At 64.7% G+C, this 55,312-nt stretch carries 59 protein-coding genes and 2 pseudogenes (2 of these 61 cut by a window edge); 25 read left to right on the forward strand and 36 right to left on the reverse strand.

All coding sequences use genetic code 11. The features are described 5' to 3' along the window. The 4 genes from WKW80_RS16805 to WKW80_RS16820 all read right to left on the reverse strand — a co-directional run. Positions 1-60: the 5' portion of a circadian clock KaiB family protein gene (locus WKW80_RS16805; protein WP_340364705.1), read on the reverse strand. Its footprint begins 276 nt before the window's first position; 60 of the gene's 336 nt are visible here — the first part of the coding sequence; the start codon lies at positions 58-60; its stop codon lies off the left edge, out of view. Between the two features lie 6 nt (positions 61-66). After that, complete coding sequence (locus tag WKW80_RS16810) at positions 67-387, reverse strand: circadian clock KaiB family protein (RefSeq protein ID WP_340364706.1); 321 nt, start codon at positions 385-387, stop codon at positions 67-69. A gap of 153 nt (positions 388-540) precedes the next feature. Continuing rightward, complete coding sequence (gene kaiC / locus WKW80_RS16815) at positions 541-2,265, reverse strand: circadian clock protein KaiC (RefSeq protein WP_340364707.1); 1,725 nt, start codon at positions 2,263-2,265, stop codon at positions 541-543. 333 nt (positions 2,266-2,598) lie between these two features. Then, on the reverse strand, positions 2,599-3,810 hold the full coding sequence (locus WKW80_RS16820; protein WP_340364708.1) for a M23 family metallopeptidase: 1,212 nt from the start codon (positions 3,808-3,810) through the stop codon (positions 2,599-2,601). A gap of 377 nt (positions 3,811-4,187) precedes the next feature. Here WKW80_RS16820 and WKW80_RS16825 point away from each other — a divergent pair, with 377 nt between their 5' ends. The 4 genes from WKW80_RS16825 to WKW80_RS16840 all read left to right on the forward strand — a co-directional run bounded on the left by WKW80_RS16825 (position 4,188) and on the right by WKW80_RS16840 (position 8,313). After that, complete coding sequence (locus WKW80_RS16825) at positions 4,188-5,171, forward strand: ABC transporter substrate-binding protein (protein WP_340364709.1); 984 nt, start codon at positions 4,188-4,190, stop codon at positions 5,169-5,171. Positions 5,172-5,445: 274 nt separating this feature from the next. Continuing rightward, positions 5,446-6,498 carry a gamma-glutamylcyclotransferase gene (locus WKW80_RS16830; RefSeq protein WP_340364710.1) on the forward strand — a complete coding sequence of 351 codons (1,053 nt, stop codon included), beginning with the start codon at positions 5,446-5,448 and terminating at the stop codon, positions 6,496-6,498. Between the two features lie 365 nt (positions 6,499-6,863). Beyond that, the gene (locus WKW80_RS16835) at positions 6,864-7,046 is read left to right on the forward strand and encodes a DUF3606 domain-containing protein (RefSeq protein ID WP_340364711.1); all 183 of its coding nucleotides are present in this window, start codon (positions 6,864-6,866) and stop codon (positions 7,044-7,046) included. Between the two features lie 502 nt (positions 7,047-7,548). Then, complete coding sequence (locus WKW80_RS16840) at positions 7,549-8,313, forward strand: ParA family protein (RefSeq protein ID WP_340364712.1); 765 nt, start codon at positions 7,549-7,551, stop codon at positions 8,311-8,313. A gap of 305 nt (positions 8,314-8,618) precedes the next feature. Here WKW80_RS16840 and WKW80_RS16845 read toward each other — a convergent pair whose 3' ends face one another. Next, positions 8,619-9,560: a LysR family transcriptional regulator gene (locus tag WKW80_RS16845; protein ID WP_340364713.1), complete on the reverse strand. Its 942-nt coding sequence runs from the start codon at positions 9,558-9,560 to the stop codon at positions 8,619-8,621. A gap of 130 nt (positions 9,561-9,690) precedes the next feature. On the opposite strand from WKW80_RS16845, the gene WKW80_RS16850 reads away from it, so the two are divergent. After that, positions 9,691-10,455, forward strand: coding sequence for an SDR family oxidoreductase (locus WKW80_RS16850; RefSeq protein ID WP_340364714.1), 765 nt, complete (start codon positions 9,691-9,693; stop codon positions 10,453-10,455). 36 nt (positions 10,456-10,491) lie between these two features. After that, positions 10,492-10,872 (forward strand): nuclear transport factor 2 family protein, encoded by a 381-nt coding sequence (locus tag WKW80_RS16855; RefSeq protein WP_340364715.1) that lies wholly within the window; start codon positions 10,492-10,494, stop codon positions 10,870-10,872. A gap of 101 nt (positions 10,873-10,973) precedes the next feature. Here the strand turns inward: WKW80_RS16855 and WKW80_RS37330 are convergent, their stop codons facing one another. Further along, positions 10,974-11,546 (reverse strand): GFA family protein, encoded by a 573-nt coding sequence (locus tag WKW80_RS37330; protein ID WP_422822918.1) that lies wholly within the window; start codon positions 11,544-11,546, stop codon positions 10,974-10,976. Positions 11,547-11,626: 80 nt separating this feature from the next. On the opposite strand from WKW80_RS37330, the gene WKW80_RS16865 reads away from it, so the two are divergent. Next, positions 11,627-12,022 (forward strand): tautomerase family protein, encoded by a 396-nt coding sequence (locus WKW80_RS16865; protein WP_340364717.1) that lies wholly within the window; start codon positions 11,627-11,629, stop codon positions 12,020-12,022. Positions 12,023-12,288: 266 nt separating this feature from the next. Here WKW80_RS16865 and WKW80_RS16870 read toward each other — a convergent pair whose 3' ends face one another. After that, a complete protein-coding gene (locus WKW80_RS16870; RefSeq protein ID WP_340364718.1) occupies positions 12,289-12,861 on the reverse strand; it encodes an NnrU family protein in 573 nt (190 codons plus the stop codon). A gap of 440 nt (positions 12,862-13,301) precedes the next feature. On the opposite strand from WKW80_RS16870, the gene WKW80_RS16875 reads away from it, so the two are divergent. Then, a complete protein-coding gene (locus tag WKW80_RS16875; RefSeq protein ID WP_340364719.1) occupies positions 13,302-14,288 on the forward strand; it encodes an ABC transporter substrate-binding protein in 987 nt (328 codons plus the stop codon). Between the two features lie 88 nt (positions 14,289-14,376). Here the strand turns inward: WKW80_RS16875 and WKW80_RS16880 are convergent, their stop codons facing one another. The 7 genes from WKW80_RS16880 to WKW80_RS16910 form a co-directional block, all read right to left on the reverse strand. After that, positions 14,377-14,904 (reverse strand): tetratricopeptide repeat protein, encoded by a 528-nt coding sequence (locus WKW80_RS16880; RefSeq protein WP_340364720.1) that lies wholly within the window; start codon positions 14,902-14,904, stop codon positions 14,377-14,379. A gap of 12 nt (positions 14,905-14,916) precedes the next feature. Further along, positions 14,917-16,086, reverse strand: coding sequence for a TIGR03118 family protein (locus WKW80_RS16885; RefSeq protein WP_340364721.1), 1,170 nt, complete (start codon positions 16,084-16,086; stop codon positions 14,917-14,919). A gap of 58 nt (positions 16,087-16,144) precedes the next feature. Continuing rightward, entirely contained in the window at positions 16,145-16,837 is a 693-nt protein-coding gene (locus WKW80_RS16890; RefSeq protein ID WP_340364722.1) for a TorF family putative porin, read from the reverse strand. A 1-nt stretch (position 16,838) separates the two neighbouring features. Continuing rightward, the gene (locus WKW80_RS16895) at positions 16,839-18,086 is read right to left on the reverse strand and encodes a S8 family peptidase (protein ID WP_340364723.1); all 1,248 of its coding nucleotides are present in this window, start codon (positions 18,084-18,086) and stop codon (positions 16,839-16,841) included. Then, positions 18,083-18,715, reverse strand: a complete 633-nt coding sequence (locus WKW80_RS16900; RefSeq protein ID WP_340364724.1) for a zf-HC2 domain-containing protein — start codon at positions 18,713-18,715, stop codon at positions 18,083-18,085. Before WKW80_RS16900 ends, WKW80_RS16895 begins: the two co-directional genes overlap by 4 nt. Positions 18,716-18,756: 41 nt before the next feature. After that, positions 18,757-19,314: an RNA polymerase sigma factor gene (locus WKW80_RS16905; protein WP_340364725.1), complete on the reverse strand. Its 558-nt coding sequence runs from the start codon at positions 19,312-19,314 to the stop codon at positions 18,757-18,759. A 224-nt stretch (positions 19,315-19,538) separates the two neighbouring features. Continuing rightward, positions 19,539-20,282: a nitroreductase gene (locus tag WKW80_RS16910; protein ID WP_340364726.1), complete on the reverse strand. Its 744-nt coding sequence runs from the start codon at positions 20,280-20,282 to the stop codon at positions 19,539-19,541. 116 nt (positions 20,283-20,398) lie between these two features. Between WKW80_RS16910 and WKW80_RS16915 the strand changes: the two genes are divergently transcribed. Then, positions 20,399-21,937 (forward strand): winged helix-turn-helix domain-containing tetratricopeptide repeat protein, encoded by a 1,539-nt coding sequence (locus WKW80_RS16915; RefSeq protein WP_340364727.1) that lies wholly within the window; start codon positions 20,399-20,401, stop codon positions 21,935-21,937. Positions 21,938-21,997: 60 nt separating this feature from the next. Here WKW80_RS16915 and WKW80_RS16920 read toward each other — a convergent pair whose 3' ends face one another. Beyond that, entirely contained in the window at positions 21,998-22,582 is a 585-nt protein-coding gene (locus WKW80_RS16920) for a hypothetical protein (protein ID WP_340364728.1), read from the reverse strand. 319 nt (positions 22,583-22,901) lie between these two features. Next, the gene (locus WKW80_RS16925) at positions 22,902-23,165 is read right to left on the reverse strand and encodes a hypothetical protein (RefSeq protein ID WP_340364729.1); all 264 of its coding nucleotides are present in this window, start codon (positions 23,163-23,165) and stop codon (positions 22,902-22,904) included. 115 nt (positions 23,166-23,280) lie between these two features. On the opposite strand from WKW80_RS16925, the pseudogene WKW80_RS16930 reads away from it, so the two are divergent. Further along, a pseudogene (locus WKW80_RS16930) lies at positions 23,281-23,651 on the forward strand (Tn3 family transposase); the annotation flags it as partial. 211 nt (positions 23,652-23,862) lie between these two features. On the opposite strand, the gene WKW80_RS16935 reads toward WKW80_RS16930, so the two are convergent. Continuing rightward, on the reverse strand, positions 23,863-24,150 hold the full coding sequence (locus tag WKW80_RS16935; protein WP_340364818.1) for a hypothetical protein: 288 nt from the start codon (positions 24,148-24,150) through the stop codon (positions 23,863-23,865). Between WKW80_RS16935 and WKW80_RS16940 the strand changes: the two genes are divergently transcribed. After that, a complete protein-coding gene (locus WKW80_RS16940) occupies positions 24,128-24,424 on the forward strand; it encodes a hypothetical protein (protein WP_340364730.1) in 297 nt (98 codons plus the stop codon). The genes WKW80_RS16935 and WKW80_RS16940 overlap by 23 nt on opposite strands. 51 nt (positions 24,425-24,475) lie before the next feature. On the opposite strand, the gene WKW80_RS16945 is transcribed toward WKW80_RS16940, so the two are convergent. Both WKW80_RS16945 and WKW80_RS16950 read right to left on the reverse strand, forming a co-directional pair. Beyond that, positions 24,476-25,096: a GNAT family N-acetyltransferase gene (locus WKW80_RS16945; protein WP_340364731.1), complete on the reverse strand. Its 621-nt coding sequence runs from the start codon at positions 25,094-25,096 to the stop codon at positions 24,476-24,478. A 146-nt stretch (positions 25,097-25,242) separates the two neighbouring features. Beyond that, complete coding sequence (locus tag WKW80_RS16950) at positions 25,243-25,428, reverse strand: hypothetical protein (RefSeq protein ID WP_340364732.1); 186 nt, start codon at positions 25,426-25,428, stop codon at positions 25,243-25,245. 314 nt (positions 25,429-25,742) lie between these two features. On the opposite strand from WKW80_RS16950, the gene WKW80_RS16955 reads away from it, so the two are divergent. Further along, entirely contained in the window at positions 25,743-26,000 is a 258-nt protein-coding gene (locus tag WKW80_RS16955) for a hypothetical protein (protein ID WP_340364733.1), read from the forward strand. Between the two features lie 84 nt (positions 26,001-26,084). Here WKW80_RS16955 and WKW80_RS16960 read toward each other — a convergent pair whose 3' ends face one another. Continuing rightward, entirely contained in the window at positions 26,085-26,321 is a 237-nt protein-coding gene (locus WKW80_RS16960; protein WP_340364734.1) for a hypothetical protein, read from the reverse strand. A 52-nt stretch (positions 26,322-26,373) separates the two neighbouring features. Then, positions 26,374-26,817, reverse strand: coding sequence for a DUF502 domain-containing protein (locus WKW80_RS16965; protein WP_340364735.1), 444 nt, complete (start codon positions 26,815-26,817; stop codon positions 26,374-26,376). Positions 26,818-27,657: 840 nt separating this feature from the next. Between WKW80_RS16965 and WKW80_RS16970 the strand changes: the two genes are divergently transcribed. From WKW80_RS16970 to WKW80_RS16995, 6 genes are read left to right on the forward strand one after another with little or no spacing between them, the layout of a single operon-like run. Beyond that, entirely contained in the window at positions 27,658-28,209 is a 552-nt protein-coding gene (locus WKW80_RS16970; protein WP_340364736.1) for a flavin reductase, read from the forward strand. Between the two features lie 42 nt (positions 28,210-28,251). After that, complete coding sequence (locus WKW80_RS16975; protein ID WP_340364737.1) at positions 28,252-29,805, forward strand: 4-hydroxyphenylacetate 3-hydroxylase N-terminal domain-containing protein; 1,554 nt, start codon at positions 28,252-28,254, stop codon at positions 29,803-29,805. A gap of 9 nt (positions 29,806-29,814) precedes the next feature. Then, positions 29,815-30,699 (forward strand): FAD synthetase family protein, encoded by an 885-nt coding sequence (locus tag WKW80_RS16980; protein WP_340364738.1) that lies wholly within the window; start codon positions 29,815-29,817, stop codon positions 30,697-30,699. Further along, on the forward strand, positions 30,696-31,763 hold the full coding sequence (locus tag WKW80_RS16985) for a maleylacetate reductase (RefSeq protein ID WP_340364739.1): 1,068 nt from the start codon (positions 30,696-30,698) through the stop codon (positions 31,761-31,763). The genes WKW80_RS16980 and WKW80_RS16985 overlap by 4 nt, the downstream gene beginning before the upstream one ends. Positions 31,764-31,780: 17 nt before the next feature. Then, entirely contained in the window at positions 31,781-32,701 is a 921-nt protein-coding gene (locus WKW80_RS16990; protein WP_340364740.1) for a SphA family protein, read from the forward strand. A 29-nt stretch (positions 32,702-32,730) separates the two neighbouring features. Further along, a complete protein-coding gene (locus tag WKW80_RS16995; protein ID WP_340364741.1) occupies positions 32,731-33,612 on the forward strand; it encodes an intradiol ring-cleavage dioxygenase in 882 nt (293 codons plus the stop codon). On the opposite strand, the gene WKW80_RS17000 is transcribed toward WKW80_RS16995, so the two are convergent. After that, positions 33,600-34,670: a LysR family transcriptional regulator gene (locus WKW80_RS17000; RefSeq protein WP_340364742.1), complete on the reverse strand. Its 1,071-nt coding sequence runs from the start codon at positions 34,668-34,670 to the stop codon at positions 33,600-33,602. The genes WKW80_RS16995 and WKW80_RS17000 overlap by 13 nt on opposite strands. A 160-nt stretch (positions 34,671-34,830) precedes the next feature. Between WKW80_RS17000 and WKW80_RS17005 the strand changes: the two genes are divergently transcribed. Then, positions 34,831-35,217: a hypothetical protein gene (locus tag WKW80_RS17005; RefSeq protein WP_340364743.1), complete on the forward strand. Its 387-nt coding sequence runs from the start codon at positions 34,831-34,833 to the stop codon at positions 35,215-35,217. A 39-nt stretch (positions 35,218-35,256) separates the two neighbouring features. Here WKW80_RS17005 and WKW80_RS17010 read toward each other — a convergent pair whose 3' ends face one another. The 10 genes from WKW80_RS17010 to WKW80_RS17055 form a co-directional block, all read right to left on the reverse strand. Next, positions 35,257-35,970: a GntR family transcriptional regulator gene (locus WKW80_RS17010; protein ID WP_340364744.1), complete on the reverse strand. Its 714-nt coding sequence runs from the start codon at positions 35,968-35,970 to the stop codon at positions 35,257-35,259. 28 nt (positions 35,971-35,998) lie between these two features. Next, positions 35,999-36,754, reverse strand: a complete 756-nt coding sequence (locus tag WKW80_RS17015; protein ID WP_340364745.1) for an aspartate/glutamate racemase family protein — start codon at positions 36,752-36,754, stop codon at positions 35,999-36,001. A gap of 28 nt (positions 36,755-36,782) precedes the next feature. Next, positions 36,783-38,213 carry a dihydropyrimidinase gene (gene hydA, locus WKW80_RS17020; protein ID WP_340364746.1) on the reverse strand — a complete coding sequence of 477 codons (1,431 nt, stop codon included), beginning with the start codon at positions 38,211-38,213 and terminating at the stop codon, positions 36,783-36,785. Next, positions 38,210-38,929, reverse strand: a complete 720-nt coding sequence (locus WKW80_RS17025) for a maleate cis-trans isomerase family protein (protein WP_340364747.1) — start codon at positions 38,927-38,929, stop codon at positions 38,210-38,212. The genes hydA and WKW80_RS17025 overlap by 4 nt, the downstream gene beginning before the upstream one ends. A gap of 44 nt (positions 38,930-38,973) precedes the next feature. Continuing rightward, on the reverse strand, positions 38,974-40,140 hold the full coding sequence (locus WKW80_RS17030) for a serine hydrolase domain-containing protein (RefSeq protein WP_340364748.1): 1,167 nt from the start codon (positions 40,138-40,140) through the stop codon (positions 38,974-38,976). A gap of 3 nt (positions 40,141-40,143) precedes the next feature. Continuing rightward, positions 40,144-41,379, reverse strand: coding sequence for a serine hydrolase domain-containing protein (locus WKW80_RS17035; protein WP_340364749.1), 1,236 nt, complete (start codon positions 41,377-41,379; stop codon positions 40,144-40,146). A gap of 27 nt (positions 41,380-41,406) precedes the next feature. Next, positions 41,407-42,732 carry an MFS transporter gene (locus WKW80_RS17040; RefSeq protein ID WP_422822919.1) on the reverse strand — a complete coding sequence of 442 codons (1,326 nt, stop codon included), beginning with the start codon at positions 42,730-42,732 and terminating at the stop codon, positions 41,407-41,409. Positions 42,733-43,114: 382 nt separating this feature from the next. Beyond that, a complete protein-coding gene (locus tag WKW80_RS17045) occupies positions 43,115-43,843 on the reverse strand; it encodes a nitroreductase (protein ID WP_340364750.1) in 729 nt (242 codons plus the stop codon). Next, positions 43,830-44,402: a 4-hydroxylaminobenzoate lyase gene (locus WKW80_RS17050; protein WP_340364751.1), complete on the reverse strand. Its 573-nt coding sequence runs from the start codon at positions 44,400-44,402 to the stop codon at positions 43,830-43,832. Before WKW80_RS17050 ends, WKW80_RS17045 begins: the two co-directional genes overlap by 14 nt. A 3-nt stretch (positions 44,403-44,405) precedes the next feature. Beyond that, complete coding sequence (locus WKW80_RS17055) at positions 44,406-45,353, reverse strand: tripartite tricarboxylate transporter substrate-binding protein (RefSeq protein WP_340364752.1); 948 nt, start codon at positions 45,351-45,353, stop codon at positions 44,406-44,408. A gap of 179 nt (positions 45,354-45,532) precedes the next feature. Between WKW80_RS17055 and WKW80_RS17060 the strand changes: the two genes are divergently transcribed. Further along, positions 45,533-46,555, forward strand: coding sequence for a LysR family transcriptional regulator (locus WKW80_RS17060; protein WP_340364753.1), 1,023 nt, complete (start codon positions 45,533-45,535; stop codon positions 46,553-46,555). Between the two features lie 18 nt (positions 46,556-46,573). On the opposite strand, the gene WKW80_RS17065 is transcribed toward WKW80_RS17060, so the two are convergent. Next, entirely contained in the window at positions 46,574-47,323 is a 750-nt protein-coding gene (locus WKW80_RS17065; protein ID WP_340364754.1) for an IclR family transcriptional regulator, read from the reverse strand. 125 nt (positions 47,324-47,448) lie between these two features. Here WKW80_RS17065 and WKW80_RS17070 point away from each other — a divergent pair, with 125 nt between their 5' ends. The 4 genes and pseudogenes from WKW80_RS17070 (at position 47,449) to WKW80_RS17085 (ending at position 52,304) form a co-directional block, all read left to right on the forward strand. Further along, positions 47,449-48,804, forward strand: coding sequence for an MFS transporter (locus tag WKW80_RS17070; RefSeq protein WP_340364755.1), 1,356 nt, complete (start codon positions 47,449-47,451; stop codon positions 48,802-48,804). Positions 48,805-48,870: 66 nt separating this feature from the next. Continuing rightward, positions 48,871-49,686: a VOC family protein gene (locus tag WKW80_RS17075; RefSeq protein WP_340364756.1), complete on the forward strand. Its 816-nt coding sequence runs from the start codon at positions 48,871-48,873 to the stop codon at positions 49,684-49,686. Between the two features lie 13 nt (positions 49,687-49,699). After that, positions 49,700-51,355, forward strand: a pseudogene (locus WKW80_RS17080) (bifunctional 3-(3-hydroxy-phenyl)propionate/3-hydroxycinnamic acid hydroxylase); the annotation flags it as partial. Between the two features lie 37 nt (positions 51,356-51,392). Continuing rightward, positions 51,393-52,304: a fumarylacetoacetate hydrolase family protein gene (locus tag WKW80_RS17085; protein ID WP_340364757.1), complete on the forward strand. Its 912-nt coding sequence runs from the start codon at positions 51,393-51,395 to the stop codon at positions 52,302-52,304. A 251-nt stretch (positions 52,305-52,555) separates the two neighbouring features. On the opposite strand, the gene WKW80_RS17090 is transcribed toward WKW80_RS17085, so the two are convergent. From WKW80_RS17090 to WKW80_RS17100, 3 genes are read right to left on the reverse strand one after another with little or no spacing between them, the layout of a single operon-like run. Beyond that, positions 52,556-53,215 (reverse strand): hypothetical protein, encoded by a 660-nt coding sequence (locus tag WKW80_RS17090; RefSeq protein WP_340364758.1) that lies wholly within the window; start codon positions 53,213-53,215, stop codon positions 52,556-52,558. Further along, positions 53,212-54,114, reverse strand: a complete 903-nt coding sequence (locus WKW80_RS17095; protein WP_340364759.1) for an MbnB/TglH/ChrH family RiPP precursor modification enzyme — start codon at positions 54,112-54,114, stop codon at positions 53,212-53,214. Before WKW80_RS17095 ends, WKW80_RS17090 begins: the two co-directional genes overlap by 4 nt. A gap of 49 nt (positions 54,115-54,163) precedes the next feature. Further along, positions 54,164-54,403, reverse strand: a complete 240-nt coding sequence (locus WKW80_RS17100; RefSeq protein WP_340364760.1) for a hypothetical protein — start codon at positions 54,401-54,403, stop codon at positions 54,164-54,166. A gap of 277 nt (positions 54,404-54,680) precedes the next feature. Here WKW80_RS17100 and WKW80_RS17105 point away from each other — a divergent pair, with 277 nt between their 5' ends. Further along, positions 54,681-55,312, forward strand: the start of a protein-coding gene (locus tag WKW80_RS17105) for a flavin-containing monooxygenase (protein ID WP_340364761.1). The gene runs 1,981 nt beyond the window's last position; the window shows 632 of its 2,613 coding nt (coding positions 1-632); its start codon is at positions 54,681-54,683; its stop codon lies beyond the right edge, outside the window.

The following is a 55,312-nucleotide window of genomic DNA, read 5'->3' on the forward strand; positions in this document are numbered from 1 at the left end:
TACATCCGAGGCTCTCGTCAAGTAGTTGTCCTGCGGGACGGGTGTGGCCTCGGTCGTCATGCTGGACTATTTGATGGGCTTCACGTCCAACCCGACGAGCACGCGCTCTTCGTTCGAGAGGTCGCCGATGATCTTGCGCATCGGCTCCGGAAACTTGCGTACAAGCGTCGGCACTGCAAGGATCTGATCGCCTGCGGCCAATTGCGGGTTGACCAGCAAATCAATGATTTCGATGCTGTAGCGACCAGCCAGGTGAATCTCGCACAACCGCTGCAGATTCTCCAGTGCAGAGGTCGAGCGCGCGGTCTTGCCGGCCACGTAGAGCCTGAGTTGCCATTCCGGCTTATCGGCCGCGTTTGTCCGTTTCTTGCGGACGGGATTCGTCATGTCAGTGCTCCATGACGCCGAGCGACTTGCGCGAAGCATGAAAGCGGGACGAGCAAGGCGAAGTCTGTTCGTGGGCGCCCGTGGAACCGGCTTTGCCGGGCCGTCGGGTGCGCCCCCTCGAGGGGGAGGCGCCGCAGGCGCTTCGGGGGTGTTTCATTTCACCCTGCTCCGTGAGGCGGCGATGGTCCGCGCGCGCGACTGCGCACCTTCGGCTTCCATCGTCTCGCGCGCGATGGCGAACTCGACCTCGCCCACGCGCTCTTCAGCCTCGGCATTGAGCGCGGCGATCTGGGCATCCAGTGCCTTGCGCCGGGTCGCCAGGTCTCGCAGGCGCCGTGCGTGGTCGCGACTGCGCAGATCGGAGGCCGCATTGACCTGTGCCTCGTGCGCCAGACGTGCGGTGCCGGTCAGGACCTGATCCCCGAACAGGTACACGTCGACCAGGTCAACGCCCTTGTCGGAGAACACGAATTCCCGGACCTGGTTTGAATGCGGCATGCCCCTTGATTTCAGCACCTGCAAGGTCCGCGTCCGCTCGCCGTTGAAAGCGATGTTGGACAGCAGGAGCCAGCTGTCCATCAGGGACGAAACGCCGACCTCGGAAGTCGCGAGCGCCACGTTGGCGGCGTCGGCGGTCAAGCTGGTGAACAACGCCGTGGTGCCCCCCGTCTTGAGGAAATCGATGAGGCGCATCAGCGTGAGCTTGAGACCTGCATCGTCGCCTTGGGAGGTAAGGTTGCTGATGGGGTCCACTGCAACAACCGACGGCTTGAACTCCTTGACCAGGTCGTACATGTGGACCAGATGCTGTTCGAGACCATGCAACGTGGGACGGGTCGATTCGATCTTGAGCAATCCCTTGGTCACCCAGGGCCGCAGGTTGAGTCCGATCGACTGCATGTTTCGCAGCAACTGGCTTTCGGACTCCTCGTACGCGAAGAGTACGGCTCGTTCCCCGCGCCGACATGCGGCGTCCACGAAGCTGGTCGCGACGCTGCTCTTTCCGGTGCCTGGGGCACCCGAGACAAGCAAGCTGCTGCCACGGTACACCCCAGCCCCGTCCAGCATCAAGTCCAGACCGGGGATTCCCGTCGAAACGCGCTCGCGCGAAGCCGCGTGGTTCAGCGTCAACGAGGTGATCGGGAGCACCGAGATCCCGCGGGTGCCGATAAGGAACGGGTACTCGTTGGTCCCATGCGGGGAGCCGCGGTACTTCACGACGCGCAGACGGCGTGTCGACACCTGCTCGACGATTCGGTGGTCCAGCAGCAGCACGCAGTCGGCGACATATTCTTCGAGGCCATACCGCGTGAACGTGCTGTCGCCCCGCTCGGCCGTGATGACCGCGGTCACACCTTTTTCCTTCAACCATCGGAAGAGCCGGCGCAGCTCGGAGCGAAGAATGGCGTGGTTCGGCACGCCCGCGAAGAGCGCTTCCACCGTGTCGAGCACGACGCGTTTGGCTTTGATGGAGTCAATTGCATAGCCGAGACGGATGAACAAGGCTTCGAGGTCGTACTCGCCTGTTTCTTCGATCTCGCTGCGTTCGACCCGCACGAAATCCAGTGCAATCTTCTTCTGGCGCCGCAATCGCTCCAGATCGAAGCCGAGGGATCGCATGTTGGCCACCAACTCGCTGGCCGTCTCCTCGAACATCATGAAGACACCCGGCTCGTCGTATTCCGTGGCGCCTTTGACGAGGAATTCAGCGGCAAGCATTGTCTTGCCACAGCCCGGGGAACCGCAGACCAGCGTCGGGCGTCCGGCCGGGAATCCACCCTCGGTGATCTCGTCCAGGCCTGAGATGCCGGTAGGCGCTTTTGCGATGGACGTCGCTACCGGGATATTGCCGCGGTTCTTTTTCTGCTTGGTGGCCATCGGAGGAACTTGGACGGTTAGAAGAGCTTCTATTTCGCTCGCTCGCTAAAGAACAAAATCATGGCAATTCCGGGCCTCATCAGGCTCGCATCCGCGCTCGCGCTTGCCCAGGTCGGCTCAGCTTTGAGCGTACTGCTCCAGTCCCGGATTTTTTCGGCGTTTTTGTAGGACGCGGGCTAAACAAAACGTGCTCAAAGGAGATCAACCTGATCAACGCGTCGACACATTGGTAGCGCGCCCTACCGTTCGAACCACTCCCTCACCCAAAGTGCGCGCCAGCCTTGGCAAGGCACCTGGCTGTTGCGCTATGGCGCTACCTGGTGTGATCGGATGTCAGGAAGGAAAGTCGACGATCCACAGATCGAGAGGCAGTACGTTTCGGCGTGCGCCCGGTTGCGGCACGGCTTCAAGCGCGATCGGCTTGCCCTCGCTGCTGGCCAGGTCGTAGGCGGCCGTGGAGACGCCGCGCTGTGATGCGCTGAAGCCATCCATCAGGTAAGGAAGCCCGTTTGATGCCAGGGGCGAAGGACCATCCACCACGTGGAAGTGCAGGTGCGGCTCCGACGAATTGCCGGAGGTGCCGACCTGTCCGATGACCTGCCCCGCGCTGACTACGTCTCCCGCTCGCACCCGCACCGATCCCGGCACCATGTGCGCAAAGAGCGCGAACCGGCCACCGCCAAGATCCAGGACGACGTGATTTCCGTCAGCCTGCTCGATTGGGATCGAGGTTGGCAGGGCGCCCGGGGGCGTGTCGGGCAACCCGTCGACGGCCGTCACGACCGTCCCGTCCGCAACGGCGTAGATCGGCTTGCCGTAGATGACATAGCTGGCGGGCAGTTTCGGATCGCCGACATAGATGCGGCCCTGCGCGTCCAGTTGCTCCCAGTCGATGGCGAAGCGTTGCGCCGTGAACAACTGGCCGTTGAGCGGCAGCGTCGCCTGCACGTGGCGCACCGAGTCGCAGCACCCGTCTCCGGCGATGTACCGCGTGCCGCGCAGCGGGGGCCCTAGCACGAGCGTGGTCGGCGCTGCCAGTGAAATTCGCCCGGCGGTCTCGACCACGGACGCACCACCGATCGCGACCGTGACACGATGGGCGAGCGTGGCGGGAATCGCGGCCGGGTCGCCGAACGTCACGTGCATGTAGAGCAGGCCCACCTGGGAGGGGCCGATGCTGCCTTTTGCCGCGGCCTTGTCGCGCACTACCAGGCGCTTCGCGATGTCCGCCGGCGAAAGCGTGGCAACGGGCCTGCCGAGGCTCGCATCCAGAACGTTCAGCCCCTGAATTTCCGCGCTGGTGCCGCTGAAATTGCTCAGTTCCAGTTCATAGACCACATGGAAGAGACTGTCGGAGCCTTTCACCGGAACCGGTGTGTTCGCGACGCGCAAGGTGACCGGCGTGACCTGCATGGCCGGGGCACCGTTGACAGACTGCGCACTGGCCAGCGAGCCGAGCAACACGGACAGCGACGAAGACGATCCGCCCCCGCAGGCGACAAGAACGCACAGGGCCGAGGTGGCCAGCCATTTCGAGGTCTTCATGAATCAAGAATATTCAGTTTTCGTTGAAGACAATGCGGGCGATCTGCGACTGGTCTTCCGGGACCTCGAGCGAATCGGCGATCGGAGTCAGCTCCCCCGCGCCCCGATCGACACGTCGAACTCCCTCACCTTTGGACGCCCGGATTCCTCCAGGCAGGACCGGGCTGCATTATTGATCGGTCAGGCGCCCGATGACGACGCCGTTGCGGCCTGCTCGGGGGCCTCCGACTCGGTGGGCTCGCTGATTGAATCCATCAGCATCTCGTTACGTTGCGCGCGGCTCGTCAACCTCGGGAAGCTCACGGAAATTGACGCCCCACAAACCGAGGTGTACCGTCCCGACGTGAGTGCCTTGCCGGGGCATAGGAGGGGCAGCCGTGAATCGTCGAGAAGCTTGCATCGCGATGCTTCCCACATTGGTGTCGCCGCGGATCCTGTTGGCGCAAGTCGTGGGCCGCATGGCCCGCATCGGATTTCTTGTCGAGCCGGCGTTGGATGCCCCCCTGCAACGAGCCGTCGTCGAATCCCTTCGCGAAGGACTGCGCGAACTCGGATACATCGAAGGCCGCAACATCTCCATCGACTTTCGGTCGGCCGATGGCAAGTACGAGCGCCTGCCAGCGTTGGCAACGGAGTTGATGCTGCTGAAGCCTGATCTGCTGGTCACGGCGTATCCAACCGCGGCACTGGTTGCGAAGGATGCGACCCGCACCCTGCCCGTGGTTGCCGTGTGCGTGGACAACCCGGTTCTGATGGGGCTCGCGGCGACGTTCGCCCGGCCCGGCGGCAACTTCACCGGCGTCGGCTCGTGGGCACATGAAATCGTCTCCAAGCGCCTGCAAGTCATGCGCGAACTCGTGCCGAATGCGCGCCGACTCGGGATCCTGTTCAATCCTCTCGCGGTAGTCGGTGGGCTCGACAGCCCAATCGTGGAATGGGAGCGCACGCTTGGCATACCGATCCAGCAGTACAAGTCCACCAGTCCCGATGATTTCGAAGGCGCGTTTGCCGCCATGGCACGCGACGGAGTCGGCGGCCTGGTCGTGCTCGCCGACTCCAATACCTACACGCATCGGGTGCGGCTCAACCAGCTGTGCCTTCAACGGCGCATGCCGTCCGTGTGGGGTGGCCGCGACTGGCTGATGGGCGGAGCCCTGGCCTCGTACCAGTCAGACTTCCCCCACATGTTCAGGCGTTCGGCGACGCTGATCGACAAGATTCTCAAGGGAACGAAGCCAGGCGATATTCCGTTCGAGCAATCCAACAAGCTAGAACTGGTCATCGACACCAGGGCGGCCAGGGCGCTCGGCATCACCGTGCCGAAGACCCTCCTCCTGTCGGCCGATCATGTCATCGAGTAAGCGTACCAGGAGGTGAATCCTCGGCGCACCCGTATCGGCACTGTGAGCGTGGCCCTGTTGGCCTCGCCCCTTGCCGCGTTGGCCCAGCGGGCCGGCAAGGTCTACCGCGTCGGAGTGTTCGACTACAGCCCCACGTCTCGCTCCTTCGACGCTTGTCCGTCGCGCTGTCACATCTCGTGCGCGCGCGCAACCACTCGGTGTAATCGGCCATCGCGCGTTCGGGCGAGTACCGTGGCTCGTAGCCAAGCTCGTCGCGAATCCTGGAAATGTCCATGTGGAAGTTGCCCATGTTCACTTCGTGACGGGGAGCGACAAAAAAGCTTTCCGCTGCGCTGCGCAGTTCAACCTTGAAGCCGGCGTCTGTAATGTTTTGAGCACGAGACACGAATTGCGCGCAGCAGCTTTTTCCGGCGCGATGCCCGATGGCGCGTTTCGCTATCGGGCCGGCCCGACACGACGCCGCCCGCACGAGTGCGAATTGCATCGAACGCCAAATAGGCGCCCAATTCAAACTCACTACGCTGATGCTTCCCTGCGAAGCCAGCCGCTCGCCGATGGCGCCCATCGCACCCACGGATGTCAGGTTCAGGAGCGCTCGATGGCAACTCTCCCGGCAGTCGCGAACCGGCGCGTCCACCACCAATTGACCCCTGAACTGGTGTCCCGAATCGCACGCAAGGTCGAAGACCGCGGTCCGGCGCCAGGCACGGTTGTCCATGACGACGCCGACTACGAGGCGTCACTGCAGAAGTTGCTTGCGGCCGGTCCCTGGCGCGGGGAAGACGTCTGGGTCTTCGGCTATGGCTCGTTGCTCTGGAATCCGGGCTTCGAAGTCGCCGAGCAAGTGACAGCGGTCTTGCATGGATGGCATCGTGCGTTCTGCATTCGCCTCACGCGATTTCGAGGAACTCCGGAAGAACCCGGTTTGATGCTTTCGCTTACGCCGGGGGGCAGTTGCCGTGGCGCTTTGCTTCGTATCGAGGCTGCATCAGTGTTGAGCAGCCTGCGAAAGCTTTGGCGACGGGAAATGACCGTCAAGCCACCGACCAGCCCGCCGCGATGGGTGACCGTCAAGGCGGCAGGGGCCGATGTGCGCGCCATCGTGTTCGCGGCCAACCGCCAAGGCGCCAATTTTGTGGGTGGGCTGACGCCTGAGCAGATCGCGGCCGTCTTGTGCAAGGCAGTGGGACATTGGGGGTCCGGTGCTGAGTACCTGATGCAAACCATCGAGCAACTGGACCGCCTTGAGATCAGGGATGCCAATCTCTGGCGTCTGCAGCAACTGGTCGCCCGGCAGTTGACGGACTTGCCGGTTGCAACGACTTGAAGCGCGGCGACATGCAGGACTTTCCGGAGAGGTCGAGACGAGCCGGCCGTATCCTGATCCGGACGTGGACGAATTGAAACGCCTGGTCGATGAATTGTTCCGCGCGGTTTCGCTTGAACCGGGACATGCGCCAACGTACGACGACATCCATGGATCGTTCATTGCGGCCGTGCAGTCCGCAGCGCTGAAGGCGTGGCTCCGCGGTTTCAGGAACAACTTCCAGGCTGCGGGGGCCGATGACCCAGAAGCTGGTGCAGGTGTCGGGCGCAATGGTGGATTGAACACCGCGCGGCCGGACGGGCTTCCCATGTCCCGCCGGGAGGCACACACTCGCTGCTCGTTACCGCCAATGAAGGAGCAGAGACATGAAAGACGACCAAGCTCATTACAAGCCCCTCGACCCGGGACGCATCGATGCAGTGGATGTGGTGGAGATCAAGTACTGGTGCCAGCAGTTGCATTGCACGGAGCAGGAGTTGCGCGACGCCATCGCAGCCGTCGGCGATCACGTGACGGCGGTGCGCGAGCGGCTGGGTCCACGGAAGTAGCGGCAGTCAGGGCCGGATCCGTCGAGAAAACCAATTGCACCTTGGTGCCGAGATGCACGACACAGGTTGCACACGCTTGCCGGGCAAAAGCATGTCGGGGAAAATTTGCAACTTGTTGTCAGGAGAGTCGCATAAGGTTCTCTCTGTAATTTTCCGTTGAAGCTCGATCTGATGCGTTCCAGATCGAGCGACCCTGAGCGCGATCAGCCTTCTACATGGAGCAGGATTGACCTCGGCGACGAGCTTTTGCGTGAAGACTTCGAGCACATCGCGCTGCACGTAGATGCGGTTGGCGCACACGCAGCTCTTTGGTGTTGCGGTACTTGGAGACCATGGCGTCTTCGTCGCATCGATCGCGGACCTGCGCACGCCGGTCGCGGAGGTCGATCAGCGGCCAGAAGGACGAAGTCGCCAGCCGGCGAAGACCGACACCGTTGCCTTATGACGGCAAGCCCCCCGAATCCGATAGACTTGCGGCCTTCATTCCCAAGGATGACAAACGATGTTGCGAGTGGTGTTTAACCAAAAGGGTGGCGTGGGCAAATCCACGATCGTCTGCAATCTCGCCGGCGTCAGCGCCTCCCAGGGGTTGCGTACTCTCGTGATCGACCTCGACCCACAGGGAAATTCAAGCCAGTATTTGTTGGGGGAGCAGGCCCAGGACGCAAAACCCAATACGGCGACCTTCTTCGAGTCGGCCCTCAGCTACAGCTTCAAGGAGCCGAAGTTCGAGTCGTTCATCCATGAGACGGAGTTCGAGAACCTCGACATTGTCCCGTCGCATCCTGATCTCGACTCGTTGACGAGCAAGCTGGAGTCCCGCCACAAGATCTACAAGCTGCGCGATGCTCTCAAGGGCCTCGATGGGTATGACGCGGTGTATATCGATACTCCGCCGGCCATGAACTTCTACACGCGCTCGGCACTCATTGCCGCCGCACGCTGCCTGATTCCCTTTGACTGTGACGATTTCTCGCGTCGCGCGCTGTATTCGGTGCTCGACAATGTGAAGGAGATCAAGCACGACCACAATCGCGGCCTGACGGTCGAAGGGATCGTCATCAACCAGTTCCAGCCCCGCGCCGCGCTTCCTCAGCAACTGGTGAACGAGCTGATCGAGGAGGGTCATCCGGTCCTGGATTCCTATCTCTCGCAATCCGTGAAGATCCGCGAGAGCCATCAGCACGCCACGCCGATTATTTACCTCGACCCCCGCCACAAACTGGCTCAGGAATTCGTCGCGCTGCACGACGAACTCAACGTCTAGCCGGGGTTCGGAGCGATTCAACGGTGGGGCCACACCGCCACTAGGCGCAGCTTTTGAAGGCTGAGCGCGCCTGTGTTACGAGGCTCGGCAATGACTTCGCCGTATCCAGCGAACTCAGCTGGTGCCTGGCCGAACAGCCCGCCTCACATCCGTTTTCCCCCATGCAATCGCGCGAGCCGCGACGCATGAAACCAGGACGAGCACGGCGAAGTCTGTTCGGGGCACCCGCGGAACCGGCTTTGCCGGGCCGCCGGGTGCGCCCCCTCGAGGGGGAGGCGCCGCAGGCGCTTCGGGGGTGTTTAGTTTCATCGATCGTCGAACGGCGCGAACACCCCTGCCACCCAGTCCACGAAGAGCCGAACCTTTGCGCTCAAATGCCTGTTGCTTGGGTAGACCACGTGCAGCGGGTGCCTCGGGCGGGTCCAGTCGTCGAGCACGGTGCGCAGCCTTCCGCTTTCGAGGTGAGGCACGACCATGAACTTGAACGCCTGCCCGAGGCCGACGCCGGTGAGCAGCGCGCTCAGATGGGCCGTACTCTCATTGACCGCGACGACGACCTGCCCTTTCACCAGAACCTGCTCGCCTCCCTTGTGGAATTCGAGTGGGAAGGCCTTTCCGGTGAGCGACGAGAAGTAGCCGACGATGGCGTGGCCCTGCACCTGAGTCATGTCCTGCCGCCCCGGGTCACGAGGCACCAGTTCGGAAGGGTGCTTGGGGACACCGCGCGCGTTGAGATACAGCGGGCTCGCACAGGTGACCCAATCCAGGTCGGCGATTCGTCGCGCGACGAGCGATGTGTCGGCCAACTCGCCGCCGCGAAGCACGCAGTCGACACCTTCTCCGATGAGGTCGATCGGACGATCGCTGACGCCGAGGTCGACGTGCAACTCCGGGTAGCGCGCACGAAAGCTCGGCAGCGCCGGAATCAGAATCATGTTCGCCAGCACCGAGCCGATGTCGACGCGGATTCGGCCGCGCGGCTGAGCCCGTGCTCGCGCTGCGCTCGTGTCCATCTCGTCGAGGTCGCTGATGAGACGCGTGGCCCGCTCGTAGTAGGCCGCCCCCTCGGGCGTCACGTTGACGCGCCGTGTCGTGCGCTGCAACAGCTTCGTGCCGAGGTGGCGCTCGAGGTCTTGCACGAGCTTGGTCACTGTCGGGCGCGGAATGTTCATCGAGTCCGCGGCCTTCGAAAACGCGCCTGACTCGGCAATCCGCACGAACACTCGCAGGGCAAGCAGTTGGTCCATGGCTGGCCAGTGGATGGTTTCACTGGCCGGGATTATTTATACGCATGAAATAAGAAATCAAGCGCGCCGCCTTTATTCACTTGCGTGAACTGCCTAACCTTCACTCACCCTTCATCAACTGGAGCACGACATGGGCAACAAACTCTCTGGCAAGGTCGCCGTCATCACCGGCGGCACCACGGGCATCGGCCTCGCTGCGGCGAAGGCATTCGCGTCGGAAGGCGCATTCGTCTACGTCACGGGTCGCCGCCAGCCCGAACTCGACGCCGCCGTGGCGGCCATCGGTATGAACGCGACGGGTGTGCGGGCCGATTCGACCCGGCTCACCGATCTCGACCGTCTGTACGACGAAGTCCAGACGCAGCACGGCCGCATCGACGTGCTGTACGCGAACGCCGGCGGCGGCAGCATGCTGCCCCTTGGCGCCATCACTGAAGAGCATTTCGACCAGACGTTCGACCGCAACGTCAAGGGCGTCGTGTTCACAGTGCAGAAGGCGCTGCCGCTGCTCGACAAGGCGGTCAATGGCGCATCCGTCATCCTGGCCGGCTCGACGACCAGTGTCATTGGCACCGCCAACTTCAGCATCTACAGCGCAACCAAGGCCGCGGTTCGCAATCTCGCCCGCAGTTGGGTCCTGGACCTCAAGGGCCGCGCGATTCGCGTCAACACGCTGTCGCCCGAACCAGTCCACACGCCCGGTCTGGTCGAACTCGCGGGGCCCGACCAGACGCAACGACAAGGTCTACTCGATTACCTGACCTCGCAGGTTCCCATCGGACGCATCGGGCAGCCGGAAGATGTCGCCAAGGCCGCGGTCTTCCTCGCCTCCAACGACTCCTCGTTCATCACCGGCATCGAATTGTTTGCCGACGGCGGCATCGCGCAAGTCTGAGCGCTGACAAACGATCTCCAACCCACAGAGGAATCTATGAAAACCGCTCTCGAATTGCTTCAATCGTATCAAGACAACATCCGAACTCCGGCCGCAGCCGCAGCCCTCTTTGCGGAGGACGGAGTGCTCGAACTACCGACCGTGAAAGCACATGCCCAGGGACATGCCGCCATCGAGAAGCTGATCTCCGGCCTTCTTGCGAAGGTCCCGGACTTCCGATTCAAGAACTTCAAGGTCTGGATCGACACGCCCGACAAGGTCTTCGGCGAATACTCCGTTGAGGCACTTGTGGTCGACACTGGCAAGATCTATGAGCAAACCTATGCGGGCGTGCTCATTGCCGAGGGCGGCAAGATCAAGCTGCTTCGAGAAGCACTGGATACGGCAGCCGCAGCGCGGGCGTTCAGCAAGGACTGATCGAGGAAGCCCGTCGGACTTCGGACGGCTTGTGCGAGACCGCACGGGATAGGCGGAATCTGAAGCGGCCGTCATTAGCGGCTGCTTGCCGCTGTAGACGGTTAGGCGTCACCGGATTTGGTCTGAGGCGCCGTGTAGCCCGGAGGAAACGCCTCGTACTGCGGCAAGGAGTCCGAGATCTCGTACCAGGGTGCCTTCGAACCAGCAAACACGTGGCATGTTGGGCGGTTGCCAGGGTCGTCGTCGAGAATTCCAAGAGCAAGACCCAATTCCTGCGGCCGGGCGTCGAACCTGGTGAAGATGTTGGAGCCGCAGACCGAGCAGAAGCCTCTATGTTCGCCCGGCGACGACTCGTAGAACCGCATCAGCCCTTCGCCACGTATCCATCGCAGGTCGGTTGTCCTGACGCGGCCCCTTGCCCTGAAGGCTGTGCCGTGAGACTTGCGACACATGGAGCAGTGGCAAAACAGCATGTCGCGAACGGGGCCATCGATTTCAAGGGCGATGCCTTGGCATAGGCAACTAGCGTGAAGAGCCACCGGACCTCCAGTAACGGCTGACGAAGAATTGCGACGATTCGCAGAGCGACTGCTTGGCCGGGCACGACCTGACGGTCCGGTCGATTGTGCCGCGGCGCAGGGACCAATGCAGATGCTGCCGCCTGGCCCCAGCATCGAAGTGCGAGCTTGCGAGGGCTATCATCTTTGCTGGCCCTCTGGGGGAATGCGAGCGTTGGATCCTTGAAGGAAATTCCGTGCCCTACCTGCAACTCGACGTCAACGACAGCTATCCCGAGGACTTGAAGCAGCGACTCGCGGCTCGGATGTGCGAAACCTACGCCTCAATGATGAGCGTTGACATCCGGCGGATATCCGTCGCGATTCGGGAATTGGGTGCAGGTGGAATCTGGTGCATCGCCGAGGTAGGCGAAGTTCCCGTTCCCGTCTCCTTGCTGATGCTGGACATCCGCCGGGGTCGGCCGGCCGAACTTCGGATGGAAGTGGCCAGGGCATTGTGTGCTCACTGCATCGACCTGCTTGGCCTCACCGAGGACCGATTGAATGTCGAGTTCACTCAGCACGATGGCGACGAGATGTACCACCCCACCCTGGGCGGCTTCAGCCCAGACTGGAAGCAGGGAGAAGCCTGAGTCCGACATCGGTTCGGACGACCGCAATTGGGGCCACGAGCGGACTGTCGATCGAGTAGCGCAGGTCGGGTCGATCGCTCAATAGAGGAGAGGAATGCCAGCCCGACAGCCGCTGTCAGATTACGGCGTTGGGTAGTCCCAACCATCGGGAGGCACCTTGTCCTTGAGCGACGAATACATGGCGTCACGGAACCGTTCGAGTGCCGGATACGGCCGCAGGGCAAGGCTGACTGCCCATCCCCCTGCAAGGACGGCAAACGTGCAAATCACATGAGCAACGGAACACCAATCAACCAGCGGTGGACGCCAGCCAGGAAGGCCGCATATATCACCAAGCCTCCGACCAGCGCGATCGCGTCATTGGCAGGCGTTGGTGGCGCACCGGGAACGACACGCTGAACCGGCCGCTTCTTGACCGCGATCCGGTCTGCGACCGCCCAGGCCAGGAAGGCTCCGAACAGAGTGATGTCGACCAACGTCCCGTTCGCCAGCAGGTGGGCGAGCGACCAGAACTTCACCGCGAGCAGCGTCGGGTGTTTGGCCGCAGCCTTGATGCGTCCCGGAAAATAGGTGGCCAGGAAGAGCGGGAAGACCGGCAGCATCACCAGCAGCGCAATGTGCCGCATGAAATTGGGCGGCGACCAGACGACAGGGCTCACCTGTCTTGCCATTCCGTAGCCATAGATCATGAGCACCAGTCCGATCAGCGAGACGATCGAGTAAACGCCCTTCCACGCGCGCTCGTTGCGGGCTGCCTGGGCATTGCGCCAAGCCGGCGCAACGATCGCCACCGAGTGGCTGCCGAGAAAAATCACGAGACCGACGAGGAACAGAACCATGACGTGCTCCTTGGTGCCAGCGTAGCCTACAGCGCTTCGGGCTCTTCCTGTCCGACCGACGCGACCAACAGGTGCATTTTCCTTCTCGCACAAGCCCCGCCGGTGAGCCTGGAGGGTATCTACCTTTCCCCTGCCCAACCTCGGGCAGCGAAGTCCCGACGGCGGTGCCGTCCGTTGGTGGCCTGATCGTGGGGGCGAATTGTTTTCGCTGGATGTTTCCACTTCTGAAGCGCGACAGTGTCGAGTCATTGGATCGACGTTGGCGATTGATTCGACGACCCGGGTTCGAGAGCCGCTCGCAGCGTAGCCGCAGGGAGAATTGCCGTACTGCACACACCCGAAGAAATGGATGCTCCCTGCCTGTGTGTTTCGTGGCGCAATGGCTGGCAACGGACGATACTTGCCCCACGCCCGTGGCGGAGAGCAAGGATGCAGACGGAGTGAACAGCCTCAGAAGAATCCTCGTTGCGCTCGCGGTGGGTGCGGCCTGCGCCCCGCGCGCCTTGCTCGCGCAGCAGCAATCTTCGAAGCTGCTGCGCATCGGATACCTGGACACCAGCTCAGCGAGCATCGCAGGCATCCGGTTGGATCGACTCCGGGCGGGCCTGCGCGACCTTGGCTACGTCGAGGGCAGAAACATCGTCATCGATGCCCGATGGGCAGAGGGCGCGTACGAGCGCCTCCCCGAACTCGCAGCGGCATTGTTGGCGCAGAAGCTGGATGTGGTCGTGGCCGCGGGCCCGGCGGCCATCCAGACCGTTCGAAAAGCCACGACGACCTTGCCCGTCGTGTTCGCGGCGAGCGGCGATCCGCTCGCCTTCGGCTTTGTCCAGAGCCTGCCGCGGCCGGGTGGCAATGTGACCGGGGTGTCGAGCGTCGGCGCCGACCTCAGCTACAAGTACCTTGAATTCCTGCGCGAAGCGATTCCGAGCCTCTCGACGGTCGCCGTCCTGATGAATCCAGGGCACCCGGGCCACCCTGACTACCTGAGGCGCATCCAGAAGGCGGCACGGGAGGCCGTGCGGGTCCTTCCCCTCCAGGCGGCGAATGCTGGCCAGATCGAGGATGGTTTCGGCGCGCTCAAACAAGGTCGAGCGCAAGCCCTGATCGTGCTTGGGGACGGGCTGTTCTTCTCCCAGGCGCGCCGAATCGCCGAACTTGCAGTCCAGCAACGTCTGCCCACGCTGTTCTCGACCCGGGAACCTGTTCAGGCCGGCGGGTTGATGAGCTACGGCCCGAATCTGGCGGAGCAGTTCTACCGCGCAGCGAGCTATGTCGACAAGATACTCAAGGGCGCACATCCAGCGGATTTGCCTGTCGAGCAACCCACGACGTTCGAACTGGTCATCAATCTCAAGACCGCCAAGGCGATCGGGCTGACCCTCCGGCAGGAACTGTTGTTGCGCGCCGATGTTCTGATGGAGTGAGCGCCTGGCGGAGATCCTGGCACGCATGTGCGGCGCGCTCGCCCACGGCGACTCATCCTGAACGACCAACCCCGACGGGCGTCGCAGATCACTGCCCCGTCTTCGCCTGTTGCCGGCTCCGGTACTTCGCGATTTCGGACTTCAAGTCGGTGTACTGCTCGCATGGAAGGAAGCAGAGCGAATCGAGCTTCTTCAGTTCCTGCTCGGCCCGCGCGAGATCACCCATCTGCAGGTACGCCTCACCGAGATACTCGTGCGCGTCCCTGTGCCTCGGGTTGATCGTCAGCGCCTTGTCATAGGCGCTCAGCGCCGCATTCAAGTCGCCCAGCTTGCGGTGCGCGTGGCCGAGTTCGTTCCAGCCGTCGGCGTCGTTGGGGCTGCGCGCGGTGTACGCGCCCATGGATACCACCACCTGCTGCCAGTTGTTCGCGCGGACTGCCGCCATGCCGGCGCGGAAGTCGGGATCCGGGTTGGCCATCTCGCTGCTGCCACCGCCGCCGCTGCCACCACCACTGCCACCCCCGCTGCCGCCCCCACTGCCACCACCAGCGGCAAGGGCGGACAAGCTGAAGGCCAACGACAAGCCGGAAATGAACACCATTGCTGCGCGTTTCATGTCGAGTTGCTCCTAGTGGTTGTCGATGCGCCCATATACGCCATGAATTCCACCGCTCGGCCCCGCGGCAAAGAAGAGCGTATTGGTGGGCTGGTTGTTGAGGCCATTACCGAACGCGATCCCGCGCAGGCCGTCTATCGCGACCGGGTTCCCGTCGCTCGTGGAGAGCGTGCCCATCATGACGCCGCTGGTCGGGTCGAACGCGTTGATCTTCCCGTCCCCTACATTGGCGACCAACAACGCGTTGCTGAAGGTGCCGAAGTCGCCGGGCGCCATGGCCATCCCCAAGGGCGCGTTGAGCACTCCGCCGACTGGAACGAGACGTTTGACCAAGTTCCCCGCGGCGTCGAAAACGTCGACGGCGCCCTGGCCGGCGCCTGCAACGGCGTTGCGCGCCGCCGCATCCTGGATTGCGTAGCTGACGTAGATCAGGCCGCCAATGGCCTGCACGCCAAACGGCGCGTAGCCGGGCGGCATTGCCTGGTCGACGAAGCTGCCCGGCATGCTGGCCTTCTTGAAGTTCGTGTCGAACACATCGACCTTCGCGTGGCCAAAATCCGCCGCGTACAGGAAATCCGAGGCGCCCTGGCTGGCGAGCCCCAGGCCGGTGTAGCGCGTCCCTGCGGCCCCGTCGTCGAAGACCGTGACGGCATTGGTCATGTCGACCCCTGGCGACCAGCCTGACAACGTGCCTGCCTCGCCAGCGAAGATGAAGGCGCTGGCACCGGACTTGCCGTTCTTCGTGACCGTGAAGTTCTGGTGGCTGTTGAAAACGATGCCGGTCGGCAAGGCGCTGCCGGCAGCGCCGGCCGGGATCGACACGACCAGTGACTGCGGCGCGCCGGTGCCGTCATACAGCGTCGAGGTTGACGTCCCGGTGTTCGTCACCCAGACGAAGCCTCTCGGGTTGAAGGCCACGCCCCACGCGTTGACCAGGTGCGGGTCCGAGTTGGCGCTGCCATAAGGATTGCTTGCGGCGGGCAGATCGGACACAAGATTGGTCGGGACATAACTCATGCCGGCGACGGGGCTCATGGCGGTGGCGGTGGTGGTGCCAGTAGCGGTACCGGCGATCGGCAACACGACCATCCCGCCGGAATATCCGCCGCCGCCTCCGCAGGCAGCCAACATAAGCGAGCCCGCACACGCAATACCGCACAACTTCAGGCGATAGGCATTCATTGGCGTTCCTTTCGGTCTGGGCTCGGTGTATTCCGCACCCGGACCAAAAGGTTCACCTTCAGAAGGCGAGCGACGCACTCAGGACGAGCGCGCCATTCGCCGTGCGCCGGTAGGCGGTCGGGTAGACGGCGCTGCGGCCGCCGATGACCCAGTCGAGTCGCACCTCCCAGGCATCGCGCCCGACAGCCAGCCCCAGGCTCCCATCGAGCGTCCCACTTCCTCCATCGGTGCGAGTGCCCCCGACCTGCACCAGGGCGCCCACGTGACCCGTCGCGCGTGTCATTGGCGAAAGGGGCATCCCGACATTGAACTCGCCGTAGACCGTGCGCGCGCCACTCCCGAAATAGTCGGGTGAGTAGTGCAGCCGCAGGTTCCACTTATCGCCGCTCAGGCCTGCGAAACCCTCGGCATAGTCGTAGCCCGTATCGGCGCCGAAGTGAACGGCAATCGCGCCCGCCTCCCAGCCGAGGCGATCGGACAACCGGCCCACGTACCCGCCGTAACCGAGCAGCTGCAACTGCCGGCCCGTGCGGCCCAGGGACACACCGGTGAACGAGGCGCCGCCAAACCAGCCGTTCGGCGCGTCGTACGCAAAGCTCAGGCGCAGCGTTGGTTGCTCGTTGCTCAGGGACGCGCCGCGGTATCGATCGTCCGAGAGGAACGCGATGTTCCCGCCGATTTGCGCGAACGCGGCGCCGCAGGCAACGAAGAGCGAGGGGCCGAGCACGACACGCAGACCAGCGGTCAGCATGTCACTGACGATCGTTGGGAAGTTTCGTGGAGCGCGTCACGGTGCGGACGCAGGCAGCATCGCCTGCGACGCGTGCCAGTGTGGCACAAGCGTCGATTCCGCCACCGGGGAAATATGCAATGCTGGCCATGGACAGCGGTGCCGCATGCGCCGGCAACCGCTCCCGCATCAAGGCGAAAAGCCCCGAGACATTGGCCGCGGCATAGGACGAGCCGGAGACGAGGTTCCAGCGGGCATCCGGCAGGGTCGTCAGCACATCGCGTCCCGGCGCGAGCACGGCACCCGCCAGGGCCGGCTCGCCCGTGTCCTCGGCCACGGCCACGGCCACGACGCCGGCATGCGAGGCCGGAAACCCCCCATCCGCCAGGTGGCGATCGAAGGCGCCGATGACGCTGATGCGCCGCGACAGCGCCACGTCCAGCAGTCTGTCGAGCAAGCGATCGGGCGGCCCGCTAAGGCTCAGGTTGATGATGTCCGCATCGTGGGTGATGGCGAAGTGCAGCGCCATGGCGAGGCTCAGGGTCGTGCAGACGGTGGCCTGGCTGCTCTCCTGCCAGCACGCGCGCAGCGCCAGCAAGCGCGAATTCGGCGCCACCCCCACGATGCCGACGCCGTTGTCGGCGCGCGCGGCGATGATGCCGGCAACGGCTGTTCCATGGTCCTCGGGAACGTTTCCGTGGCCGTCGACGAAGTTCTCCCTCAACGCCACTTGGCCCTCGAGGTCCGGGTGATGCTCGTCGACGCGGCTGTCGACGACGGCAACGCGAATCTCGCGGCCAGTGGCGATCTCGTGCAGGTCCAGCAGGTGCCAGGCCTGCGCCGACGGCTGCAACGGGTAGAGCGGGTCGCCATGGCCGCGCGTTCGGTAGACATTCGTCGGCTGGGCCCACTCCACGCGCGGGTCTTGCGACAACGCTTGCGCCACGCGCTCGGGTTGCTGGTCGTCCGGCACTGTCATCACGAAACAGTCGACGCCCAGAAGCGGAAGCACCCAGTTCGTGACCAGCGTCAACCCATGTTCGCGCGCCAGCGCGGCAGCCACGCGTCGCCGCGCGCCCAGCGCAGGCCCGTCGCCGTAGCCGCCCGAATAGGCGTTTTCGGGCCGGAAGTGCTCCGGCGGCAACCGCAACAACAGCAGCACCTGCTGGCTGGCGGCGGCCGATGCCGCGATCTGCTCGCCGGGTGCGGCGCGGGCGATCGGTTGCGCCACCACCAGAGCCAGCAGCAATGCGACGAGCAGCCCCTTCATGGCGCCGCCCGACCGTCCAGCGATTCGACGAGCAGCACTGCGCTTTCCTCGCGCAGTTGTTTTACCGCCGCCGTTTCGAGGCCTGCCGGCACGGCCAGCAACCAGGCATCGGTAGCGGTCGGACCGTAGACCAGCCGGGCCTTGCTGTCGCGCAGCACTCGCCGCACTTCCTGTTCGGTCGCCTCGGGCCGGAATCTCACGATCAGGTTGCCGCTCCCGGTGCCCACGGGCGCAACCGCTGACCCGCCGAGTGCCCGGAATTGCGGTGCGAGCGGAAGCGACACGAGCAGCAAACCGCTCAAGACCGCGACCAGAACGAACTGGCAGGCCAATGCCCAGCGGGTCCACGCCGGACTTTCGCGCCAGAGATTCCCGAGGCGTGCCACGAAGTCATCGCGGCGGCTGCGTGTTGGTGGTGAGGCGACGCCGGCGATGCGCTCGCGCATCAGCGCGAATCCCGCGTCGACATCGCGCGGCGGCCCATCGATCCCAGCGCATTCTGCGTGGAGTTGTCGTTCCCAAGTCAGTTCGGCCTGGCAGCGCGGGCATTCGGCGACGTGCGCTTCGACACGGGCGCATTCCTCCGCATCGAGACTCGCGCCGACATACCACGGCAGCAACGCCTGCACTTGCTGGTGCACGTCGGTGCCGAGGTGAACCACCCGCCCGCTCACAGCCAATCCTCCATCCGGCCAGCCAGCAATTCCTTCAGCCGGCGCCGCGCGTGGAACATGCGCGTCTTCACGGTGTCGACGGGGCAGCCGACGATCTGGCCGATCTCGCGATAACCGATGCCGTGGAAGTAGGTCAGTTGGACGACCGCACGCTGCTCCACCGAAAGGTGGTCCAGCGCCTGCGTCAGTTGCACGTGCAATTGCGATTGCGCGGCACGGTACTCGGGCCCGGACTCCAGCGGCGCCGGATGCGCGTCATCGCGCGCGTCCTCCACGGGTTCATCCAGGCGGCTCAGCGCCTTGATGGCGTTGCGATACGCGATCGCGAAGATCCAGGTGGATACCTGACACTGGCCGTTGTAGGTTCCGGCCCGGTTCCAGACCACGAGCATCGTGTCGTTGAGCAGTTCACCGACGAGCGCCGGCCGCCGCGTCATGCGTTCGAGAAACCGCGTCAGGCGCGGGTGGTAGACCCGGTACAGTGCCTCGAACGCCGGCAATTCGCCGCTCGCGGTCCGGCTGATCAGTGCGGCCTCGACGCGTTCGGCCGACACCTTTCCCTCATCCGGTGTCCGAAAGGCATTGCGGGGCGGGCTCGGCATGGGCGGCACGTCAGGTGAAGCGATCAGAAACTCTACTCCTGCGTCGAATCGGTGCATCCGGTGAAACCGGGGGCAGTCGACAGCGTCGGTTTATTCCCGCAGACCGACGATCGGTTCAATGCCCATGTGCAACGTCGGCAATCAGCGTCCCGCGTCATCCACGGACGCAGTCCGTTTCATCCAGGGGATCCATCGAATCCGTGCCACGTCGTGAAGTCGCCCGCGGCGTCACGTGGCATGCAGACCTGATTCACTCCGGCATCGCCGTCGGGGTAGCCGAGCGACATTCCGCAGACCAGCGCCTGGTAGGCGTCGAATCGCAATTGGGTCGCGATGCGCCGCTCATAGCGAAGGAAGGCGACCTGGGGGCAAGTGCCGAGACCGCGCGCGTGGGCCGCAAGCATCAGTGTCTGCAGGAATAGGCCGAGATCGAGCCAACTGTTGTGGGTCAGGCGCGTATCGATCGTGAACATCAGGCCGACCGGGGCATCGAAGAATTGGTAGTTGCGAGATGTCTGGCGCGCACGCGCGACCATGTCGTCCTGGAGGATGGACAGCGATGCGTAGTAATGGCGGGCGAACTCGGCTTGCCTCGCCGCGCAGTCCGAGGGCGGCGGATTCGGAAACGGTGTGAACGGCGGTACGGCATTCGCTGCGTGGTCTTCGAGGATCGCGTCGACCAGCGCCTGCCGGGCCGGTCCGGCGACAACGTGCACCTGCCAAGGCTGTGTGTTGAAAGTGCTGGGCGACCGGGCCGCCAGATCGAGGATCTCGCTCACGACCGCGCGCGGCACGCGCTGAGGCAGAAAGGCGCGAACGGTGCGGCGGCCGCGCACCACGTCGTCGAATGCCGGGGGCACCCGCTCTGGCCTGCCCGGATCGATGGCTCCGAAAGATGCGAACGTCGGGGCCTTCATCATTGGTTCTCCTTTTGCTGCAGGCCAATGCGGCCTCGGTGCGATACTGGGCTTCAAGCGCGCGCAGGTCCTTGGTTCAGGACCTTAATTCTTTGGACCTTCCATCCCTCCGACATCTCATGACGCAGGAAGTGATCGTTCTGGGCGACTTCCGGCTCGATCCCGGGCGCCGATTGCTGCTTCGCAACGATCAGCCGGTCGAACTGAAGCCCAAGGCGCTGGACATTCTTCGCGTGCTAGGGACTGCGGGGGGCGCAGTCGTCACGAAGGACGCACTGATGTCGCAGGTCTGGCCCGGGCTCGTCGTCGAGGAAAACAATATCCAGGTGCACGTGTCGGCGCTGCGCAAGGTGCTCGCAGGGGATTCGAGCGGCACCGTCCACCTGATGACGGTACCGGGTCAGGGCTACCGCTTGCTCGGCGTCCGGTCGGACCCTGTGACCGTGACTCCCGCGGTCGAAGCGGCGCGGCGGCGGGGACCGACCGTCGCGGTGCTGCCCTTCGCGTATCTGGGTGACGACCCTGCGCAGGAATACTTCGCTGAAGGTGTCGTCGACGACATCATCACCGGCCTGTCGCGGGTCAGGTGGCTCGCCGTTGTCGCGCGCCATTCGAGTTTCGTCTTCCGCGGCGCCGGCGTCGACCTCTCGCATGTCGCGCGGGAACTCAATGCCGACTACCTCCTGCACGGCAGCTTCCGGCGCTCGGGAGACCGCATTCGCGTCTCCGCGCGCCTGACCGAGACCGCGGACGGCACGGAGGTATGGGCCGAGCGCCATGAACGTCGTCTCGGTGACGTTTTCGACCTGCAGGACGATATCGCGGCAAGCATTCTCGGCGCGATAGAGCCCGGGTTGCGCCGCTCTGAAATCGAGCGCATCCGCCGCAAGCGCCCCGAGGATCTGGACGCTTATGACCTCGTGCTGCGAGCGCTGCCCCACGTTTACAAGCTCATGCCCGAAGGTTGCGCACCGGCGATGCCATTGCTGCAGAGTGCGCTGGTCCTGGAGCCCGAATACGCCTTCGCCCATGCCACGCTGGCGTGGTGCCACCATGTCCGCTTCAGCCGCGGCGGGCTGGACCGGGCTGAACGAGAGGCGTCGATCCGGCATGCACGCGCCGCAGTGGCACTCGGCAGCGATGACGCGCTGGCGCTGGCGATCGGTGCTTTCGTCATCTGGTTCGACGCGCACGACACTGCGGCTGCTTTCGACCTCTTCGACCGCGCGTTGTCCGTGAGTCCGTCCAACGTGGTGGCTCTCGCAACGAGCGCGGTAGCGCTCGCCTGGTCGGGAAGGCCGGCGCTGGCAATCGAGCGCGCCCGTAGAGCGCTGCAGCTGAGCCCCTTCGACGCACTGCGCTACCTGGCGTACCAAGCGCTCTCCGGCGCGAGATTCCAATCAGGCGACTTCGAGCAGGCACAGTACGACGCACGCCGGGCCGTCGAATCGAGCCCGGGATTCAGCGTGCCCTACGCCTACCTGTGTGCCGCCTTGGTGCGGCTCGGCAGCCTGGACGAAGCACGTCGGGCGGTACGACAGATGCTCGAGATCGATCCCAGGTTCAGCATCAGCCGCTTCCGCGTCACTGTGGGCGTGGACGATGCGGTATTCAACGGTTTTGCGCACGCATGGCGCGAAGCCGGGATGCCCGAGTGACAAGGGGCCGCTGCCGAAGGCTTTCAGGCTGATTTGTCTCGCTACATTCCGGCAATGGTCTCAAAACGCGACCGACAGCGAATGGACGAGCAACGTGATCGCGGTGAAGAGTGCCGCCCACGCCTGTCCGGCCGCGAGGCTCGGCTTGTGACGCGGCAATTCGGTCTTGGCATAAGACGCCGGCAGCCTGTGGGCGCAGCATTTGCAGAGGCGCGCGTGCTGCAGATTGATGGTGCTACAGGCATCGCAAGTCTCGGCCGAGGCACCGCCGATTTGCAGTCGTGCAAGATCCAACAAGCTTCCGAAGGCGATGGGGCCGTTGGTGTATTCGATGAGGGACTCAGCGGCGGTCATTGCAATCTCCTGGATGGGAAGGCTTGTGTTCGATGTGCGCGCCCGTGCTGGCGCGTGACAGGTGTCTGCCGTGTTCGAATGAACTCCGAGCGAGACGCTGCTCCGCGATGGCTGCCCGTGCGAACAGCAAGAGATCCGCTTCGTCCGGGCCTCCTCCACCGAATTCGAGGTGATGCCGAAAAGCATGAACGATGCGCGTCTGGGCCACGTCCCTTTCGCGCGCCGCTGCAGCCCAAGCCACGTTCGCTTCGAGTTCGCGCGTCTGAATGGCGTCTCCAGCAGCCCGTTCAAGATCGTGTTCCATGTCGCTCTCCTTGTCTGGCACTGTGTTGCAGCAACTTCGGATTGAGTTCAACCTGATTGACAAGAACATCGCCTCTCGCTTCGTCCGGAAGCGGGCACGCGAGTCCCTGGAGCGCCAACCGGCCGAACAAGCGGCGGAAGTGACCCGGTTGCGGGAGTCGGACGCCGGATGCTTCGCGACACGCACCAGGCCACCCAGCAGGACAAGCGCGAGCTTCGCGATCAACTCGGGGGACGGCGAAGGAAGCGATTGCCTGGCCAAGAGGTTCGTCCGTGACGCGCGCCCTCCGACATTGCCTCTGGCGTGTCAAGGGCGCTTTGAAGCGCTGCCTTCGTCGATCATCAGGAGCTTGCCGCCGGCGTAGCGATAGATCCATTTCAATGCGACGGCCTCCGCGAGGTGCTCGGCTTCCTCCTCTGCGGTGCGGAGCTCCTCGGCGAGGCGCATGACGCGGTGGCGGGCAAAGCTATGGACGGTGCCCCCGGTGTCCAAGCCCAAGGCAGAAAGCAGATCCTTGGCGCGGGCCAGATCGGCACGAATGACGTTGACGGGGCGAAGATTGAGTTCCATGTCGGTCTCCTTGTCTCTGCCACTGAGTTGCAGCAACCTCGGATTGAGTTCTCTTTGATTGACAAGAAAGCGCCTTTCGCGACAAGTGGACGCGCGCAGGTTCGCCGGGATACCGCGCACGGCATTCCTCGCGGACGACCTTGTCAAGCGGCCTTCCGGCGCGAACCGCGCGGGGTGCTCAAGCGCGGCGAGGCGGTCAACGCCCTGAAGCGCGCCATCTGCACCGGGCGGATCAGACCGGCGCAGGCCAGGCGGGTCGACAAGATGCAGGTCATGGCGGACGCGTTGAGCCAGTTGGCCAGGATCGTGATGGCATGGAACACGACGCAGATGCAGGCGATGCTCGATCGCCGGGCCAACCGGCGTCAGGTCATCCTGCCGGAACTGATCGGGCGGATCGCTCCCGCGCGGCTGGAGGGCATCAATCTGCGCGGCGTGTTGCGCTTCCGCACGCGACGCCATGCCGATCAACTGCTGCCGTCACAACTGCAGCGACAGGGGATGCCTCGCGCGATTACCGCGACTACCGCGTTTACCGCGCTTTCCTCGTTGCGCATCCCGCTTGCGCGAGGTTCGGGCTGCCAGTTGCAACTCAGCTCGGCGCCTCCGAGCCAGAACGGGCCGGTGCCGCGTGCGACATCAACGTGCTTCGTCGCGGGCATTGATTGCGATGCCGTCTCGCACTGTGCAATCGAGTTCAGTCCCGATCGTCGTTGTCCCAATGCCGACGATTGTGATGATGGCGATGGCGCCAGCGGTCGCCCGACTCGTAATAGGGCTGCGCCGGCGAGCCGTAGTACACGGGCTCCGGACGGACATACACGGGCACCGGCGGGCGGTAGTACACCGGGGGCGCAGGCTGATAGTAGGCCGGCGGCGGCACCGGACGCGAGTAGACGCGCGCCGGTTCGTCGTAGTACACGGGGCCAGGCTCGACCACGCCGATCGACACACCAGGCACGTTGACGCCGACAGACCAGTTCACTTGGGCATTTGCCGACGATACGGCGAAAAGTGCCGCAACTGCAAAGGCGCTGGTGGCCGCCAGCTTGAAAAACCCGGAACGACTGAAGATCAAGGGAATTCCTGAGAGGGCAGCGAAGACCGCCCCATGCAGCAGACAACGTGCGACCCGCGAACCGCGTCGACGTCTGATCCATGAAAAGGTTGCCAAACGTCACGAGGCCGTTGGCGGGAGCATCCACGAAAAGACTTCATGGCCAAGGCAGATCTGGACTGGTGGGGAAAAGCCGAAATAGGCGGCCACCGTCGATGATCGGCGCGTAGCCCGGCGGTCGGATGCCCAGCTTTCAGCCCGGCGGCGCAGCGAGATCGAGGGAGAGATGGATCACGCCGCTCTCTCTGCGCCGGCTCACCGGCAAACCACTGCGCTCGAACACCGCCAGCATCGGCGCATTTCCGGCCAGCACCTCGGCCTCGAGGCGGACGAGGCCATGGCGTCGCGCCAGCGTGATCAGCGCGGCAAGCAGTCGGCTCGCCAGGCCTTGACCCTGGAAGTCCTCCTCGACCGTGAACGCCACCTCGGCAACCTTTGCGCCGTCGCCTTCGGTGTGGCCGACGTAACTGGCGCTGCCGATGACGATCTCGTCGGCGCCGTCACCGATCGTGACTACCAAGCCGGCGAGTTTGATGAAGTCGATCTCGGCAATGCGTTCGAAGGCTCGCTCGGGCAACTCCTTGCGGACCGAGAAGAAGCGGGTATAGACCGACTGCGGATCCAACTTCGCAAACGCACTCTGCAGTCGCTCCTTGTCGTCCGGGCGCATGACCCGGATCAGTGCCTCCCGGCCGTCGCGCAGCGTGATCGGTTGACGAAAGGCCAGGTCGTCGTCCCTCATACAGGTTTGCTCCAAAGTCGTGCAGGCGGTGGACCGCCGCAGCCGCAGCGATCGTTTCGGGCTGCCTGACACTCCCCTCAATTCGTGAACGATTCTCGCTCGGCCGCGCTCACGCCGCCAGGGGAACGTCGACGGCGCGCTCGCTGAAGGTCGCGCGGGACGAGGTGGCCCACGGCAGCGTGGGGGTATTTTGGCGGGCTCCAACAAACATTCAGGGTTTACCCGAAGATGAACTCCCTCCTGACTTTCATGGTGCCCGCATGCTCATCCTGCTTCTCGTCCTTGGCGCAGCCGTTGCCCTCGTCGTTCATGGCGTCAAGACGTCGAAAGTGGTCGAAGACCTGAGCTGACAAGAGCGCCGCCAGTGAAAAAGCCCCGTGCAGAAATGCCCGGGGCTTTTTCACGCATGTTGCTGGCAGCGCTCACGCGATCAAGCGATCCAGCGACCAGCTTCCGCTGGACACATACGAGCTACTCGGAACAGGAAAGTGCTTCCCGGGCTTGCGTTTACCGGACTCAAACGATTGAAATTGAAACGCGATTGGGCCTGTGGCGAATCGCACCGCCCGCATCCAGCCTTCCAGAGTTCCTGAGGCGGCTGCCAAGTATTTCACCGTAAGGCGTGTTCGTTGCACAGGGTGCGCCGCCGGGCGTGAACTCGTGCCTTGGATACGTCGCACGACCCCGGCTTAATGAATTCGAACTACTGGGGCATTTCATGAACACAGTCTTCGAACTCCTGGTCGATGAGGCAATTCCAGGACACTTTTACTGGACGATCGTGTGGCGCGGTACCAAAGGCGACCTCCCCCGGGTGATAGCGTCAGCGCCGGGACCCATGCCCAGCCGAAGCTGGGCCATGGCCCGCGGCCAGGCCGCGCTTCGGGTGGTCGAACAGGCAGAAGGAGAGGAGAAGTCGCCGTTCCCGGGCCGCCGCGTCGATCGGGACGCCGACACGGTGCGTGGCAGCATCTGAGGGCGCTAGGCGCGTTGGTGCGCGCTCGTGCCGTCTCACGTTGGCCCACAGGCGGGACGGTCGCTGCAGGACGAGCAAACCGGCTCAGGGGCCGCTCAGCTGTCTCTGGTGCCTTCGCTTGAGCGCGACAAAGCCGTAGTCGAGCGCCTGCTCATAGTTGGCGAAGCGTTCCGCCGCTTCGGCAACGCATCTGGCAGCGTGGCCGTCATGTCGCTCAACCAGTTTCCAGGTGAATTCCGTGGGTGCGAGCTGTTCAACAGTGACGGCCAATGAGGGCATGGACCACTGCGGGGTGCCGTCGTTGCGTTTCGTCTGAGGCATGCGTTCATAGTAACACTTTTGGTTACATTCGTGCAGGTTCGACGCATTCAGGCTACGACTTCATTTTCATGGCCGCCACGAGGTGTCTGGAGCCCGATCTCCACTTGGAAATGGCCTCGATGGCCGGCGTGAAGGGAATGTCCAGCGGATGCACGCGCTGTGGCACCAGTATGTAGACGGCGGCGCCAAGTGGCGTGGGCACCGACGGCACGAAAACCGTGAAACGCCCGTCATCGAGTTCCTCGATGATGAATCCGGGAACGAGGGTATCTTCGATCTCGATGAGCGCCAGCTTCCAGACGTTCTCTTCGCTCTGATTGGTCATTCGCTGGGTGAGACTTCGAAAAAGCGCGTACCCCGGGATTCGCTCGAACAGCGTTTTCTCGATTCGTTCCCGCGTCGCCTGCCCCGCCCGGGTGCTGACAGCGATGCCGACCAGGAAGCTGACGAGAGCATCAGGAGCAGGAGCGACAGGACATTTTCGGCCGGCATCCATTCCGGAAATGCTGAGGCGATTGGCCGCACAACTCGACCAAGGAACCCGCGGCCTTGAGTAAAAGCAAAATGGCCAGATAGATCGGCACGACCACGATCGCTCCGTCAAGAAAAGCTTTGACGACATAGTTGCTCAACTGCTTCATGACTTCCCTGGCTCCGAGGAGCATCGACAGATCATTGATCGAGCGACCGAGAGTGAGTTCATGGTGGACACGCGCACGTCACTGATCGGATGGGGACCGGCTCGGTTCACCGCGCATCGTTCCCGTGTCGCAGCCATGGCAAGCACTATCAGTTGACGATCGGATCGCAGTGGCAAGGGCATGCAGGGGGCGACGATGCGGGTCCGCGCGGTCAAATGACTGCGGGTGGCGCTGAATCAGCCGTCACTCACGGTGGATCAAGGCCGACACGAGTTCCGAAGCCTGCCGCCGAGCGCCAGCAGGAAATTCACGCGCATCGCTGCCTCCATGACCACCGCCTGCTGATCGTCCACGGTCGGGCCATGCGCGGCGCCACCGCCCTCCTCCACCTGACGCCAAGACCGCGGAATCGATTGGCCCCGACGGCCACGAACTGCCCTGCTTGTGGCCGCTCGAGCTGCTCCACCTGACCACCGGTGATCGAGGCGCCGATTGCAGCGTCTGCATGGATCGGAGGCTGGCCGGCAGGGCGTTTGCCTCACTCCCTCGATTGCGCGCCACCCCTGCGCGGCGATCCGGGAATAGTGTGTATTCCGCTGCGACGGATGGTGCCCGCCTGCCCGTCCTCCTACCATTTTCCTCAGCCACAGAGTTCCATTCCGGCCTCTGTCCCAGCCAACCTGAGGAGTGCAGCCATGACCCACGACGCAGTGATCGAAGCAGTCGCCCAGACTTTCGAATCGAGCATTTCCGATGCCGAGTTCCGCGAAGCGCTGGCCCATGCCGTGACAGCGGTGACCGTCGTCACCACCGATGGCCCCGGCGGCATGGCCGGCGTGACCTGCTCGGCCGTCGCCTCCGTCTGCGCCGACCCGCCGACGTTGCTGGTCTGCATGAATCGCCGCAGCTACGTGAATGGCGTCGTCAAGGCCAACGACGTGCTGTGCGTGAACTGGCTCAGCGCGCACCAGCGCGGCACCTCCGACCTGTTCGCCGGTGTCGGCGCGGTACCGATGAAGGAGCGCTTCGAGCGGGGCAACTGGCGCACGCTGTCGACCGGCGCACCGTACAGCGAAGACGCTCTCGTCGCACTCGACTGCCGCGTCGTCTCCGCGATGGAAGTCGGCACCCACAGCGTGTTTCTCGCCCGCGTGCTGGCCACGACGACGCACGCCGCAGAGCACCGCGATCCGCTTGTGTATTGCAAGCGCTCCTATGCAACCACCCAGCCGACAGCTCACGCCTGAGCCAACGGTTTCTTTCGTTCTCCACCTCACCAAGGAACAGCCATGCTCAGAACCGGAAAGCAATACCTCGAGTCCCTCAACGACGGCCGCGTCGTGTGGGTCGGCAACGAGAAGATCGACAACGTCGCGACGCATTCGAAGACGCGCGACTACGCGCAGCGCCATGCCGACTTCTACGACCTGCACCATCGCCCCGACTTGCAGGACGTGATGACTTACGTCGACGACAAGGGCGAGCGCCGTTCGATGATGTGGTTCGGCCATCGCACCAAGGACGAGCTGAAGAAGAAGCGCCGCTACCATGAAACCGTGATGCGCGAGATGATGGGCGCGTCGTTCCCGCGCACGCCGGACGTCAACAACTACGTGCTGACCACGTACACCGACGACCCGATGCCATGGCAGAAGACTTCCGTCGGCACCGAGGGCCAGCCGCTTGCGCAGCGCATCGTCGACTTCGCCGAGTTCGTGCGCAACCACGACCACAACTGCGCGCCAAACTTCGTTGACCCGCAGATGGACCGTTCGACGCCCGATGCGCAAGCCCGGTCGCCCGGCCTTCGCGTGATCGAGCGAAACGAGAAAGGGATCGTCGTCGATGGCGTCAAGGCCGTGTCGACCGGCACCGCCTTTGCCGACTGGGTGCACATCGGCGTGTTCTTCCGCCCGGGCATCCCGGCCGACCAGATCATCTTTGCCGCGGTGCCGGTCGCGACCAAGGGGCTGAGCGTGGTCTGCCGCGAAAGCCTCGTGAAGGAAGACGCGGCCGAGCATCCGCTGGCTTCCAAGGGAGACGAGCTCGACGGCATGACGGTGTTCGACAAGGTCTTCATCCCGTGGTCGCATGTCTTCCATCTCGGCAACCCGGAACATGCCAAGCTGTATCCGCAGCGCGTGTTCGACTGGCTGCACTATCACGCGCTGGTGCGCCAGATGGTGCGCGCCGAACTCATGGCCGGCCTGTCGGTGCTCATCACCGAGCACATCGGCACCAGCAAGATTCCCGCCGTGCAGACGCGCGTCGCCAAGCTCATCGGCTTCCACCAGGCGATGCTGGCGCACGTGGTGGCCAGCGAGGAGCTCGGGTTCCACACGCCGGGTGGGCTCTACAAGCCGAACATCCTGATCTACGACTTCGGCCGCGCGCTCTACCTCGAGAACTTCTCGCAGATGATCTACGAGTTGGTCGACCTGTCGGGCCGCAGCGCACTGCTCTTCGCGACCGAGGACCAGTGGGAAGACTCCAAGCTCAACACGCTGTTCGAAAAGATGAACAGCGGCCCGGTCGGGCGCCCGAAGGACCGCCTGCGCATCGGCCGCGTGATCCGCGACCTGTTCCTGACCGACTGGGGCAGCCGCCTCTTCGTGTTCGAGAACTTCAACGGCACGCCGCTGCAGAGCATCCGCATGCTGACCATGCAGCGCGCCGAGTTCTCCGGCTCGGGCACCTACGGCAAGCTGGCCCGGCAGGTGTGCGGCATCGACTCGGTGGCCGAGGACAACACCGAGTACAAGGCCACTGCAGACTATGCAAAGGCCATGGACGCGGCCCGGCACCAGGAACACCTGTCGCTGAGCACCACTCTCGCCATCTGAGGCCGCGCCATGAAGGTCCTCACCGACACCTGCGACTTGCGGCTGCCGGCCGCGGCCGTCTCGATCGGCATGTTCGACGGGGTCCACCGTGGCCACAAGAAGGTGCTGCGGCAACTGCGCGAACGCGGCCGGCAACTCGGCGTGCCGACGGCGGTGGTGACCTTCGACCCGCACCCGCGCGCGGTCGTGCGGCCCGATGCATGCCCGATGCTGCTGTCGAGCGTTGACGACCGAATGCAGCTGCTGGCCGCGACCGGGGCGGTCGACCACTGCCTCGTGCTGCACTTCAACCATGCGCGCAGCCAGCAGCCGGCCGATGATTTCGTGCTGACGACGCTGATGAACCAGCTCGGCATGCGCGAACTGATCGTGGGCGAGAACTTCGCCTGCGGGCGCGGCCGGCAGGGTACGGTGGCGTATCTGTCGGCGCTGGCGCGGCGACTCGGCTTCAGTGTCACCGGCGTGCCGCTCGACCGCGTGCCAGGCACGCACGATGCCGTGCGCAGTTCTTCCACCGAGGCGCGCCGCCTGATCCAGAGCGGCGATCTTGCGGGCGCTTCCGCCGTGCTGCAACGTCCGCACGAGATGACCGGGACGATCACGCGCGCACTGGCCGCATCGCGGCTTGTCGTCGAGGCCGCGTTGGGCCGTGGCATGTGCGCGCCGGCAGCCGCCGACTACGTGGGCGCGGTACGCTATCGCGACGACGCGTCGCCGTGGATCCCTGCCCAGCTGCGCATTCGCGATGACCGCAGCACCGGCCGTCGCATGGTGCGCCTCGTGGCCGATGGTGCCTTGAAGGCTGCTCGCGGCGACGAACTGCGCATCCGCTTCGTGGACCGCGCATGGACCGGCCGGCCGCTCTCGCACCCGGAAAGGAGCGCCTGGGCATGAAAGACTTCGTCTACACCGGTCACGCGCAGCGCGTCGTGTTCGGCAGCGGCACGCTGCAACGCCTCGGCAAGGAAGTGGCGGCTCTTGGTGCTTCGCGCGCCATCGTGCTGAGCACGCCGGGTCAGCGCGCCGAGGCCGAACGCGTGGCCACGCTGCTCGGCGCCCGTTGCGTCGGCATCTTCGACCGCGCAGAGATGCATGTTCCGATCGAGGTGGCTCGCGAGGCGCGCGAACTCGCCGCGAAGCTCGGTGTCGATTGCGCCGTGGCCGTTGGCGGCGGCTCGACCATCGGCCTGGGCAAGGCGATTGCGCTCGAGTCCGCGCTGCCCTTCATTGCCATCCCGACGACCTACGCCGGATCGGAGATGACCAGCATCTACGGCATCACCGAGACCGGCCTGAAAAAGACCGGGCTCGACGCACGCGTGCGGCCGCGCACCGTGCTCTACGACGTCGACCTGACGCTGTCGCTGCCCGTGGCCACGAGCGTGACCAGCGGCATGAACGCACTCGCGCACGCCGCGGAAAGCCTCTACGCGGCGGACACGAACCCGGTCATCGACTTGATCGCGCAGGAAGGCATCGCGGCGTTCGGCCGTGCCTTGCCTGCCTTGGGCAGCGCCGACCCGGCGCGCATCGATGCGGCACGCGCAGAAGCACTCTACGGCGCATGGCTGTGCGGCACCGCCCTCGGCGCGGTCGGCATGGGCCTGCACCACAAGCTGTGCCACACGCTCGGCGGCAGCTTCAACCTGCCGCATGCCGAGACCCACACGATCGTGCTGCCGCATGCACTGGCCTACAACGCCAAGGCAGCACCCACCGCAATGGCGCGAACCGCGCAGGCGCTGGGACGCGGCGACGCGCCGCAAGGCGTTTTCGACATTGCACAAGGTGCCGGCGCACGAATGGCGCTGAGGGACATCGGCATGCGCAGCGCCGATCTCGACCGCGCCTGCGAGATCGCGATGCAGAACCGTTATCCGAACCCACGCCCGCTCGAAGCACGCGCCATCCGTCAATTGCTGCAGGACGCATTCGATGGCGTTCGCCCCGCGGCATGATCAGCCGAAATCGTCCCGTGATCGCAGCGCTGACGGCGCTCGGTGCCTGGTCGACACACGTCGACACAGCCAACGCGACGGAAGGCGGCGGCAACTCTTATCCGATCGGCGTCGACAACACGTTCGCCGGCTACATGCTGCCGGAGGGCGCGAACTGGCTGCTGTTCTACCAGCACTACTCGGCGCGGGATTTCAAGGACAACGCGGGCAACAACAGTCCGAAGTTCGCGGACTTCCATCTTCAGGCCGACGTGATCGCGCCACGCCTGTCGTACGTATGGCCCGGGGTCCGGTTCCTGGGCGCGAATGTGGAAACGCGCGTCGTCCAGCCAGTCAGCGCGGTCGACCTGACACTCGGCATCGCGCGCCGCGCGCCGCTGTCGCCGCTGGACAAGGGCGGACAGAAGACAGGCCTTGCCGACATGTCCTTCTCGCCGGTCATCCTCGGATGGCACGGCCAGAGCTTCCACCAGACGCTGGGGATCGAGACCCATCTGCGCACCGGCAGTTACGACGTGAGCGACAACGTGAACATCGGCCGCAACTACAACCAGGTGGCACCGGTCTACGCCTTCACCTGGTTTCCCGACGCGCGTTCCGACGTGAGCGCCAAGTTTCGCTACGGCCTCAACGACCGCAATGGCGCCACGGGCTACCAGTCGGGCGATGAAGCAAGCATCGAATTCAGCGCCGGCTACCGGGTGTTGCCGCAACTGCTGCTGGGCCTGAACGGCTATGTGTACCGGCAGACCACCGACGACGACCTTCACGGCGTCACTGTTCCGAACAGCAAGGGCCGCGTCAACGCACTCGGACTTTTTGGCAGCTACCGCATCACACCGAAGTTCGCCGTCACGCTGCGCATGCAATCGGAGTTCGGCGCCCGCAACCGGCCGCAGGGCACGCGGTTCTGGGCGATGTTGCTGTGCCCTTTTTGAAGCCCCACGTTCAACCCAAGGAGACCACCATGCGCAACCTCAATCAGCACACGATCACCGATGCCGTGATCGATCGCTTCGCCGATACACCGGACCCGCGGCTCAAGCAAATCCTCACGAGCCTGGTGCGGCACCTGCACGACTTCGCGCGCGAAGTCGAACTCACCGAGGCAGAGTGGATGAAGGGTATCGAATTCCTGACCGCCACGGGCCAGAAATGCGATGCGACCCGCCAGGAATTCATCCTTCTCAGTGACACGCTGGGCCTGTCGATGCTGACGGTCGCGTTGAACCACGACAAACCCGCCGGCGCCACCGAGGCGACCGTGTTCGGACCGTTCCATGTCGAAGGCGCGCCACACTACGAAAACGGCGGCGACGTTGGCAACGGCGCGAGCGGCGAGCCCTGCATGGTGCGCGGCACCGTGCGCAGCCTGGACGGCACTCCCATCCCGGGGGCCCGCCTCGAAGTCTGGCAAGCCGACAGCGAGGGTTTCTATGACGTGCAGCGCGACGCGCTCGACCACGCGCAGGGGCGCGGCGTGCTCGAAGCAGATGCGCAGGGGCGCTTTCATTTCCGCAGCGTCCTGCCGGTGGCCTACCCAATTCCAGATGACGGTACTGTCGGTGAAATGCTGCGTGCAACCCGCCGCCATCCCTGGCGCCCGGCTCATCTGCACTTCATGGTGACCGCACTCGGCTTCGAGACGCTCGTGACGCATATCTTCCGCAAGGGCGACGCGTATCTGGACTCCGACGCCGTCTTCGGTGTTCGCGAATCCCTGCTCGGTGACTGGCGCCTGCAGGCCGACGGCACTTATCTGCTGGACTTCGACCTGGTTCTCAACCCCACGCGTGTGACAACGGCCAGGGCTGCGTCCGCGCCGCGAGAATTGTCTCAGGTGGCTTGAGCGCCATCGCGCAGGAACAGTCGCCGCACGATCGAACGGAACCACTGGCTACCTGGATCGCGATGAAAGCGGTCGTGCCAATACTGCGCAATCTCCATGGGTGGCAAGGGCAGCGGCGGCTCGACCGCCACCAGGTCCAGGTCCCTGGCCAGCGCAATGCCCAACGTCCTCGGCACGGTCGCAACCACGTCGGAGTTCCTGGCAATGAGCGCAGCAGCCGCAAAGGTCGGCACCCGGCAGACGATGTGATCGCGGGGGAGGATGGCCTCCAGTTTCCGTTCGGCATGGGCGTACTCGTGGCCGGTGCCGGTGGCCGACACCAGCGCATGCTGTTCGTTGACGAATCGCTCGAGTGCGCTTCGCGTCCCGGCTTCGTCATCCCCTGTCCTCAGGTTCTCCGCGGACAGCTGCGGATGCCCCTTGCGAAACAGCGACACGTAGCCCTCCGTCCACAGCGGGTGGCGCCGGATACCTTGCGTGAGCGAAGCAAACGAGCCGATCGCAAAGTCGACAAGCCCCGACTCCAGCCACTGGTCCAGGTGATGGACATCGCATGGAACCGCCTGCACGTGCACCTTGGGCGCTTCGACGCGCAAGGCTGCCAGCAGCGGCGGCAGCATCTGCACCACGGCTGCATCCACCATGAAGATGCTGAAACGACGGTCCGAAGTGAGCGGATCGAAGGCAGCGTAGCCGGAGCGCAGGGCGCGCATGCCATCGAGCACCGCGCGCACCGGTTGCGCCAGTTCGAGTGCCTTGGGCGTCGGTTCCATCCTGAGCGCCACGCGCACGAACAGTGGATCTCCGAAGAAGAGACGCAGCCGCGCGAGCATCTTGCTCAAGGCGGGTTGCGTCATATTGAGCACCCGCGCGCAGCGCGTCAGATTGCGCTCCACCAGGAGGATCTCGAAGATCTGGAGATGCAGCAGGTCGATCTCGCCGTCTTTGATCTTGGGAATGACGTCCATGTCGTGCAGCCGGGCAAAGAGCGTACCGCTCCGCTCGGCCGTGCGCAACAGCTTCTCCAGGCCTTGATGCGCGAACGCCTGCCAGAGCAACTGCGGTTCCCGCGCTGCTGTGCAACGGTGCGTTCGTGGTCCTGGTTCTGTCGACCACCGCAATGCAGGCGTTCCAGACCTTGCAGGACGACGACGCGACGTTCTCGCACGCCAACCAGGTCAAGAACATGCTGGCCCAGTTCCGCCCCTCACCGCCGGCATGGCGCTGGCCACCCTGTGCATGCAGTGGCGCAGCAGCGTGCGATACACCCGCCTCGGCGAGAGCCTGCCTTCCTCGAACGGCGCCGTGCAGAACACGCTCGACCAGATGACGCAGTATTTCGCCACGACGCAGGACCCGGCGCTCGCGCCGCGCCTGGCGCTGGCCCACATCGCCCGATTGGCGACGCAGGAAGCGACCTTCACGGCAGCGCTGGATTACTTCGTCGTCGTGGCGGCCTTTGCCAGCGTGTGTCTTGCGAGGCTGCTGGCACATGCCACCTGGCAAACGATCAGGCCACCGGCCAGCCTGATGCATCGGCGCCGGTTTTCGGCCGTCTCCGACAGGCACGGCCAGGCCACCGGCAGCGCGCGCGACGCACGGTAGCGCGATGCCACCGGAATGCCGGCTCGAACCGCTGTCGCACTACTGCAGACCGAAGATGCTCTCGAGGTCGGCCTCGTCGCTGCTGGCGTCGAGCTTCAGACTTTGCTGAATGTGCTCGAGGTGGTGGAGCATGAGCGTCTCGGCCCGGCGCGTATCGTTGCGCTTGATGGCGTCGACGATTTCCTCGTGCTCGTCGGCACGGCAACTCGTAGCGGTTGGCGCGTCGTAGAGCGAGATGATCAGGCAGGTCAGCGTCGAAAGCTCCCGCATCGTGCGGGCCAGTGCCGAGTTGCCGGCAAGTTCTGCCAGCAACAGGTGAAATTCTCCGGAGAGGCGCACCACCGCACGTGCGTCGTTGCGCAGGCGCGCATCCGCCTCGAGCTCCAGGTGACGGCGCAGGCGCTGCATCTTGAAGTCGTCCATCGTGCTGATCAAACGGCGCAGCACGCCGGGTTCGATCAGGCGGCGCGCCTCGAACACGTCCTGCGCCTGTTCGATGGTTGGCTTGGCCACGTGCGCACCGCGCTGCGGCACCAGCTCGACGATCTGTTCATGCGCCAGGCGGGCCAGCACCTCCCGCACCTTCGCGCGGCTGGCGCCGAAGATGGTGGCGAGACGGTCCTCGCCCAGCTTGGTGCCGGGCGCCAGGCGATGCTCCAGGATCGCCGTCGAGATCTTCTCGGCGATCGCATCGACGCTCTGTTCGCGGCCGGTGCCGCCGCTCTCCTTGGGGGCAATCATTTTCTTGGGCATGCGAGCGAATTTAATCCACGCCGGAAGCTCATCGCGTCGTGCGGTCTCTTCCAAGCAGCGCGGCAATGCCATCGGGCAGGCCGTGGTTCGGCTTGTGGGGCGGCGGCGCAAAGCTGCCCTGGCGTGCGGGCAGCGTGGCCAGCGAGACGAGGGTCTGCGCATGGCACACCGCGCTCGACACGCCATCGACGACGGGCACCGGAATGCGATCCTTGATGCTGCGTGCCAGCCCCGCCAGCGGCGCACCCGCGATGATGATGACGTCGGCGCCGTCTTCCTGGATGGCCGACAGACACAGTGCCTCGAGGCGCGCCGTGTGGTCTTCCTGCACGCGGCCAATGTCCTTCAGCGGGTTGTCGAGATTGCGGATGCTCGCCAGCCGGCCGGCGAGGCCGTTGGCCGTCACGACTTCGCGATACCAGGCAGTGATGCGGTGCGAGATCGCGACGATGGAGAAACGCTTGCCCAGCATGCAGGCGCTCATCAGCGCGGCCTCCGTCAGCCCCACCACGGGAATGTCGAGCACCTCGCGCAAGCCGTCGAGACCCGGGTCGCCGAACGCAGCCACGACGATCGCGTCATGCCGGTCGCAGTGCTCGGCCGCAAGCGTCGCCGTGGCATAGGCGCCGATCAGCGACTCGAAGCGCGTCTCGATATAAGCCACGCCGAAAGCTGCGGTCAGTACGGCCACGTTGGTGCCGGGTGCGGCCGCGCGGCGGGCTTCCGCCTCGATGAGGTCGGACACGCTTTGCGACGTGTTGGGGTTGATGAGCAGCAGGTTCATGGTGGAAAGCCTTTGCGTGGGCGTGATTTCAACGGACCGGGCGCGCCGCCGGCAGCAAGCTCGGCCGGCCACGCTTCAGGAACTCGCCGCGGCCGGCGCGCGGGTGGAACGCCTGGCCGTCCCAGACCACCTCGCCACGCGCGATCGTCGTGGCGGGCCACGCCTTCACCTCGATGCCCTCGTACGGCGTGTAGTCGACCGCATGATGCAGGTCGGCATTGCGGATCTCGCGCGGCGTGGCGCCCCACACCACCAGGTCGGCATCGGCGCCGATCGCGATCGTGCCCTTGCGCGGGTGCAGGCCATACGCCTTGGCCGGGTTCGTCGAGGTCAGCTCGACGAAGCGGTTGATGGTGATGCGGCCATCGAGCACGCCGTGCGAGAACAGCAGCGGCAGCCGCGTCTCGATGCCCGGGATGCCATTGGGAATGTGACGGAACGCCACTTCCGCGCCGCCCGGCTTCTTGCCCTCTGGCGCGTCGTATCGAAACGGCGCATGGTCGGACGAAAAGATCGTGAACAGCCCGTCGGCCAGTCCGTTCCAGATGACCTGCTGGTTGCTCTTGTTGCGCGGCGGCGGACTGCAGACGCAACGCGCGCCGCCGTAGCTGTCGTCGATGCCGAGGTCTTCGGCCGTGAGGAACAGGTATTGCGGGCAGGTCTCGGCAAATACGTGAAGGCCATGCGAGCGCGCCCAGCGGATCTGCTCGACCGCCTCCTTTCCCGACACGTGCACGATCATGATCGGCACGTCGACCAGTTCCGACAGGGCAATGGCGCGGTGCGTCGCCTCGCGCTCGACCAGCATCGGCCGCGAATGCGAATGGAAGCGCGGCGCGGTTCGGCCACTCGCTTCGAGACGCTTGGTCAGCCACTCGATGCAATCGGCGTTCTCGGCGTGGATCATCGCCATCGCATCATGTCGTCGCGCCACCTCGAGCACATCGAGGATCTGGCCGTCGTTGAGCTTCAGGTCGTCGTACGTCATGTAGATCTTGAACGACGTGTAGCCCTCGGCGATCAGCTGCGGCAGTTCATTCTTCAGCACCTCCTCGGTCGGATCGCTGACGATGAGGTGGAAGGCGTGGTCGACGTGCGCACGGCCCTCGGCGCGTGCGTGGTAGTCGGCCACCGCCGCTCGCAGGGACTGGCCTTTCTCCTGAGCGGCAAACGGGATCACGGTGGTCGTGCCACCGCATGCGGCCGAACGCGTGCCGGTGTCGAAGTTGTCGGCCATGCGGACCGGCGCTTCCATCGGCTGGTCGAGATGGCAATGGGCATCGACGCCACCCGGCGTGACGAAGGCGCCAGCCGCGTCGATTTCGCGGCGGCCGGCGGGCAGGCCCTGCCCGAGTTGCACGATGCGGCCCGCAACGATGCCGATGTCCGCATCGAAGGTGTCGCTGGCCGTGGCCACCCGCGCATTGCGCACGACGAGATCAAAGTTTGCGTTGCTCATGCGAACAGCCCTCCCCAACCCTTGACGTGGCGCGCGTTCGCGCCGGCAATCTTCAGCGCCTTCCAGACCACGGTCGCGACCGAGTCGTAGATCGGAATGCCGAGCTCGCGCTCCATCTCGTCGACCAGCGGTGCGCCGTGCAAGTTGGTGCACATCACGGTGATCGCATCGGGCCGCTGCTGCGCGACCTCGCGCAGCATGGCACGCAGCGTGTCCGGCGCGACTTCGGCGAACGAGAAGTTCACTGTCAGGTCGAGGTGCCGCTCGGCCACGCACTTGATGCCCAGCGCCGCATAGTTGGCGACGATGCGCTGCTGCACGTCTTCGACGTATGGCGACACCAGGCCCAGCGTGCGGGCGCCCTGCGCCGCGAGCAGGTCGTTGAGCGCGAGCACCGAGGTGGTTGCCGGAATGCCGGTCACCTCGGTGATGCGGGCGCACAGCGCGCGGTCGCGTTCGAAGCCGAGCCAGCTGGCGGACGTACCGCTCCAGCAGATCACGTCGACGTGTGCGTCGGCCAAGAGCTTGGCCGCGTCGAGGATGGTGCGCTCGTCGAACTGGTTCTGCGACTTGTCGCCCATCGAGATCTCGGTCACCCGGAAGCGCGAGAAGTGGGCGGAGACTTTGGGGACGCCGGCCACCATGGCGCTGGTCAACGGCTCGAGCGCGGTGTTGGAGGATGGCGTGAGGACGCCGATGCGTTTTTGCGGGGACATGTCGGTCAATCTGCGTAGGGTTCTTCAGGACGGGCGCGAAAAGATCAAAGCCTGGGCGTGTCGGTCGGATCCGCCGGCGCGCCGGGCTTGCCCGCGTGCTGCGCGGCGAGCGCCAACTCCTTCGTCATTGCCTTCTCGCTGGCCCGCGTCAGCCGCGCGCCGGCCTTGTTGTCGAGCGCCGGCAGCACGAACTCCTTGACCATCTTGCGGATGGCCAGCACGTTCTGCGACTCGCGCAGGCCGCCTTCGATCGGCAGCATGCTGGTCATCACCACCACCGCGTTGCGTTCGGGCAGCGCGACGATGAACTGGCCCTTGAAGCCCATCGCGTGCACTTCGGGCTCAGTCGGAACGATGTCGTTGAGCCACCAGTACATCCCGTACCACGGCGCGGAGGTCGGCGCTGTCAGGGTGCGCATGGTGGCCTGCGACACCAGTTGCTGGCCGTCCCAGCGCCCGCCCGACAGCACCAGCATGCCGAGCTTGGCCATGTCGATGGCACGCAGGCGCAAGCCCCAGCCCGAGGACACGAGGCCCTTGTCGTCTGCGCGCTCCCAGGCGTAGTGGCTCATGCCCATCGGCTTGAACAGCTTCTGTTCGGCATAGTTTTGCAGGGGCATCCCGGCGTCGGCGCCGAGCGTGGCGCTGGCCAGGATCGGGTTGATGTCGGTGTACTCGAATTCCTGGCCCGGCGGACGCTTGGGCGCCGTGGTCGCGGCCAGCTTCAGGCGGTCGGGCGCGCCATAGTAGATCGGATCGTCGGTGGGCTGGAAGTTGTAGACCAGGCCCGTCGACATCGACAGCACATGCCGCAACTCGATGCCCTGCTTGTCGGCAAAGGCATCCTTCAGGTCGGGTCGCGCCTTGACCAGCACGGGCGCGATCTTCTCGTCGAATCGCGAGCGGCCTTCGTCCACGAGCGCGCCCGCGCACAGCGAGGTCACGTTCTTGGTGATCGAGTAGAGCTCGTAGTTGTAGTCGCGTGTCAATCCCTTCGAATAGCGCTCGAACACCACCTTGCCGTCCTTGACGACGACAAGGCTTCGCACGTCGAGGTCCCGCCTGCGGATCCATTCCGACAGTTGCACCAGCGGGCGTGAATCGACGCCCACGCTTTCGGGCCACGCATGCGGCAGGTCGGCCGCCGCGGCAGCGGTGCAGATGAGCGACGCCGCGATCGCGGTCATGGCTGCGAGGGTGATCGTCGTCATGGCTTACTTCTCCGGGCCGTCGTTGAATGCCAGTTCCGTTCCCGGAACGCCCTGCGCCTGCGCGCTGAGTTCAAGCTCGTGGCGGAGTTTCTGCTGTGCCTGCGCGTTGACCGAAGGACGCGGGATCACCTGCATCGCCGGCAGGACATAGTCGTTGACCATGCGGCGGTACGTGTTGAGGTAGGCGCCCGTGCGCAAGCCGCCATCGGTCGGCAGGATCGCCGTCATGACGATGACCGCGTGCTCTTTTGGCAGCACGGTGATGAACTGGCCCTTGAATCCCATCGCGCCGAATTCCGGTTCGGACTCGACGATGTGGTTGATCCAGGTGTAGTAGCCGTAGTCCTTCGCGGTGGCCTTGGCCGACGGTGTCCGCATCTGCTGGATCCACGCCGCGGGCACGACCTGGCGCCCCTGCCAGCGGCCGTCGTCGAGCATCAGCATGCCGACCTTGGCCATGTCGATGGCGCGCAGCCGCAGGCCCCATCCGCCGGAGACCGTGCCGGTCTTGTCGGCGCCGGTCCAGCGATAGTTGCGCATGCCCAGTGGCTTGAACAGGTGTTCTTCGGCATAGTGGTCTTCGGGTTGCCCGGCTGCCGCCGCGATCGCCGCGCCGACCAGCACCGGGTTGGCATCGGTGTATTCGAAACGAGTGTCCGGCGGGATCCGCGGCACTGTCGACAGCGCCACCTTCAACCGGTCGGGTGCCTGGAAGTACAGCGGGTCGGAACCTTCGACTTGCTTGTAGAGCAAGCCGCTGGACATCGCCATCAACTGGCGTAATTCGATGTGCTTCTTGTCTTCGATCGCCTCACGAAATTGCGGATTCGTCTTCAGGATCCACTTCGCGGCGGGGTCGCTCAACGCGATCTTTCCTTGGCCGGCGAGCGTGCCGAAGGTCAGCGCGGTGATGGTCTTGGTGACGGAGTAGAGCTCGAAGTTGTGGTCGCGCCCGACGCCGGCCCCGTAGCGTTCGAAGATCAGCTTGCCGTCCTTGACCACGAGCAGGCTTCGCACGTCGAGCTTGTCCTTCCGGATCCATTCGGATAGCCGCACCAGCGGTGCCGAATCCACGCCAACGGCTTCCGGCGCCGCGCTGGCGATGCCGTCGTCGGCAGCGGCGCCCTGCGCAAGCGCTGCGCCTGCCAGCATGGCTTGCAATGCGAGCGCACCGAATGCCAGTGCCACGCTACCCGTCAGGGAACGGCTCATCCCCGATGCAAATCGATTCGATTTCATGGAAGTCTCCTTGGGGGTGCCGGGGGATCAGACGGGCAGCTTCTTGCTGTAGTCGATCAGCAGCGTCGAGCAGATGAACAGGCCCGCGCCGGCTGCCGCGAACATCATCAGCGCCATGAAGTACGAACCGGTCGCCTGCACGAGCAGACCCACCACGATCGGTACGCCGATGCCCGCAACGTTGCCGCCGAGGTTCATCGTGCCGCCGAGGAAGCCGACATGTGCCTTGCGGCCGAGGATCGACGGCACGCACCAGAACAGGCCGCACCAGCGCAGGAAGAACAGCGTGACCGACAGCAGCACGACGACGGTGAGCGGATCGGTGATCTGCGAAACGGTGTAGATCGCGACGGTGGCGATGACCGAAGCGATGCCGAACAGCGTGCGCAGCACCTTGCTGGTCGAGGCACCGGCCGCCTTCCACTTGTCGGCCAGCCAGCCGCCGAACATTTCGCCGACGAAACCGGCAAAGAACATGCAGAACACGGCGCCGCCCATTTGCTTGATGTCGAAGCCATGCACCTTGGAGAGGTAGGTGGGCATCCATGTCAGCAGGCCGTAGAAGAGCGCGTTGAAGCACATCCAGCCGAAGAACATGCCCCAGACCGAGCGATAGCGCAGGAAGTCGAGCACGCGGCCGCTCGCGCCCTGAGGTTCGCTGGCGGCATCTTGCGCCTGGCTGGCCTCGATGTAGACGGCTTCCGCGTCGTTCACGCCGGCATGCTCGCGCGGGTGGTTGCGGATGTAGCCCCAGGCGAAAAAGCCAGCCAGCACGGTGCCGATGCCTGCGATGGCGAAGGACATGCGCCACGATTCGAGGCCTGCGATCAGGCCGGAGATCAGGATGGCGCCGAGCGCGGCACCCAGCGGCGCGCCTCCATCGAGCAGCGTCGCGCCGCGGCCGCGTTCGTTCTGCGTCATCCAGATACCGTTCAGCTTGCCGCCCGCGGGGTAGATCGGCGCTTCAGCCGCCCCCAGTCCAAGGCGCGTCAACAGCAGCGGGACCCAGCCCGTGCAGGCCGCAGCGATGGCCTGGAAGAAACCCCAGCCCAGCGTGGCGCCGGCGATGACGACGCGCGGACCGAAGCGGTCGGCCAGCATGCCGCCCGGAATCTGCATGAATGCGTAGGTCCAGAAGAAGGAACTCAGCAGCAGGCCCTGGATGGCCGGGCCAATGTCGAACTCCTTGGCGATCAGTGGCATGGCGACGGACAGCGAGGCCCGGTCGATGTAGTTGATCGAGATGAGCATCAACATCATCAGGAAGATCTTCCAACGCACCTTCGTGGGTTGGAGGACGGTGTCTGGCGTAGCGGCGGTCGATGAGACGGCGGCCGTCATGGTCGGTTGCATGGAGAACTCCTTGCGGCAGCGGCCTTTGACTTGCGCGTCATCTCGGGCATCCACCGGACATCAATGGTGAGATTCGAAGGGTGCCAACTGGCCGGTCGGACCTGGCGCGTTGGCGGGCTTGCAGTCGCGAATCGGGCTGGGATGGCCAGTGCTCCGCCGAGGCTGTAGAGCGGAATTTAGAGTTTGTCGAACTCTGTGTCAACAATGTTGTTGACATTATTGTCGTCACTATCGTAAACCCCTAGCCCGCGATGATGGGAGCCATTGGGCTGAGGAGTGATGACCCTGGACATGATTGGCGCGGTCCTGCGGATTCACCACAGCGGGAAGAGATCGGTGCGCCGATGGGGCCGACGAGCGCGGATTGCGGTGCCGGGAGCCCTCAGCCGTGCGCAGCGGCGCCGACCGGCTCGTCAAAGCCCACCATGCGGGTAAATTCCTCCATGCGCTGGCGAGGCATGTCCATCCGGTTCACGCTCGCGGCTGGGTCGCCGAAGCCCATCGCCATCCCACAGGCCGTCACCTGTTCCGGCGACATCTGCAGGAACGGCGCAATCACCGAATGGAAGCGTGCGAAGGACACCTGCGGGCAGGTGTCGATGCCGCGCGCCTTCGCAGCGATCATCACGTTCTGCACGAAGAGGCCGAGGTCAAGCCAGCTGTGGCGTCCCAGGCTGCCATCGACAGAAAAGATCAGACCGACCGGCGCCCCGAAGAAGCTGAAGTTGCGCTGCGTCTGTCGCGCCCGCGCCTCGACATCCGACCGGTCGATGCCCAATGCGCCGTAGTAGCGCTGCGCGAAATCGGACTGGCGTTCGCTCAGCGCCGGCGGCAACGGATCGGGGAAATGCGTCGACGGTGGCAGGGACCGTTCCTGGAACGCTTTCACCAGCGCATCGCCCAGTTCCTTCATAGGCACGCCGGTCAGCACATGCACGCGCCAAGGCTGGGTATTGGAGTTGCTCGGCGCACTGGAGGCTGCATCCAGGACCCCGGCGACCAGTTCGCGAGACAACGGCCTGGACGTATAGGCGCGCACCGACCTGCGCGCCGTCAGGACATGGTCCACGCTGCCTGTCAGGCCGCCGGATGGCAACTCAAGCGCCGACACGTTCCACCACCTCGGGATGCGGTGCAGGGCGGTACGAGATTCGTCCCGCGGGTAGGAAGAACAGCGCTATCACCGCTCCGCCCTTGGCCTCCGGATAGTGGTGGCTCCCCGGGGCCGGAGCGGTCCAGCCTGCATGGCACCAGCCGTTGGGGCCGTTGAGGGCGGCACCAGGATCCAGCGGCACCACCATGTTGAATTCGCCGTACGGATGTCCGTGGTATTGACCGCGATAGCTGTCGCCCGGGTTGCCTTGCCGGTTCCCGTTGCTGTTCATGTAGACCGCGGTGATGCTGAAGTGGTGGGTGCGATCGCTCGGATCCGCGATCCGGCTGCGCCGATAGACGGGGCCGTCGAGTTCGACGCTGGCGGCCCAGCCTTCCTGCACGCCCTTCTTCACCAACTCGGCGAGCGTGCGATAGAGCTCGCTGCCGGGCCCGTACTTCTCGTTCAGCCAGCGCTCGACATCGTTGCCGGCCGTCATGTCCTTGACTTCATCGAGAAAGGGAATGCTGTGCTCGATCAGTGCCTGGCGGTCGGGATTCAGTGCTTCGTTCGTCATGTCTTACTCCTCCGAGCGGAAGCCCGAGGCCCGGACGATCGGGCCCCAGGTGTCGCGCTCACGTTCGATCAGGTTGGCGTATTCGTGCGGCGGCAAGGTCAGCGTCTCCAGTCCCACCTGCGCGAAAGCCGCTCGCAACGCCGGGTCCAGGCTTGCCGTCACCATCGATTCGTGCAAGCCCTTCACAGTTGCGTCCGGCGTTCCAGGTGGGGCGAAGACGCCGTAGGTTTCGCCGCCGCGGATCTTCGTGAAACCTTGCTCCCCGAAGGTCGGCACCCCGGCCATGAAGGCGGATCGCTTCGCGCCGGCCACGCCCAGGATCCTGATCCGGCCTTGCTGCAGATAGGGGAGGAAGTCCGCGACGAAACCGAAATAGGCGGGGATCTGCCCGCCGACGAGGTCCTGCATGGCCGGGGCGGAACCGCGATAGCCGACGTGCTGCAGCTTGAGGTTGCCAGCCTCCGACAGCTGATAGCCGAGAAAGTGCGCAATCGACCCGGCGGCCGGGGATGCGTAGGTCGCACCGCCCGGGGTGCGACGCACCCATGCCACGTAGTCTTCCAGCGTCCGCACGGAAGCGGGTACCGCGCTGCTTACCGCGAAGGCGCAGGTGGCTTCCACGAGGGGCGAAACCGGAACGAGATCCTTGGCCGGGTCATACATCAGGCGCGCGTAGACATGGGGATAGATCGTCAACGCCGACGCCTGCGTGCACAGAAGCGTGCTCGCGTCGGGACGTTCGCGCTTCAGCTGGCTGCTCGCGATGCGACCCGCGGCACCCACGCGGTTGTCCACGATGTACTGCCGGCCCTGCCTGCGCCAGGCCTCTGCCAGTTGCCGCGCGGTGGTATCGAGCGTTCCGCCCGCGGGATAGCCGACAAGGAGCTTTCCGGTGGTGCCGACAGTCTGTGCAAGGACCGGCGGCAGGCAAGCGGCGGCGGGCGCCGCCATGACGATTCTCGTGAATGCGCGACGGGAGAGAGGGTTCATTGAGGCACCTCGGTTCATGGGTTGGACACGGGATGGACGCAATGATGGGTCGCCGGTGAATTGAATGGAACTGATGTCTTTGCAAGAGCAAAATGCATGGAATTCATTTCAGTGTCCACCACCCTTTTGCGTGACCCGCGATGAGCATCGGCCGCATCGATCTGAACTTGCTGAAGGTGTTCGACGCGGTCTACGAAGAACGCAACCTCGTCATCGCTGGACGCCGCCTGAATCTGACCCAATCGGCGGTAAGCCATGCGCTCGCACGACTGCGCGAACTCGTGGGCGACGACCTCTTCCTGCGCACCGGCAAGGGCATGGTCCCCACCGGCCGCGCCTTGGCCATGGCGCCCGTGTTGCGGGATTCGCTACGGCGCATCGAGGCCACGCTGGGCGTCGAGTCCTTCTTTCCCGAGCACTCGACACGCCGGTTCGTGATTGCCGCGAACGACCATGTCACCGCGGTCATTGTTGCGCCACTTGCGCGCGCCCTGCAGGAAACGGCGCCGGGCGTGGACCTGGTGATTCGGCCTTCCACGCGCCTGGATCTGGCCGAGCAGATCGACCTCGGGCGCATCGATCTGGCCATCGGCATTTTTTCGCAAGTGCCCGCGCGGTTGAATACCCGGATCCTGATGACGCAACGAGAAGTGATGCTGATGGCCAAGGGACACCCGGCTTCGCGCCGCAAGCTCTCGTTGCGCGACATCGCCAAGTACCCGCTGGTGACGGTGTCGGTCGGCGGCCAGGAAGAAGGCGCGGTGGACGGATTTATCGTCGAGCGTGGCCTCGCGCGCCAATCCGAGATGTTTGACCGTCACTCGCTGGAAGAAGCGCTGGCGGAAATCCAGACGGTTCCACGCCTGCGCGTCACCGTCCCCCATGCGCTGGCCATCCCGGCGCTGCTGCGCGGAAGCACCATGCTGTCCATCGTGCCGGCCTCGCTCGCCAAGGCGCTCACGAAAACCGGCGAACTCCTCGTTCGTCAATCGCCCTATCGCGCAGGCACTGCCACGACGCGCGCCGTCTGGCACCGCCGCAATGACCATGACGCGGCCCATGCGTGGTTGCGCGAACTCGTGATTGCGGTCGCCAAGGCAGCTGCAGACGAAGACTCAAAAGTCAAAGGCAGCGGACATTCCCGACCATCGCCCGACAATTGAGCCGTGTCCCGGCCCTCGTCAACTTGCCTTGAGTGAGTCGAGCCGGCCCTGTACCCGCAGGGCGGCACGCCGCAACTGTTCGGCGATGCGCTGCGGTGCAAGGTCGGGTGCGTCGCGGGACATCACGACGCTCAAGCTTCCGAGCAGATGCTTGCCGTGTTGGATGGCGATGGCCCAGCCCAGCGCATCCGCGTCGACTTCGCCTTGCGTGTGCGCGACCAGCTTCTCGCCCAACGCACGGAGGCGCTCCGCCAGCGCTTGCGGATTCGTCGGCAGCCCGGCCTTGCGGATCTCGCTGGCGTCGCGCTCGGCCAGTGCACGAATCGCATCGCGATCGAGCTGGGCCAATATGACCGTGGACGTGGCGCCGCGGTAGAGCGGCATCGCTCGGCCGCGTTCGTAGCTCACTGCCTTGGGTCCATGGCGCCCGCGCACCTGGTCGACGCACACCACTTTCGAGGCATGCAACCGGGCGAGGATCGTGGTGCCGCCGGTGCGCTCCGACAGCGTGCGCATGATGTCGGACGCCGCCGCGATGAGTGGATCGTGCAGCCGGATCTGCCGGTCGAGTTCGACAATCGCCGGGCCCAGCACGTAGACACCGGTCGCAGCGCTTTCAATGAAGCCGGTGTGCTCGAGTTCGGCCACGTAGCGGTACGCCGTGGCGCTCGACACCTCGAGCAGCCGCGCGATCTCCGCAACGCGCACCTGATGCCGCGCCTGCGTGAACAGATGCAGAACCTGCAGGACGTTCGCTGTCTTGGCCATGGCGCACCTTCGGGTTAATACGGATCTTCGATTGAAGATTCTCAATTTCCGAGAATTATCTTTGACCCGCCAGGCGCTGGGGAAGATCCTTCGTCTCCATCGGCAAACCCATCAGGAGACAGGCAATGAATCAAATTCCCCGGACCATCGACGTGGCCCGCTTCATCGACGACAGGCCCATGGGGCGACTGCAGTGGCGCATCCTCGTCATGTGTTTTCTGATCGTCCTGCTCGACGGCTGGGACACCGCGGCGATCGGCTTCGTCGCGCCTTCGATCATGGGCGAGTGGGGCTTGGCCAAGGCGATGTTCGGCCCGATCCTGAGCGCCGCGATGTTCGGCCTTGCGGCCGGCGCGCTGATCGGCGGGCCGGCTTCGGACCGCCTGGGACGCAAGGTCGTGCTGGTCATCTCCGTGGTGGCCTTTGGCGCCTTCAGCCTGCTGTCCGGTTTTGCGCACAGCGCGGTCGAGCTGACCGTGCTGCGCTTTCTCACCGGCCTCGGCCTTGGCGCGGCAATGCCCAACACCACCACGCTGGTTTCCGAATACGTGCCGGCTCGTGCGAAGGCCTTCCTGCTGACGCTCATGTTCACCGGCTTCACGCTCGGTTCGGGCCTCGGCGGATTCGCGGCAGCGTGGCTGATCCCGCACTTCGGATGGCGTTCGGTGCTGGTGGTCGGCGGTGCGTTGCCATTGATGCTGGTGCCCGTGCTGATGGCGGCCTTGCCGGAGTCGGTGCGCTTTCTTGCACTGCGCGGCGGCCAAGGTGAACGCATCGCCCTCACGCTGTCGCGCATCGGTGGCGAACCGATCTCCGCGCAATCGACATTCGTGCTGGCAGAAGCGAGCGTCACGGGCCGCGATTCGATGCGCAGCCTTTTCTCTTCAGGCTTCGCAGCGATCACCTCGCGACTGTGGGCCACCTACTTCATGGGCCTGCTGATCATCTACCTGCTGAGCGGCTGGCTGCCCACGCTGATGCGCGATGCGGGCTTCAGCATCGAGCGCGCTGCGTTCATCACGGGCATCTTCCAGATCGGCGGCTCGATCGGCTCGATCTCCATCGGCTGGGTCATGGACCGCCTCGACCGGCGTTACGTCGTCGGCCTCTCGTATGCGATTGGCTCGGTGTGCGTGCTGCTGCTGGGCCGCATCGAAATGACGCCCGGAATGTTCTCCGCAGTGCTGCTGCTGTGCGGCGTGTTCCTGAGCGGCGCGCAGACCGGCATGAATGCACTGGCACCAATGAGCTACCCGACTGCCATGCGCGCCACCGGCGCAAGCTGGATGCTGGGCATCGGCCGCTGCGGCGGCATCTCGGGTTCGCTGATCGGCGGACCGCTGCTGGCCATGGGGCTTTCGACCGGCAACCTGTTCAGCCTGCTGGCCATTCCCGCCGCCCTGGCCGCTGCCGCCATGCTGGGCGGGCGATCGCGCCGCAACCCGGTCGACGACCCGGTCCGGGCCGTCCCGCTGCATTGACCCTTCGACGTCACCGCCACGCACCCACCCACCCACCCACCCACCCATTTGCTCAAGGAGAACATCATGGAACTCGGCGCATCGCTCTTCGAACTCGAGATCACCGCCACCAATCCGCAGGCCTCGGCCTCGTTCTACGCGGCGACCTTTCAGCTGAACCCTGCGCACCACGATGCAGGCGTCGCCTGCTCGGCCGCCGGTCGCAGCCTGCGCCTGGTGCCCGGCGAAAGCGGCCGGCTGCAGCGCGCAAGCTTCAGGTTCCACGATCGCGCAGGCTTCGACGCGCATCGCGCCGCACTGGCCTCGCGTGCCGTCGAAACCAGCGAGCAGGAACAGGACGCCTACACGGTGCGCGATCCCGAAGGAAGGCGCATCACATTCCTGGCACCCGCCGATGCAGGCACGCCCATGACCAGCACCCTGCTCCCCGCCAGGCTGCAGCACTTCGGCGTTCGCTCACCCTCTCCCGCCCGCCTCGCCGATTTCTATGCCGCGCAACTCGGCTTCGTCGAATCGGACCGCGTGCTCGACGACAACGGCGAACCCACCGCGATCTTCCTGCGCACCGATGCCGAACACCATTCGATGGCGATCTTCAGGTCGGCGCAGGTCCGCTTCGACCACTTCTCGTGCGAGGCGCCGGGCTGGCAGGCGTTGCGGCAATGGGCCGACCACATGGCCAGCGTGGGCGTGGATCTCGCGTGGGGCATTGGCCGGCACGGGCCGGGCAATGACACCTTCCTGATGGTGAAGGACCCGGACGGCAACCTGGCCGAAGTTTCATCGGACCTCGAGACCTGCGCACCCGACCGGCCCATCGGCATCTGGCCACACCGGCCGCAAACCCTGAACCAATGGGGCGTGGCCCTGATGCGCAGCTGACGCATGCACAAGAAGAAAGGAGACTGACATGAACGACATCATCGAATCGACCGACGTCATCATCGTCGGCGCCGGCCCGGTCGGCCTCACGCTGGCCAATCTGCTCGGCGTGCAAGGCGTGCGCACCATCGCCATCGAGCGCAACGCCAAGCTCGAGGCCGAACCCCGCGCGGTCACGCTCGACGACGAAAGCCTTCGCACCCTGCAGGCGACGGGCCTGGTCGACCGTGTGCTCGAAGACGTGGTGCAGGGCTACGGCGTGCAGTACTTCGCATGGAACGGCAAACCGCTTGCCAGCATCCAGCCAACACGGCAGGAATACGGCTATGCCAAGCGCAACGCATTTCGCCAGCCACTGCTCGTGCGCACGCTGTTCGAAGGCCTGGCGCGCTTCAATCATGTCGGTGTGCGCTTCGGCCATGAACTGCTGTCCTTCGAACAGGACAGCAATGCCGTGCGCTGCACGGTGCGCGATGCAAACGGAGCCAATCGGATCGTGACGGCACCGTGGGTGATCGCATGCGACGGGGGACGCAGCGCGGTGCGCGAGATGTGCGGCATCAAGCTCGACGGTGAAACCTATCCCGAGCGCTGGCTCATCGTCGACCTCGCCGAGCGCACGCTGGCGCTGCGCCACACGCGCACCTATTGCGATCCGCGCCGACCCGCCATTCGCCTGCCCGGGCCGCAAGGATCGCTGCGCTACGAGTTCATGCTGCGCGCCGGCGACCGCGACGAAGACGTGCTGGACGAGCGCAACTTCCGCGCATGGATCGCCGACCGCGTTCCGGAAGATGCCAACCTGCCTTTGGTGCGCAAGGCCATCTACGGCTTTCATGCACGCGTTGCCACGCGCTGGCGGGAAGGCCGCGTGCTGCTGGCCGGCGATGCCGCGCACCTGACGCCACCCTTCGCGGGTCAGGGCCTCAACAGCGGCATTCGCGATGCGACCAACCTGGCCTGGAAGCTCGCAGCCGTCACGCAATGGGGCGCACCGAAGACCTTGCTCGACACCTACGAAAAGGAGCGCAAGCCGCACGCGGCAGCGTTGATCCGCATGGCGCTGCGCATCGGCGCGTTCATGCAGCCGAAGACCATCCTCGGTGCTGCGCTGGCGCAGGCCGCATTGCGCGCCGCCTGCCTCGTTCCCGCGTGCCGCGACTACGTATTGCAGTTGCGCTTCAAGCCGAAGCCGCAGCTTCGCGAAGGCTTCTTCGTGGCTTCGCCGGGCCAGGCCGTGGCCGACCTCCTGCCCCAGCCGCTGGTCGAGCATCCGGCAAGCGGCATCGTGCGGCTCGACGAAGTGCTCGGCGACGGATTCGCGGTGATCGGATACGACAGCGCGGACTTCCGTGCCACCGCGTCCCGCCTGCTGCCTGCCGGCATGCCCGGCCGCACACTGGCCCTGGTGCGCAAGGACGACGACTTTCTTTCAACGTCCCGGAGTGATTCGATCGAGACGGTCCGCGATCTGGGTGGCGAACTCGGCGCGCTGCTCGATCGTTGCGGCGCCGCGGCCTTCGTCGTGCGGCCCGATCGCTATGCCTACCGGCTCGTCTCGCCACAGGAGCTAGGGCAGGCAGGCACTTCGTCGACGTCGCAGCCAGTCGATGCACCCACGGCACGACGCGGCGAGCCGCAACCCCACCGACTGGCAGCCCAGCACTGACCCCATTCCCACCCATCACATCCATCGAAAGACCACCATGAAATTCATCAGCTTCCAGATCAACGGCCGTGCCTCCTACGGGCTTGCGCGCGGTAACGGCATCGTCGACCTCGGCACCCGGCTGGCCGGTTTCGCGCCGACCCTCAAGGCCCTGATCGCGACCGGTCGCATGCAGCAGCTCGCAAGCCCGCACGCCGATGCGGTCGCTGACTTCCAGCGCGCCGATGTCGATTTGCTGCCGCCGATCCCGCAGCCTTCGGTGATTGCGTGCGTCGGCCACAACTACGAGGAGCACCGCCTCGAAACGCAGCGCGACCCGACCGAGCATCCGTCGATCTTCTTCCGCTTTCCCGAATCGCTGCAGGCATCGGGTGCGCCGCTGATTCGTCCACGCGAGTCGACGCAGCTTGACTACGAAGGCGAGCTGGCCGTCATCATCGGCAAAGGCGGCCGGCGCATCGCCGAGGTCGACGCATGGGATCATGTGGCGGGCCTCTCGTGCTTCAACGACGGCAGCGTGCGCGACTGGCAGCATCACACGCGTCAGTTCGGCCCCGGCAAGAACTTCGCGCACACGGCGGGCTTTGGTCCCTGCCTCGTCACGCCCGACGAGTTGCCGGACGACCGCGTCGTCGAGCTCTGGACGCGCGTCAACGGAAAGGTCGTCCAGCATGCGACAACCGACCAGATGATCTTTCCGATCCCGCGACTGATCGCCTATGTGTCGAGCTTCATGACGCTGAGCCCCGGCGACGTGATCGTGTCCGGCACGCCGGGCGGCGTGGGCGTCAAGCGCACGCCGCAGTTGTGGCTTGAGCCCGGGGACGTCGTGGAGGTCGAGATTTCTTCCGTCGGACTGCTGAGCAATCCGGTCCTGCACGAGGAATCGGCAACAGTCGCTTCGCCTAGAAGCGACGCGCAGCTCGCCGAAAGACGACCGTTGTCTTGACCGGCGGCTTCTCGCCTGGTGCAGTTGCCCCCGTCCGTGGAGCGCGCTTGGCAGGCTTGCGCCGGCCCTTGAGGGACTCGATCAGGGAAATTGCTTCCTTGTCGAACTTCGCGTTGTCGTCAGGCATGGCCGCCTCCGAAGGATGCGAGAGTCGAATGGTACGACCAGAAGGATTTCGCCGCAGAGGTGGCTGACATGCGCGATGCCGAGGCCCGCGTGCCCGGCGCCGCCCCAGCCAGGGCCGTCGAGCGCTAGGGCATTTCATTGACTTGGTCGGCGTCATTGGGCGACTTCACCACCGGATGATGGAACCGCGTCTGCGGTGGATCGCTCCGGAAGTCGAAATCGATCGTCGTCGGCCTGTCTGGCAGCATTTCGGGCACTGGCTTCCCCGACGCGAGCGCTTCGAACAGCGGCCTGGGATCGAATTCAAAGGCCAGTTCGCGCACCAGTTCATCGCCGTCCCTTGAACTCCCGGTGTGGGTACACAGTTGCAGTTCAAGCCATGCGCGTTCGTAGCGCAACACGTCGATGGCAAATCGATTGACGACACGGCCCGCCCGGATCTCCAGGTCAAGATACCGAGCGAATGCCAAGCCTGCCGGCAGTGCCTGCAAGTCGGCCATGGGAGTGTTCTCCCAATAGCGGTCGACAAGTTCGGCGAGCTGGGGCTTCAGCAACTCGCAACTGAGCGGCAGCGCACCGACCAGCGAACTCAGCCGATTGGCGCGCGCAAGGATGCAGGTAATGCGCATGCCACGCTGGTGGGCGATGTGCAGTAACCGCGCGCGTTCCACGGCGTCCATGGCGAACCCGCTGAACGCCGGCTCGCCTTCGCTGCGTGCGCGAAGGCACAACGCGGGCGAGAGAACCATGCGCGCGAAGGCTTCCTGGTATGCGGCAAGGGTCATGGTGCGCCTCGGCAGTAGCGTTCCCAGATCTCCCGCGCTCGCCGCAACTCGCGCGCAACACCGCCTTTGGAGAGCAGGCCTGCATAGGACTCGTGGTATTCGAAAGTCACGCCACGCACCCAGGGCGCAGCGCGCAGCGTGCGCTCGAGCAACGGCCAAACCGCATTCGCGACCGGCCCCGCGTGCGAGTCGGTATAGAAGCCGGCGAGTTCGTCGCCGCCGGCGATGTGAATCTCGACCACTTGTCGCAGATCGAGTTCGTCGAGCAGCGCCTCGGCCGCGAAGCCGTGATTGGTCGCGTTGACGTAGAGATTGTGGAGATCGAGCAGCAATCCGCAGCCGGAGCGACTACACAATTCGTTCAGGAAGGCGGCCTCGCTGTAGGGCTCGTCCGGCGGGATGACGAAGTAGACATTGTTCTCGAGCAGGAAGGGCCCCTGCACCTGCGACTGGATCGCGGCAATGCGCTCCACGAGCAGGTCCAGCGATTCGTCGTCGCGCGTGAGTGGGAGCGTGACTGCCGCGTTGACCTCGACGCCATGTTCAGCCAGGCGCGAGAACGCGAGGTGGTCGCTGTGCCAGGCGAACCTGTAGCGACGTTGCCATCGGGCAATCTGTTCCAGGTGCCCTGTGTCGAACAGGCTGGCGCTTCCAATCGACAGCCCGATGCTGTGGCAGATGATCGGGACCCGTTCGGCCAGCAGGTCGAGGGCTGCCACCGACGGGCGGAGTTCGCGATGTCGATCGGCCGCACCGGTTCCGGCGTCCAGCCAGAAGCGATCGGGGATGATCGAGAGGTACTGGTACGCGCCTTCGGCCTCCGGCGAGGCGAGCGTGTCAGGATTGAGCAGCAAGCCCACGCCTAGCGCCGGCAGCGACATCAGTCGCGCAAACTCCATGAGGTCGCCAGCAATCCGCGGCCAGAGCGTGGCGAACCGCGTGTCCGCTTCAGAGGCCCTGGACGTCGATCTGAGCCTCGTAGCGTGTGCGAATCAGGATGTCGAGACCCGATTTGCAACCGCCACAGAAGCGCAGGCCGACCGCCTTGAGCGCAGTCTTGTCGGTGTACAGCCCCGCCAGGGCACCTTGCAGTTCGGCCAATGTGGACTTCTGTCCGACATACACCACCGCCTGTGGCGAACCGTTGTTCTTGGAGAGTTGCACGGTGACCGGATTCTTGGTTGCCATTGAATATCTCCTCGCAAACGTTATTCGAATCAAGGGAGCCGCTTGCCATGGGCGGCGCGACCACTATATGCCTCCGCGAGGCAGACGCCTACCCCCAAACTAAGTACTTACTTCCGAGCCCGCATGACTCCGCTCCATCTGGGCTTGATCCGCGAACAGGCTCTCGTCTCGCAGCTGTCGGGGGATCAACTTGCAACTGGCGCGCGTCACCTGACGGAAGTAAGCTGGCAAGTTCGGCCGTCATCGGCACGCACATCGACCTGGGGGTACCGGCATGATGGAGCAAGAGACAAACGACTCGACGCCCGAGGCCGTCAACATCGACGTCAACGTAGACGTGGTGGTCGTGGGCGCCGGGTTTTCAGGCCTGTACATGCTGCACAGGTTGCGGCAACTGGGCTTCTCCGTGCGGGTGCTGGAGGCCGCGGGCGACGTCGGCGGCACCTGGTACTGGAACCGCTACCCGGGCGCGCGCTGCGACATACCGACCACCGACTACACCTACAGCTTCGACCCCGAACTGGAAAAGGCCTGGGTCTGGTCCGAGAAGTACGCAACCCAGCCGGAGATCCTGCGTTATGCGCAGTTCGTGGCAGAGCGCTACGACCTGCGGCGCGACATCGACTTCGACACCCGGGTGGTGGCCGCCCGCTGGGACGACGCCGCTGCCCGCTGGCACCTGCGCACCGACACGGGCCAGCACATCGCCTGCCAGTTCTACGTGATGGCCAGCGGCTGCCTGTCGCTGCCCAAGACCCCCGACATCACGGGCGCGGAGCGATTCAAGGGCGAGGTCTACTTCACCAGCCGCTGGCCGCACGATGGGGTGGACTTCACGGGCAAGCGGGTCGCGGTGATCGGCACCGGCTCCTCGGGCATCCAGTCGATCCCGCACATCGCCCGCCAGGC

The organism is Variovorax humicola (assembly GCF_037889915.1).
Taxonomy (GTDB): domain Bacteria; phylum Pseudomonadota; class Gammaproteobacteria; order Burkholderiales; family Burkholderiaceae_C; genus Variovorax; species Variovorax humicola.

Excerpts from the sequence above, each read along its gene's own strand:
- WKW80_RS16840 (WP_340364712.1), top strand. The coding sequence starts at position 7,549 with ATGTTGCGAGTGGTGTTTAACCAAAAGGGTGGCGTGGGCAAATCCACG.
- hydA (WP_340364746.1), bottom strand. The coding sequence starts at position 38,213 with ATGAGCAACGCAAACTTTGATCTCGTCGTGCGCAATGCGCGGGTGGCC.
- WKW80_RS16915 (WP_340364727.1), top strand. The coding sequence starts at position 20,399 with ATGACGCAGGAAGTGATCGTTCTGGGCGACTTCCGGCTCGATCCCGGG.
- WKW80_RS16980 (WP_340364738.1), top strand. The coding sequence starts at position 29,815 with ATGAAGGTCCTCACCGACACCTGCGACTTGCGGCTGCCGGCCGCGGCC.
- WKW80_RS17085 (WP_340364757.1), top strand. The coding sequence starts at position 51,393 with ATGAAATTCATCAGCTTCCAGATCAACGGCCGTGCCTCCTACGGGCTT.
- WKW80_RS17035 (WP_340364749.1), bottom strand. The coding sequence starts at position 41,379 with ATGAAATCGAATCGATTTGCATCGGGGATGAGCCGTTCCCTGACGGGT.
- WKW80_RS16995 (WP_340364741.1), top strand. The coding sequence starts at position 32,731 with ATGCGCAACCTCAATCAGCACACGATCACCGATGCCGTGATCGATCGC.
- kaiC (WP_340364707.1), bottom strand. The coding sequence starts at position 2,265 with ATGGCCACCAAGCAGAAAAAGAACCGCGGCAATATCCCGGTAGCGACG.
- WKW80_RS16820 (WP_340364708.1), bottom strand. The coding sequence starts at position 3,810 with ATGAAGACCTCGAAATGGCTGGCCACCTCGGCCCTGTGCGTTCTTGTC.
- WKW80_RS17010 (WP_340364744.1), bottom strand. The coding sequence starts at position 35,970 with ATGCCCAAGAAAATGATTGCCCCCAAGGAGAGCGGCGGCACCGGCCGC.
- WKW80_RS16870 (WP_340364718.1), bottom strand. The coding sequence starts at position 12,861 with ATGGTTCTGTTCCTCGTCGGTCTCGTGATTTTTCTCGGCAGCCACTCG.
- WKW80_RS17070 (WP_340364755.1), top strand. The coding sequence starts at position 47,449 with ATGAATCAAATTCCCCGGACCATCGACGTGGCCCGCTTCATCGACGAC.
- WKW80_RS16975 (WP_340364737.1), top strand. The coding sequence starts at position 28,252 with ATGCTCAGAACCGGAAAGCAATACCTCGAGTCCCTCAACGACGGCCGC.
- WKW80_RS17095 (WP_340364759.1), bottom strand. The coding sequence starts at position 54,114 with ATGGAGTTTGCGCGACTGATGTCGCTGCCGGCGCTAGGCGTGGGCTTG.
- WKW80_RS16885 (WP_340364721.1), bottom strand. The coding sequence starts at position 16,086 with ATGAATGCCTATCGCCTGAAGTTGTGCGGTATTGCGTGTGCGGGCTCG.
- WKW80_RS17075 (WP_340364756.1), top strand. The coding sequence starts at position 48,871 with ATGGAACTCGGCGCATCGCTCTTCGAACTCGAGATCACCGCCACCAAT.
- WKW80_RS16965 (WP_340364735.1), bottom strand. The coding sequence starts at position 26,817 with ATGGATGCCGGCCGAAAATGTCCTGTCGCTCCTGCTCCTGATGCTCTC.
- WKW80_RS16985 (WP_340364739.1), top strand. The coding sequence starts at position 30,696 with ATGAAAGACTTCGTCTACACCGGTCACGCGCAGCGCGTCGTGTTCGGC.
- WKW80_RS16850 (WP_340364714.1), top strand. The coding sequence starts at position 9,691 with ATGGGCAACAAACTCTCTGGCAAGGTCGCCGTCATCACCGGCGGCACC.
- WKW80_RS17090 (WP_340364758.1), bottom strand. The coding sequence starts at position 53,215 with ATGACCCTTGCCGCATACCAGGAAGCCTTCGCGCGCATGGTTCTCTCG.
- WKW80_RS17040 (WP_422822919.1), bottom strand. The coding sequence starts at position 42,732 with ATGCAACCGACCATGACGGCCGCCGTCTCATCGACCGCCGCTACGCCA.
- WKW80_RS16880 (WP_340364720.1), bottom strand. The coding sequence starts at position 14,904 with ATGAAACGCGCAGCAATGGTGTTCATTTCCGGCTTGTCGTTGGCCTTC.
- WKW80_RS16810 (WP_340364706.1), bottom strand. The coding sequence starts at position 387 with ATGACGAATCCCGTCCGCAAGAAACGGACAAACGCGGCCGATAAGCCG.
- WKW80_RS17030 (WP_340364748.1), bottom strand. The coding sequence starts at position 40,140 with ATGACGACGATCACCCTCGCAGCCATGACCGCGATCGCGGCGTCGCTC.
- WKW80_RS17005 (WP_340364743.1), top strand. The coding sequence starts at position 34,831 with ATGGCGCTGGCCACCCTGTGCATGCAGTGGCGCAGCAGCGTGCGATAC.
- WKW80_RS17055 (WP_340364752.1), bottom strand. The coding sequence starts at position 45,353 with ATGGCGGCGCCCGCCGCCGCTTGCCTGCCGCCGGTCCTTGCACAGACT.
- WKW80_RS17065 (WP_340364754.1), bottom strand. The coding sequence starts at position 47,323 with ATGGCCAAGACAGCGAACGTCCTGCAGGTTCTGCATCTGTTCACGCAG.
- WKW80_RS16845 (WP_340364713.1), bottom strand. The coding sequence starts at position 9,560 with ATGGACCAACTGCTTGCCCTGCGAGTGTTCGTGCGGATTGCCGAGTCA.
- WKW80_RS16890 (WP_340364722.1), bottom strand. The coding sequence starts at position 16,837 with ATGCTGACCGCTGGTCTGCGTGTCGTGCTCGGCCCCTCGCTCTTCGTT.
- WKW80_RS37330 (WP_422822918.1), bottom strand. The coding sequence starts at position 11,546 with ATGCTGGGGCCAGGCGGCAGCATCTGCATTGGTCCCTGCGCCGCGGCA.
- WKW80_RS17025 (WP_340364747.1), bottom strand. The coding sequence starts at position 38,929 with ATGTCCCCGCAAAAACGCATCGGCGTCCTCACGCCATCCTCCAACACC.
- WKW80_RS17100 (WP_340364760.1), bottom strand. The coding sequence starts at position 54,403 with ATGGCAACCAAGAATCCGGTCACCGTGCAACTCTCCAAGAACAACGGT.
- WKW80_RS17060 (WP_340364753.1), top strand. The coding sequence starts at position 45,533 with ATGAGCATCGGCCGCATCGATCTGAACTTGCTGAAGGTGTTCGACGCG.
- WKW80_RS16895 (WP_340364723.1), bottom strand. The coding sequence starts at position 18,086 with ATGAAGGGGCTGCTCGTCGCATTGCTGCTGGCTCTGGTGGTGGCGCAA.
- WKW80_RS16855 (WP_340364715.1), top strand. The coding sequence starts at position 10,492 with ATGAAAACCGCTCTCGAATTGCTTCAATCGTATCAAGACAACATCCGA.
- WKW80_RS16925 (WP_340364729.1), bottom strand. The coding sequence starts at position 23,165 with ATGGAACTCAATCTTCGCCCCGTCAACGTCATTCGTGCCGATCTGGCC.
- WKW80_RS16835 (WP_340364711.1), top strand. The coding sequence starts at position 6,864 with ATGAAAGACGACCAAGCTCATTACAAGCCCCTCGACCCGGGACGCATC.
- WKW80_RS16910 (WP_340364726.1), bottom strand. The coding sequence starts at position 20,282 with ATGATGAAGGCCCCGACGTTCGCATCTTTCGGAGCCATCGATCCGGGC.
- WKW80_RS17050 (WP_340364751.1), bottom strand. The coding sequence starts at position 44,402 with ATGACGAACGAAGCACTGAATCCCGACCGCCAGGCACTGATCGAGCAC.
- WKW80_RS16970 (WP_340364736.1), top strand. The coding sequence starts at position 27,658 with ATGACCCACGACGCAGTGATCGAAGCAGTCGCCCAGACTTTCGAATCG.
- WKW80_RS17015 (WP_340364745.1), bottom strand. The coding sequence starts at position 36,754 with ATGAACCTGCTGCTCATCAACCCCAACACGTCGCAAAGCGTGTCCGAC.
- WKW80_RS16955 (WP_340364733.1), top strand. The coding sequence starts at position 25,743 with ATGAACACAGTCTTCGAACTCCTGGTCGATGAGGCAATTCCAGGACAC.
- WKW80_RS16960 (WP_340364734.1), bottom strand. The coding sequence starts at position 26,321 with ATGCCTCAGACGAAACGCAACGACGGCACCCCGCAGTGGTCCATGCCC.